Annotated in this window: 58 protein-coding genes, 1 tRNA gene and 1 pseudogene (2 of these 60 running past the window's edge); 19 read left to right on the forward strand and 41 right to left on the reverse strand. The window is 70.4% G+C overall.

Annotated features, from left to right (window positions below):
- Positions 1–273 carry the final stretch of a cellulase family glycosylhydrolase gene (locus BLW76_RS06075; RefSeq protein ID WP_091304872.1) on the forward strand. 696 nt of this gene lie to the left of the window's left edge, so the window shows 273 of its 969 coding nt (coding positions 697–969); its start codon lies off the left edge, out of view; it ends in the stop codon at positions 271–273.
- Positions 274–277: 4 nt separating this feature from the next.
- Here the strand turns inward: BLW76_RS06075 and BLW76_RS06080 are convergent, their stop codons facing one another.
- The 11 genes and pseudogenes from BLW76_RS06080 to BLW76_RS06125 all read right to left on the reverse strand — a co-directional run bounded on the left by BLW76_RS06080 (position 278) and on the right by BLW76_RS06125 (position 8,219).
- Positions 278–928 (reverse strand): TrmH family RNA methyltransferase, encoded by a 651-nt coding sequence (locus BLW76_RS06080; protein ID WP_091304873.1) that lies wholly within the window; start codon positions 926–928, stop codon positions 278–280.
- A gap of 14 nt (positions 929–942) precedes the next feature.
- Positions 943–1,338: a DUF2784 domain-containing protein gene (locus BLW76_RS06085; protein WP_091304874.1), complete on the reverse strand. Its 396-nt coding sequence runs from the start codon at positions 1,336–1,338 to the stop codon at positions 943–945.
- Positions 1,339–1,448: 110 nt separating this feature from the next.
- Positions 1,449–1,613, reverse strand: coding sequence for a hypothetical protein (locus tag BLW76_RS48300; RefSeq protein ID WP_167384488.1), 165 nt, complete (start codon positions 1,611–1,613; stop codon positions 1,449–1,451).
- Positions 1,614–1,740: 127 nt separating this feature from the next.
- Positions 1,741–2,025, reverse strand: a complete 285-nt coding sequence (locus BLW76_RS06090) for a hypothetical protein (RefSeq protein ID WP_091304875.1) — start codon at positions 2,023–2,025, stop codon at positions 1,741–1,743.
- Positions 2,022–2,384, reverse strand: coding sequence for an Asp23/Gls24 family envelope stress response protein (locus tag BLW76_RS06095; RefSeq protein ID WP_091304876.1), 363 nt, complete (start codon positions 2,382–2,384; stop codon positions 2,022–2,024). The genes BLW76_RS06090 and BLW76_RS06095 overlap by 4 nt, the downstream gene beginning before the upstream one ends.
- Positions 2,381–2,923, reverse strand: coding sequence for a hypothetical protein (locus BLW76_RS06100; protein ID WP_091304877.1), 543 nt, complete (start codon positions 2,921–2,923; stop codon positions 2,381–2,383). The genes BLW76_RS06095 and BLW76_RS06100 overlap by 4 nt, the downstream gene beginning before the upstream one ends.
- Complete coding sequence (locus BLW76_RS06105; RefSeq protein ID WP_091304878.1) at positions 2,914–3,465, reverse strand: RNA polymerase sigma factor; 552 nt, start codon at positions 3,463–3,465, stop codon at positions 2,914–2,916. Before BLW76_RS06105 ends, BLW76_RS06100 begins: the two co-directional genes overlap by 10 nt.
- 105 nt (positions 3,466–3,570) lie before the next feature.
- The gene (pyrE, locus tag BLW76_RS06110; protein ID WP_091304879.1) at positions 3,571–4,134 is read right to left on the reverse strand and encodes an orotate phosphoribosyltransferase; all 564 of its coding nucleotides are present in this window, start codon (positions 4,132–4,134) and stop codon (positions 3,571–3,573) included.
- Between the two features lie 27 nt (positions 4,135–4,161).
- Positions 4,162–6,610, reverse strand: a pseudogene (locus tag BLW76_RS50660) (FtsX-like permease family protein).
- Positions 6,610–7,347, reverse strand: coding sequence for an ABC transporter ATP-binding protein (locus BLW76_RS06120; protein WP_167384489.1), 738 nt, complete (start codon positions 7,345–7,347; stop codon positions 6,610–6,612). Before BLW76_RS06120 ends, BLW76_RS50660 begins: the two are co-directional and overlap by 1 nt.
- Positions 7,348–7,451: 104 nt before the next feature.
- Positions 7,452–8,219, reverse strand: coding sequence for an SDR family NAD(P)-dependent oxidoreductase (locus BLW76_RS06125; protein ID WP_091304881.1), 768 nt, complete (start codon positions 8,217–8,219; stop codon positions 7,452–7,454).
- A gap of 70 nt (positions 8,220–8,289) precedes the next feature.
- Between BLW76_RS06125 and BLW76_RS06130 the strand changes: the two genes are divergently transcribed.
- On the forward strand, positions 8,290–9,219 hold the full coding sequence (locus BLW76_RS06130) for a hypothetical protein (protein ID WP_091304882.1): 930 nt from the start codon (positions 8,290–8,292) through the stop codon (positions 9,217–9,219).
- Here BLW76_RS06130 and BLW76_RS06135 read toward each other — a convergent pair.
- The 4 genes from BLW76_RS06135 to BLW76_RS06150 form a co-directional block, all read right to left on the reverse strand.
- Positions 9,216–9,980, reverse strand: a complete 765-nt coding sequence (locus tag BLW76_RS06135; protein WP_091304883.1) for a type III secretion system chaperone family protein — start codon at positions 9,978–9,980, stop codon at positions 9,216–9,218. The genes BLW76_RS06130 and BLW76_RS06135 overlap by 4 nt on opposite strands.
- 165 nt (positions 9,981–10,145) lie before the next feature.
- The gene (clpB, locus tag BLW76_RS06140; RefSeq protein WP_091304884.1) at positions 10,146–12,743 is read right to left on the reverse strand and encodes an ATP-dependent chaperone ClpB; all 2,598 of its coding nucleotides are present in this window, start codon (positions 12,741–12,743) and stop codon (positions 10,146–10,148) included.
- Positions 12,744–12,841: 98 nt separating this feature from the next.
- Positions 12,842–14,029, reverse strand: a complete 1,188-nt coding sequence (locus BLW76_RS06145; RefSeq protein WP_091304885.1) for an MFS transporter — start codon at positions 14,027–14,029, stop codon at positions 12,842–12,844.
- Positions 14,030–14,128: 99 nt separating this feature from the next.
- Positions 14,129–14,614: a MarR family winged helix-turn-helix transcriptional regulator gene (locus BLW76_RS06150; RefSeq protein WP_091304886.1), complete on the reverse strand. Its 486-nt coding sequence runs from the start codon at positions 14,612–14,614 to the stop codon at positions 14,129–14,131.
- Between the two features lie 254 nt (positions 14,615–14,868).
- Here BLW76_RS06150 and BLW76_RS06155 point away from each other — a divergent pair, with 254 nt between their 5' ends.
- The 4 genes from BLW76_RS06155 to BLW76_RS06170 all read left to right on the forward strand — a co-directional run bounded on the left by BLW76_RS06155 (position 14,869) and on the right by BLW76_RS06170 (position 18,950).
- A complete protein-coding gene (locus BLW76_RS06155; protein WP_208613226.1) occupies positions 14,869–16,044 on the forward strand; it encodes a globin domain-containing protein in 1,176 nt (391 codons plus the stop codon).
- A gap of 360 nt (positions 16,045–16,404) precedes the next feature.
- Entirely contained in the window at positions 16,405–17,508 is a 1,104-nt protein-coding gene (locus tag BLW76_RS06160) for a globin domain-containing protein (protein WP_091305789.1), read from the forward strand.
- 171 nt (positions 17,509–17,679) lie between these two features.
- Positions 17,680–18,429, forward strand: coding sequence for a lytic polysaccharide monooxygenase (locus BLW76_RS06165; protein WP_091304887.1), 750 nt, complete (start codon positions 17,680–17,682; stop codon positions 18,427–18,429).
- On the forward strand, positions 18,426–18,950 hold the full coding sequence (locus tag BLW76_RS06170; RefSeq protein WP_244170068.1) for a DUF305 domain-containing protein: 525 nt from the start codon (positions 18,426–18,428) through the stop codon (positions 18,948–18,950). Before BLW76_RS06165 ends, BLW76_RS06170 begins: the two co-directional genes overlap by 4 nt.
- A gap of 57 nt (positions 18,951–19,007) precedes the next feature.
- Here the strand turns inward: BLW76_RS06170 and BLW76_RS06175 are convergent, their stop codons facing one another.
- From BLW76_RS06175 to BLW76_RS06205, 7 genes are all read right to left on the reverse strand, one after another.
- Complete coding sequence (locus BLW76_RS06175; protein ID WP_208613227.1) at positions 19,008–19,433, reverse strand: heat shock protein transcriptional repressor HspR; 426 nt, start codon at positions 19,431–19,433, stop codon at positions 19,008–19,010.
- Between the two features lie 5 nt (positions 19,434–19,438).
- Positions 19,439–20,608, reverse strand: a complete 1,170-nt coding sequence (dnaJ, locus tag BLW76_RS06180) for a molecular chaperone DnaJ (RefSeq protein WP_091304890.1) — start codon at positions 20,606–20,608, stop codon at positions 19,439–19,441.
- Between the two features lie 30 nt (positions 20,609–20,638).
- The gene (gene grpE, locus BLW76_RS06185) at positions 20,639–21,346 is read right to left on the reverse strand and encodes a nucleotide exchange factor GrpE (RefSeq protein WP_091304891.1); all 708 of its coding nucleotides are present in this window, start codon (positions 21,344–21,346) and stop codon (positions 20,639–20,641) included.
- Entirely contained in the window at positions 21,343–23,217 is a 1,875-nt protein-coding gene (gene dnaK, locus BLW76_RS06190; RefSeq protein WP_091304892.1) for a molecular chaperone DnaK, read from the reverse strand. The genes grpE and dnaK overlap by 4 nt, the downstream gene beginning before the upstream one ends.
- Before the next feature lie 247 nt (positions 23,218–23,464).
- Complete coding sequence (locus BLW76_RS06195; protein ID WP_091304893.1) at positions 23,465–24,910, reverse strand: alpha/beta hydrolase; 1,446 nt, start codon at positions 24,908–24,910, stop codon at positions 23,465–23,467.
- A gap of 67 nt (positions 24,911–24,977) precedes the next feature.
- Positions 24,978–25,211, reverse strand: coding sequence for a hypothetical protein (locus BLW76_RS06200; protein ID WP_143060541.1), 234 nt, complete (start codon positions 25,209–25,211; stop codon positions 24,978–24,980).
- A gap of 27 nt (positions 25,212–25,238) precedes the next feature.
- Complete coding sequence (locus BLW76_RS06205; RefSeq protein ID WP_091304895.1) at positions 25,239–26,009, reverse strand: DUF4097 family beta strand repeat-containing protein; 771 nt, start codon at positions 26,007–26,009, stop codon at positions 25,239–25,241.
- 174 nt (positions 26,010–26,183) lie between these two features.
- On the opposite strand from BLW76_RS06205, the gene BLW76_RS06210 reads away from it, so the two are divergent.
- Entirely contained in the window at positions 26,184–26,717 is a 534-nt protein-coding gene (locus BLW76_RS06210) for a YbhB/YbcL family Raf kinase inhibitor-like protein (RefSeq protein WP_091304896.1), read from the forward strand.
- 27 nt (positions 26,718–26,744) lie between these two features.
- Here BLW76_RS06210 and BLW76_RS06215 read toward each other — a convergent pair whose 3' ends face one another.
- Positions 26,745–27,182 (reverse strand): GNAT family N-acetyltransferase, encoded by a 438-nt coding sequence (locus BLW76_RS06215; protein ID WP_091304897.1) that lies wholly within the window; start codon positions 27,180–27,182, stop codon positions 26,745–26,747.
- 21 nt (positions 27,183–27,203) lie between these two features.
- A complete protein-coding gene (locus BLW76_RS06220) occupies positions 27,204–27,764 on the reverse strand; it encodes a TetR/AcrR family transcriptional regulator (protein WP_167384557.1) in 561 nt (186 codons plus the stop codon).
- A gap of 157 nt (positions 27,765–27,921) precedes the next feature.
- On the opposite strand from BLW76_RS06220, the gene BLW76_RS06225 reads away from it, so the two are divergent.
- The 3 genes from BLW76_RS06225 to BLW76_RS06235 all read left to right on the forward strand — a co-directional run bounded on the left by BLW76_RS06225 (position 27,922) and on the right by BLW76_RS06235 (position 31,919).
- The gene (locus tag BLW76_RS06225) at positions 27,922–30,135 is read left to right on the forward strand and encodes a (Fe-S)-binding protein (protein WP_091304899.1); all 2,214 of its coding nucleotides are present in this window, start codon (positions 27,922–27,924) and stop codon (positions 30,133–30,135) included.
- Positions 30,136–30,465: 330 nt separating this feature from the next.
- The gene (locus BLW76_RS06230; protein WP_091304900.1) at positions 30,466–30,897 is read left to right on the forward strand and encodes a DUF742 domain-containing protein; all 432 of its coding nucleotides are present in this window, start codon (positions 30,466–30,468) and stop codon (positions 30,895–30,897) included.
- Positions 30,898–30,914: 17 nt separating this feature from the next.
- Entirely contained in the window at positions 30,915–31,919 is a 1,005-nt protein-coding gene (locus BLW76_RS06235) for a cation diffusion facilitator family transporter (protein WP_091304901.1), read from the forward strand.
- 3 nt (positions 31,920–31,922) lie between these two features.
- Here the strand turns inward: BLW76_RS06235 and BLW76_RS06240 are convergent, their stop codons facing one another.
- The 3 genes from BLW76_RS06240 to BLW76_RS06250 form a co-directional block, all read right to left on the reverse strand.
- Positions 31,923–32,627, reverse strand: a complete 705-nt coding sequence (locus tag BLW76_RS06240; protein ID WP_091304902.1) for a CAP domain-containing protein — start codon at positions 32,625–32,627, stop codon at positions 31,923–31,925.
- Positions 32,628–32,772: 145 nt separating this feature from the next.
- Positions 32,773–37,416 (reverse strand): DUF7507 domain-containing protein, encoded by a 4,644-nt coding sequence (locus tag BLW76_RS50355; RefSeq protein ID WP_091304903.1) that lies wholly within the window; start codon positions 37,414–37,416, stop codon positions 32,773–32,775.
- A gap of 105 nt (positions 37,417–37,521) precedes the next feature.
- On the reverse strand, positions 37,522–37,992 hold the full coding sequence (locus BLW76_RS06250; protein WP_091304904.1) for a MarR family winged helix-turn-helix transcriptional regulator: 471 nt from the start codon (positions 37,990–37,992) through the stop codon (positions 37,522–37,524).
- A 73-nt stretch (positions 37,993–38,065) separates the two neighbouring features.
- On the opposite strand from BLW76_RS06250, the gene BLW76_RS06255 reads away from it, so the two are divergent.
- Complete coding sequence (locus BLW76_RS06255; RefSeq protein WP_091304905.1) at positions 38,066–39,259, forward strand: FAD-dependent oxidoreductase; 1,194 nt, start codon at positions 38,066–38,068, stop codon at positions 39,257–39,259.
- Here BLW76_RS06255 and dcd read toward each other — a convergent pair.
- Together dcd and BLW76_RS06265 are read right to left on the reverse strand one after the other, a co-directional pair.
- Entirely contained in the window at positions 39,256–39,837 is a 582-nt protein-coding gene (gene dcd / locus BLW76_RS06260; protein WP_003058109.1) for a dCTP deaminase, read from the reverse strand. The two genes, BLW76_RS06255 and dcd, sit on opposite strands and share 4 nt — an antisense overlap.
- A gap of 22 nt (positions 39,838–39,859) precedes the next feature.
- Positions 39,860–41,053: an oxygenase MpaB family protein gene (locus BLW76_RS06265; protein ID WP_167384490.1), complete on the reverse strand. Its 1,194-nt coding sequence runs from the start codon at positions 41,051–41,053 to the stop codon at positions 39,860–39,862.
- A 110-nt stretch (positions 41,054–41,163) separates the two neighbouring features.
- Between BLW76_RS06265 and BLW76_RS06270 the strand changes: the two genes are divergently transcribed.
- A tRNA-Gly gene (locus BLW76_RS06270) sits at positions 41,164–41,234 on the forward strand.
- A 94-nt stretch (positions 41,235–41,328) separates the two neighbouring features.
- On the opposite strand, the gene BLW76_RS06275 is transcribed toward BLW76_RS06270, so the two are convergent.
- The 7 genes from BLW76_RS06275 to BLW76_RS06305 form a co-directional block, all read right to left on the reverse strand.
- Positions 41,329–41,529 carry a hypothetical protein gene (locus BLW76_RS06275; RefSeq protein WP_208613228.1) on the reverse strand — a complete coding sequence of 67 codons (201 nt, stop codon included), beginning with the start codon at positions 41,527–41,529 and terminating at the stop codon, positions 41,329–41,331.
- A 642-nt stretch (positions 41,530–42,171) separates the two neighbouring features.
- On the reverse strand, positions 42,172–42,924 hold the full coding sequence (locus tag BLW76_RS06280; RefSeq protein ID WP_091304907.1) for an ESX secretion-associated protein EspG: 753 nt from the start codon (positions 42,922–42,924) through the stop codon (positions 42,172–42,174).
- Between the two features lie 65 nt (positions 42,925–42,989).
- Entirely contained in the window at positions 42,990–44,252 is a 1,263-nt protein-coding gene (locus BLW76_RS06285; RefSeq protein WP_091304908.1) for a WXG100 family type VII secretion target, read from the reverse strand.
- Between the two features lie 2 nt (positions 44,253–44,254).
- Entirely contained in the window at positions 44,255–44,890 is a 636-nt protein-coding gene (locus BLW76_RS06290) for a DUF3558 domain-containing protein (protein ID WP_341866468.1), read from the reverse strand.
- On the reverse strand, positions 44,890–45,324 hold the full coding sequence (locus BLW76_RS06295) for a hypothetical protein (protein ID WP_143060542.1): 435 nt from the start codon (positions 45,322–45,324) through the stop codon (positions 44,890–44,892). The genes BLW76_RS06290 and BLW76_RS06295 overlap by 1 nt, the downstream gene beginning before the upstream one ends.
- 215 nt (positions 45,325–45,539) lie before the next feature.
- Positions 45,540–46,766, reverse strand: a complete 1,227-nt coding sequence (locus BLW76_RS06300) for an RNA polymerase sigma factor (protein ID WP_091304911.1) — start codon at positions 46,764–46,766, stop codon at positions 45,540–45,542.
- Complete coding sequence (locus BLW76_RS06305; RefSeq protein WP_043787244.1) at positions 46,763–47,113, reverse strand: YciI family protein; 351 nt, start codon at positions 47,111–47,113, stop codon at positions 46,763–46,765. The genes BLW76_RS06300 and BLW76_RS06305 overlap by 4 nt, the downstream gene beginning before the upstream one ends.
- Before the next feature lie 118 nt (positions 47,114–47,231).
- Between BLW76_RS06305 and BLW76_RS06310 the strand changes: the two genes are divergently transcribed.
- Complete coding sequence (locus BLW76_RS06310) at positions 47,232–48,431, forward strand: cytochrome P450 family protein (RefSeq protein ID WP_244170069.1); 1,200 nt, start codon at positions 47,232–47,234, stop codon at positions 48,429–48,431.
- Here the strand turns inward: BLW76_RS06310 and BLW76_RS06315 are convergent.
- On the reverse strand, positions 48,428–49,078 hold the full coding sequence (locus BLW76_RS06315) for a hypothetical protein (RefSeq protein WP_091304912.1): 651 nt from the start codon (positions 49,076–49,078) through the stop codon (positions 48,428–48,430). The genes BLW76_RS06310 and BLW76_RS06315 overlap by 4 nt on opposite strands.
- A 106-nt stretch (positions 49,079–49,184) precedes the next feature.
- Here BLW76_RS06315 and BLW76_RS06320 point away from each other — a divergent pair, with 106 nt between their 5' ends.
- The gene (locus BLW76_RS06320; protein ID WP_091304913.1) at positions 49,185–49,562 is read left to right on the forward strand and encodes a nitroreductase family deazaflavin-dependent oxidoreductase; all 378 of its coding nucleotides are present in this window, start codon (positions 49,185–49,187) and stop codon (positions 49,560–49,562) included.
- Positions 49,563–49,564: 2 nt separating this feature from the next.
- Complete coding sequence (locus BLW76_RS06325) at positions 49,565–50,092, forward strand: GNAT family N-acetyltransferase (RefSeq protein ID WP_091304914.1); 528 nt, start codon at positions 49,565–49,567, stop codon at positions 50,090–50,092.
- Positions 50,093–50,133: 41 nt separating this feature from the next.
- Here BLW76_RS06325 and BLW76_RS06330 read toward each other — a convergent pair whose 3' ends face one another.
- The 3 genes from BLW76_RS06330 to BLW76_RS06340 all read right to left on the reverse strand — a co-directional run bounded on the left by BLW76_RS06330 (position 50,134) and on the right by BLW76_RS06340 (position 53,838).
- Entirely contained in the window at positions 50,134–51,825 is a 1,692-nt protein-coding gene (locus BLW76_RS06330) for a bifunctional metallophosphatase/5'-nucleotidase (protein ID WP_091304915.1), read from the reverse strand.
- Positions 51,826–51,940: 115 nt separating this feature from the next.
- On the reverse strand, positions 51,941–52,720 hold the full coding sequence (locus tag BLW76_RS06335; protein WP_091304916.1) for an alpha/beta fold hydrolase: 780 nt from the start codon (positions 52,718–52,720) through the stop codon (positions 51,941–51,943).
- A 38-nt stretch (positions 52,721–52,758) separates the two neighbouring features.
- Positions 52,759–53,838, reverse strand: a complete 1,080-nt coding sequence (locus BLW76_RS06340) for a Gfo/Idh/MocA family protein (RefSeq protein ID WP_091305793.1) — start codon at positions 53,836–53,838, stop codon at positions 52,759–52,761.
- A gap of 168 nt (positions 53,839–54,006) precedes the next feature.
- Between BLW76_RS06340 and BLW76_RS50360 the strand changes: the two genes are divergently transcribed.
- On the forward strand, positions 54,007–54,129 hold the full coding sequence (locus BLW76_RS50360; RefSeq protein ID WP_279627658.1) for a hypothetical protein: 123 nt from the start codon (positions 54,007–54,009) through the stop codon (positions 54,127–54,129).
- Positions 54,130–54,222: 93 nt separating this feature from the next.
- A complete protein-coding gene (locus BLW76_RS06345) occupies positions 54,223–54,849 on the forward strand; it encodes a VanZ family protein (RefSeq protein WP_091305795.1) in 627 nt (208 codons plus the stop codon).
- Here BLW76_RS06345 and BLW76_RS48305 read toward each other — a convergent pair.
- On the reverse strand, positions 54,790–54,966 hold the full coding sequence (locus BLW76_RS48305) for a hypothetical protein (protein ID WP_003058066.1): 177 nt from the start codon (positions 54,964–54,966) through the stop codon (positions 54,790–54,792). The genes BLW76_RS06345 and BLW76_RS48305 overlap by 60 nt on opposite strands.
- Before the next feature lie 116 nt (positions 54,967–55,082).
- Here BLW76_RS48305 and mug point away from each other — a divergent pair, with 116 nt between their 5' ends.
- Positions 55,083–55,643: a G/U mismatch-specific DNA glycosylase gene (gene mug, locus BLW76_RS06350; RefSeq protein ID WP_091304917.1), complete on the forward strand. Its 561-nt coding sequence runs from the start codon at positions 55,083–55,085 to the stop codon at positions 55,641–55,643.
- Positions 55,644–55,910: 267 nt separating this feature from the next.
- Positions 55,911–56,048: the beginning of a response regulator transcription factor gene (locus BLW76_RS06355; RefSeq protein ID WP_091304918.1), read on the forward strand. The gene runs 648 nt beyond the window's last position; the window shows 138 of its 786 coding nt (coding positions 1–138); its start codon is at positions 55,911–55,913; the stop codon falls past the right edge of the window.

The following is a 56,048-nucleotide window of genomic DNA, read 5'->3' on the forward strand; positions in this document are numbered from 1 at the left end:
CTCGGGTCGTACTCGTCGCGGACGATCATCGACGAGGCAGGCGCCCCGATGACGACGGGCCTGGACTACTCCGCCGGCCACCAGGACGGCAACAACTTCACCGCGTACTTCGCCGCCACCACGGACCTGGCGCGGTCGCGGCAGATGGGCGTCGTCTACTGGCCCGGCCTGCGCTCCGGCGACACGTACTCGATCACGCGGCAGAGCGGCAGCGGGCTGGAGACCAACAACGCGTCGGGCGTGGTGCAGCTGCGCTGGGGCTGGGGCCTGTAGGCCGTCACCAGGCGCGGCCGAGATCGGCGTGCTGCCGGATCCAGGCGTGCATGACGATCCCGGCCGCGACCCCGGCGTTGATCGAGCGGGTCGTGCCGAACTGGGCGATCGACACGACCAGCGACGCCGCTTCCTGCGCCGGCTGCGAAAGCCCCGGCCCTTCCTGGCCGAACAGCAGGACGCACTCGCGCGGGATCTCGGCCGTCTCGACCGGCTGGGACCCGGGCGTGTTGTCCACCGCGACGACGGCCAGGCCCTGCTCCGCGGCGAAGGCCGCCAACTCGGAGACGTCGTCGTGGTGGCGCAAGTGCTGGTAGCGGTCGGTCACCATGGCGCCACGCCGGTTCCAGCGGCGGCGGCCGACGATGTGCACCTCGGCCGCGGCGAAGGCGTTGGCCGTGCGGACCACGGTGCCGATGTTGTGGTCGTGCTGGAAGTTCTCGATCGCGACGTGGAACGGGTGCCGCCGGCTGTCCACATCGGACACGATGGCCTCGCGGCGCCAGTAGCGGTAGGCGTCGACGACGTTGCGGCGGTCGCCGTCCCGCAGCAGCTCGGGGTCGTACCGCTCGTCGGCAGGCCACGCACCCGGCCACGGGCCGACGCCGACCTCTTCGCGGCTCACCCACTCGGTGGGTCCGGGTATGGAGTTCACCCGGCGATTGTCGCTCAGCCCAGGTGGACGGGACGCACGTGGGTTTCCCCGGCGTGGTCGTGGCGGTGGCGCCAGCGGTGGTAGACGCCGACGTAGGAGTACGCGACCACCACGATCGCGATGATCCCGATCGCCGGCAGCCACGACTGCGGGAAGACCGTGCCGTAGAGGTAGTAGGCGTTGAACCCGCCGGGCAGGTCGCCGAGTCCCTGCTGGTGGCGGAAGTAGTTCTCCAGCGCGGTGAGCGGGCACGGCACCGGCGTGACGTTCACCAGCACGCCCCAGGCCGCGGCGAACATGTGGACGAAGATCAGCTTGGGCCAGCGCCAGGCGAGAAACCCGCCCAGCCCGATGAGCGCCAAGGCCAGGATGTGCACCACGACGGTCACGTCGGCCAGGAACTTCGCCATCGCACCCCCTCCACCCGATCCCCCTACCAGCGACTTTACTCCGCCGGACGGGGTCGTCCGTCTCTACGGATGCCCACGTCCGTGATGTTTAACCCAGCGGAGCAGCCTGTTCACCTGCGTGGTGACGGCGGCGTCACTCCCGGTGGGAATTCCGGCGGCCGCTTCGCCGGGTACTGCGTCGGCTCCTCGTGCGGGTACTGGTCCGGCGCGCCGTCCGGTTTCTTCCGGTTCGGGTCGGCCGGGCGCTGCGGCTGCGGTTCCGGCGGCTCCTCCACACCCCGACGGTACGCCCTGGTCACACGGTCGGCAGCCGGTTTTCACTCGACGCGATCGCTGGTCGCCTGCTCCTCGTCCGCCGCGATGTGGACGTCGGCGATGGTCGTGGTGCCCTGCGGGAGAGGCTCACTGTGACGTGGGTCTCGCGAAGGCCGCGCCGTCGAGATCGGTGACCACCAGCCGCAGCCGCGCGTGCGCCCACGGCGTGCCCGCCAGCACCGGGCGCACGGCTTCGGCCGCCCGGTCCAGCAGCGGCGGGAGCGGCAGCCGGGTCGCGACCAGCCGGACCTGGACGACTTCCGGGTCCAGGTCGACGGCCGGGGCGTCCCAGACCAGCGGGACCGCCGGGCGGAGGCCGTCCACCGCTTCGAGGGCGCCGAGGATCTTCGCGACGGCTTCGCCGGCGGTCATCGCGTCGCCGGCTCGATGTCCATGACGGACACCGACACCGCGTCGACGACCAGCCCGGTCTGCTCGGCCACGGACCGGCGCACCGCACGCTGGACCGCCCGGCCGACCGCGGCCACCTGGTCGTCCGCCGCCGTGACCAGGTCGATCTCGACCGTCACCCGGCCGCCGGTGGTCCGCACCCGGACGCCGTCGGCCGGCGCCGGGTCGAGCCCCTGCCAGCGCTGCCGGGCCGCGCGCGTCCACGACGTCACCAGGCCGCGCAGCCCCGGTTCGAGGCGCACCACACCCGGCGTGGTGATCGCCGCCCGCGCCGCCACACTCGCGATCACCGGATCGGCGATGACGTGTTCGACCGTCATTCCCCCGGCTCCTCGTAGACGTCGGCCACGAGCAGGTCGAGTTTCGCCAGCGTGACGCCCACCCGGGCCGCGGCCGCCGCGGTCACCCGCTCCCGCACCTTCGCCAGCGCTTCGCCGCCCGTCGCGTTCCGCAGGCTGACCGCGAGGGTGAGTTCGACCTCGACGCCGCCGGGGACGGTCCGCACCCGGCAGCGCCGCGCGCGGACACCGCCGACCGTGTCGGCCGCGTACCGCAGCACCGCCGCCACCGCCTGCTCGCTGACCTCGACGAACCCGGGTTCCGGGGTCGGCAGGGGCACCATCGAGCCGCGCCGCACCTCGGCGCGCACCGCCGACATGATCCGCCCGAACAGGTCCGGCGACGGCGCGTCCTCCTCGGCCACCAGCTCGGACGTGGCCGCGCGCAACGCCAGCAGGCTTTCGCGCGCGGCGGCGCAGTGCGGGCAGGTCAGCTCGTGCTCGTCGGCCACCGCGTCCAGCCGTTCCCACACCTGCTCGACGTCGCGCTCGCAGGGCAGCCCGTAGTCCGTCATCGCCACGGCTTCATCACCTCCGCCAGCTGGGCACGGGCGCGCGCGATCCGGCCGCGGACGGCGGTCGCGGTCACGCCGACGGTTTCGCCGATCTCTTCGTAGGACCGGCCGTGCACTTCCCGCAGCAGCCAGCACGCTCGTTGTTCGGGAGTCAGCTGGGCCAGGGCCGCGTTCAGGGCGGCGAGCTGGCTGCTGACCTGGGCGGCCCGCTCCGGCTGCAGGTCGGTCCGCGGCGACTCGGCCGTGTCGAGGTCGACGTCGGCCTGCGGCTTGCGCATGCGGATCGCGTTGAGACAGCGGTTCGTGGTGGCCCGGTAGAGCCAGCCGACGAACGCGGCGTCCTCGCTGAGCTGGCCCAGCTTGCGCCAGGCGTTGAGGAACACCTCCTGCACGACGTCCTCGGCGTCGCCGCGGTGGTGCAGCATCTTGACGGCGAGCCGGAACATCGGGCCCTGGTAGCGCAGCACGAGCTGCTCGTAGGCCCGGACGTCCCCATCCCGGGCGCGGCCGACGAGGGTGACGTCGTCGAGCGGCGTGGTCGTCGTCACGGCACCTCCTCACGGGGAGGACACCGGCGGGCGGAAAACGTCACGCGGTGATTGTCGGTGACGGTCGTCACCGGGGCGAATCCACGGATCCGCCCCGGTGTTCGATCAGTCCAGGCCGAGGTCGTCCTTGCCGAGGACGTACCGGTACTCCAGGCCTTCCTTCTCGATGGCCTCACGCGCCCCGGTGTCGCGGTCGACGACCGTCACGACGCCGACGACGTTCGCGCCCGCCTCGCGCAGGGCCTCGACCGCCGTCAGGACGCTGCCACCGGTCGTGGAGGTGTCCTCGACCGCCAGCACGCGCTGCCCGCGGACCTCCATGCCCTCGATGCGCCGCTGCATGCCGTGTTCCTTGACCGACTTGCGGACGACGAACGCGTCGAGCACGACGCCGTCGTTCGCCGCCGAGTGCAGCATCGCCAGCGCGACCGGGTCGGCGCCGAGCGTCAGGCCGCCGGCCGCCACGTAGTCCCAGTCCGCGGTGAGCTGACGCAGGAGCTTGCCGATCAGCGGCGCGGCCGCGTGGTGCAGCGTCGCCCGCCGGAGGTCGATGTAGTAGTCGGCTTCCTTGCCGGACGCCAGTGTCACTTTTCCGTGTACCACGGAAAGATCGGTGACCAGCCTGGCCAGTTCGAGTTTCGCCGCTTGATCCAACCCGGGGTTCGCCACGGCCGAGAGTCTTACACACGGCCGGGTTCACTCACCGATGGATGTGGCGTCGACCGCACGCCCGCGCGTGGCGGCCCAGGCCGGGACCAGGATCGCCCCGAGCGAGAGCACCACGGCGATCGCGAGGACGGCCAGGTAGATCGTCACCGGGCCCGACGGCAGCAGCGAACCGGTCACCACGAGGCAGAACGGCACGATCGCGCCCGCCGCCACCAGCGTCCCGAGCAGCACCGCGATGGTCGCGATCAGGCCGCCTTCGACACCGGCCATCCGCAGCACCTGGCCGCGGGTGAAGCCGCTCAGCCGCTGCACCCCGAACTCGCGGCGCCGCCGCACGGTCGCCGTCACCAGCGTGTTCACCACGGAGATCACCGTGTACGCGATGATCATCCCGACGAGCAGGTAGTTGACCCAGGCGCCGACCTCGTTGCCCTTCGCGTGCGCCGCGAGCAGCGTGCCGCGGTCGCCGACGAACACCGGCAGCCCGGCGGTCGCCTCGCGCAGGCGCGCGGTCAGCGTCGCAGTGTCGACGCCGGGAGCGGCGCGGACCAGCAGCTGCGGCGCCAGCCCGAGGGTCGTGTGCGGGGCCAGCAGCCCGGCGGGCAGCACGAGCTTTTCGAACCCGGGACGCTGGTCGACGACCGCGGTGACCCGCACGTCCACCGGCGTGCCGTCGCCGAGCCGCAGCGACAGCGTGTCGCCGACGCGGTGGCCGAGCGTCGACGGCACCTCGACGGTGTTCCCGGTCAGCTCGCTGACGCCCAGCGCGGGCCGGCCGTCGTCGTTCTGGCCCGAGTCGAACGGCCGCTCGACGAACACCGTGCTCGTGACGTACTCCGACGCACTCGCGACGCCCGGGGTGGCGCGCACCCGCCCCAGCACCGCCGGGTCGAGCCCGGCGGGCGAGCCGACGACGGCGTCCGCGCGCAGGTCCTCGGTGTAGGCCTGGTTCGAGACGGCTTCCTGGGTGGTCTGCAGGTAGATGTTGGCGGTCGCGATGCCGACCGCGAGCATGATCGGCGTGACCGCGCCGGCCGCCCGCACCGCGCCGACGCGGGTGTTGCGCAGCGCGACCCGGCCGTTGACGCCGCTGAGCGCGTGCACCGGCCAGGTCAGCAGGGTGGCCACCAGCTTCGTCACGCCGGGGCTGATCGCCGCGAGCCCGAACGCCCACAGCATCACCGCCGGGCCGGCCGTGCTGGCCGCGACCGGGCCGGTCATCACGGCGACCGTGACGATGCCGAGCGCCGTCCCGCCACCGAAGCACAGGATCGCGGTGATCAGCCGGATCGGCGTCAGCCAGCGCCGCTCGACGGCGGCTTCGGCGAGCGCCTCGGTCGGGCGGATCCGCGAAGCACGCCGTCCGGCCACGAAGGACGCGCCCACCACGGCCAGCAGCGACGCGCCCGCGGCGACCACGGCCGGGATCCAGCCCTGCGCGAACCGCAGCACGTCGGGAACGACCTGGTGGTCCACGAGCTGGTCGAACAGCCACTCCCCGAGCACCGGGCCGAGCGCCACGGCCGCACCGACCGCGAGCAGCCCGACGACGAGCGCCTCGCCGAGCACCATCCGCCTGCAGCTGGCGCGGAGTCGTGCCGACCGCGCGCAACAGGGCCAGCTCACGCTGGCGCTGCTGCGTCGACAGCGTCAGCGTGCCGGCCACGACGAACACCATGACCATCGCCGAGAGCCCGCCCGACACGGCGGCCAGCACGATCAGGTTCTCGCCGCTCTTGCCCGTCTCGGGGAACTCGAACGCCCCGCGCTCGGCACCGGTCGCCACGACTCCGGCGTCCCCGACGGCCGCGGTCACGGCGGCGACGTCACCGCCGAAGACGCCGATGGTGTCGAAGCGGCCCGGGTGCCCGGACAGCCGTTCGGCGTCCGAAGCCGCGAAGAACACGGCCGCGTCCCGCATGGCGTGCGGTGCCTGGGCGATCCCGGCGATCCGGAACGGGCCGACGCTGCCGTGCGCGGCGACCGGCAGCGTGTCCCCGACGGCGAGCCCGAGCCCGGCGTCGACCACGACTTCGCCCGGCTTCGGGGCGGCGCCCTGCAGCGCATACGGCGTCAGGACGGCGGAATCCCACGCGTGCCCGAGGGCGCTCGTCTTCCCGAGCTGCACGGGGAAGCTGACCTCGCCGACGACGTCCGTGACGCCCGGAACCGCCCGCAGGCGATCGGCCAGTGCCGCGTCGAGCCGGACGCGCTCGGGCAGGGTCGCGTTCTCGAACTTGCGCTTGTCGCCGGCCTCGAGGGTCGCCGGGTCCTTCTTCGGCAGCATGAGCGCCTGCTGCCCGCCGACGACGATCGGCGCCGCGGCCAGCCGCTGCACCGGCGTCTCGGACCGGATGCCGGTCTCCATCAGGCCACCGCACGCCGAAACGACCAGCGCGCCGAAGAACACGGCGACGAACGTCGCCAGGAACCCGCCCTTGCGCAGGCGGAGGGTCCGCAGAGCGAGCTTGAACATCAGGCCGCCACCCGGCCCCACGCGCCGAGGTGGGTCATCCGCTCGGCGACGGCTTCGGCGGTCGGCCGGTCCAGCCGCCCGGCGATCCGGCCGTCGGCGAGGAAGACGACCTGGTCGGCGTAGGACGCGGCGACCGGGTCGTGCGTCACCATGATGATCGTCTGGCCGGACGCCCGGACGGAGTCGCGCAGCAGGCCGAGCACCTCGGCGGCGGTGCGCGTGTCGAGGGCGCCGGTCGGCTCGTCGGCGAACAGCACGGCCGGGTCGGTGACCAGGGCGCGCGCGATCGCGACGCGCTGCTGCTGCCCGCCGGACAGCTGCCCGGGCAGGTGCTTGCGGCGCCCGTCGAGCCCGACGTGGGCGAGGATCCGCGCCACCAGCCGCTTGTCCGGGCGCTTGCCCGCCAGCTGCAGCGGCAGCACGACGTTCTGCTCGACCGTCAGCGCCGGGAGCAGGTTGAACGCCTGGAAGACGAAGCCGACGCGGTCGCGCCGCAGCTTCGTCAGGTACGTCTCGTTCTTGCCGTCGAGGTCCTGGCCGTCGAGCACCACCCGGCCCGACGTGGGCCGGTCGAGGCCGGCCGCGCAGTGCAGGAACGTGCTCTTGCCCGAGCCGGACGGGCCCATCACCGCGGTGAACCCGCCGCGCGGGAAGGAGATCGAGACCCCGTCCAGCGCCGCCACACCGCCGCCGTACTCCTTGCGCACAGCCTCGAGCCGAACTGCCTCAGTCATCATGCGGAAAACGCTATTGAGCCGGCCCCCGGACCACCCTGGTGCGCGCGTGCGTCTTCCCGGTGGGGACAGCCCTACCGGGGCACTTTTACGTGAAAGTGCCCTACTCAGGTGCGGCCCTTGCCGCCGAAACCGCCGCTGACCCGGCGCAGCACCGCGCGCGGCAGCAGGCCGCCGAGCGCGACGATCGCCTTGTACTGCAGGCTCGGCACCGAGATCACCTTGCCGCGGCGCAGGTCCGCGAGCGCCTCGTTGACCACCTGTTCGACACCCAACCAGGCGATTTTCGGGCCCGGTTTGCCGATGCCGGCCCGTTCGTGGAACTCGGTCGCCGTGAACCCGGGGCAGAGCGCCATCATCCGGACGCCCTTCGGCAGCGACGCGGCAATGCCTTCGGTGAACGACGTGACCCAGTTCTTGCTGGCCGTGTACGTCGAGCCGCGGCCGCTGAAGAAGCCCGCCACGCTGCTGACCTGGATGATTTCGCCGTGCCCGCGCTCGATCATGCCGGGCAGCACGGCGCGGGTGAGCCGCAGGACGGCGGTGACGTTGACGTCGAGCTGGCGCTGCAGCGCGTCCGGCGGAATGGTCCAGAAGTCGCCGTTCAGGCCGAAGCCGGCGTTGTTGACCAGCAGGTCGACCGGCGCGGCCGCGAGCCGCTCCTCGACCGCCGTCCGTCCGTCTACTTCGGACAGATCGGCGGGGAGCACTTCGACGGCGACACCGTGCTTTTCCCGCAGCTCAGCGGCGTAGGCCTCCAGCCGGGCGGCGTCGCGAGCGACGAGCACGAGGTCGTACTTCTCGGCGGCGAGCGTGCGTGCGAACTGCGCGCCGATGCCCGCGGTGGCCCCGGTGATGAGAGCGGTGGTGTTCATGTGAGTGAACCATACCCGCAGGTCAGGCCCGGACATGCGCAGCGATTCACCGGGAAGTATCGTCCGGCGCATGGGTAAGCACAGCAGGCGCAAAAGCGGCTATCTGCCCAAGGTCGCCGCGGGCGCGGCGCCCGTCGCGCTGCTCTTCGCCACCCCCGCCGCCGCGCTGGCGAGCCCGGCCGAGCTGACCCTGCCGCTCGACCACCGCGACGACAGCACGTTCCGGCGCGACGTCTCCACCGCGGGTGCCGACGGCTCATCGGTGGTGCGCGAGACCGTGACGGCGACCCGCCACGACTTCCTCGCGAAGGAGGTCGCCGGCGCGGTCCTCACCACCGAACTCGACGAGTCCGCGACCACCCGCCGTGACGAACGGCAGTCGGAGACGTCGGCGGCGGCGCAGGAAGTCGATTCGCTCGCCCGTGCCGGACGGCACACCCTGCGCCTCGGCGACGTCCGCGCGGTCACCGCGAACAACCAGCGGCTCGGCCAGGGCGCGTCCCGGAACCTGTCGCTGTCCCCCCTCGGCGGTGACGCCGGGCGCCGGATCGGCCTCGGCGAAGGCACGAGCCACGGCGTCTGGCTCGCCGACGGGGTCGACGTGCTGAGCCAGAACGCGGAGCAGCTCGACACCGGCCTGCACGGCAGCTTCACCGGCGATCTCCAAGGCGCGCTGTCGGCCCGCCGGTCCTCCGGCCAGGCGGTCGACCTCGGCAGGCTCGGCGCGCTCGGGACGACGTCCGAGCAGCACGCGACCGGCCAGATCACCGGCGTCCTGGACATCGGCCAATCGCACGAGGCGGGCGGCCAGCTCGGCCCGGCCTGGGGCTTCGTGCAGACGAGCGAGTCACTGGGCCCGGCCGGCCCGGCGGGGTCGATCCGCGGCGACCTGGGCGTGGACCACGTGGTCCACGCCGAAGGCGGCACGACGTCGGTGCGTGGCACCCTCGACCGGTCGGGCTCGATCGGCGTCCTCGACCAGCGGCTGCTCGGCTTCTAGCTCTCGCTCGGCTTGGGCTCGGCGTCCGCGGACGGCGGCACCGGCGTCCCGGCCGCCGGGGTGACCGGGGCCTTGGCCTCCGACGGGACCGGGGCGCTCGCCTGGTGGCGGCCCGCGTCGTAGTCCTCGTCGAACGGGTCGACGATGTCCGCGATCTCGCCCAGGTCGCGCAGCAGGCGCTCGAGCCGGGACGGCCCGGCCGTCGGGACCACGCTGGCCAGCACCCACTCGTTCTCCAGCCAGGCCACGCCGACGTCGCCGCCGAGCTGGTCCGCCGCGTCCACGAGCTCCTGGGTGATCACCACGCGGGCGCCGTCGGCGTCGTCGGCGAACGCGTACCGCGCGCCGATCGGGCCGAGCATCTCCGGCATGTCCGCGCGCTGGAACGGGACGCTGGACAGCCACATCTCGATCGGGATGCGGTGCTTCTTGTTGCAGCGCACGGCGACCACGACCGCCGGGATCTGGCCCTCGGACTCGATGTCGAAGATGAACACCGGGCGGCGGCCGTCGGAGGTGAAGGTGGACCCCGCGACGACGTTCACCGCGGCGTCCGCGCCGAAGTAGCCGATCGCGCCGCCGGACCACTGCTGCGGCAGGCGCTCGTCCTCCTCGACGAACTGCCAGCCGCGCAACTGTGCCCAGCGCATTCGCTCGCGGTTGCGCGAGCCCTCCTTCGCCCGGTCGGCCGCGAGCAACCCCAGCCCCGCCACCAGGGCGACGGCCGCGATGACGAACCAGATCCACGCCGGAATACCCACGTCGGCCAGGGTATCGCCTCCTCAGGCCGGAGGGATGATCGCCGGTACCCGTGTCGCCCGGCCCGTTCGGAGCATTTTCGCCCGGCCGGGGTCGACAAATCGCCACTTTGGACGGTGTCGTGAGTGGTAAGGCGGGTTCCAACCCGCCTTACCACTCACGAGGGGTCAGACGCGGGTGACGGTCAGCGCGTCACCGGCCTCCAGCTCCGGGGCGTCGACGCGCACGGTGTCGCCGTCCCGGATGCCGCCCGACAGCAGTTCCTTCGCCAGCTTGTCGCCGATCGCCGACTGGACCAGCCGCCGCAGCGGGCGGGCGCCGTAGATCGGGTCGAAGCCGTTGAGGGCGAGCCACTCGCGGGCGCCGTCGGTGACCTCCAGGTTCAGCCGCCGCTGGGCCAGCCGCTTGGCGAGCCGGGCGACCTGGATGTCCACAATGGACGTCAGCTGCTCGGTGCCGAGCGAGTGGAACACGACGATGTCGTCGAGCCGGTTGAGGAACTCCGGCTTGAACTGCCGCTGCACCACCTCGAGCACGGCGTCCCGCCGCTGCCGCTCGTCGAGCGACGGGTCGGCGATGGCCTGCGAGCCGAGGTTCGACGTCAGGATCAGGATGGTGTTGCGGAAGTCGACCGTCCGGCCCTGGCCGTCGGTCAGCCGCCCGTCGTCGAGGACCTGCAGCAGCACGTCGAAGACGTCCGGGTGGGCCTTCTCGACCTCGTCGAGCAGCACCACCGAGTACGGGCGGCGCCGGACGGCCTCGGTGAGCTGGCCGCCCTGGTCGTAGCCGACGTACCCGGGCGGGGCGCCGACCAGGCGCGCCACCGAGTGCTTCTCGGCGTACTCGCTCATGTCGATGCGCTGCATCGCGCGCTCGTCGTCGAACAGGAATTCAGCCAGGGCCTTGGCCAGCTCGGTCTTGCCGACGCCGGTGGGGCCGAGGAACAGGAACGAGCCGGTCGGCCGGTCGGGGTCGGCGACGCCGGCCCGGCTGCGGCGGACGGCGTCCGCCACGACCTGCACGGCCTCGGCCTGCCCGATGACGCGCCGGGTCAGCTCCTCCTCCATCCGGAGCAGCTTGCCGGTCTCGCCTTCTAGGAGCCGTCCCGCCGGGATGCCGGTCCACGCGCTGACGACGTCGGCGACGTCGTCCGCGCCGACCTCCTCCTTGAGCATGACGTTCTGCTGGCTGGCCTCGTTCGCCGCGGTGGCCGCTTCGAACTCCTTCTCCAGCGCCGGGATCCGGCCGTAGCGCAGCTCGGCGGCCTTGCCGAGGTCACCGTCTCGCTCGGCGCGCTCGGACTCGCCGCGCAGCTGCTCGAGCTGCTCCTTGAGTTCGCGGACGCGCTCGATCGAGCCCTTCTCGTTCTGCCAGCGCGCGGTCAGCGCGGTCAGCGTCTCGCGCTTCTCGGCCAGCTCGGCGCGCAGGGCGTTGAGGCGTTCCTTCGAAGCGGCGTCGCTTTCCTTCGCGAGCGCCATCTCCTCGATCTCCAGCCGGCGCACGGCGCGCTCGACCTCGTCGATCTCCACCGGCCGCGAGTCGATCTCCATGCGGAGCTTCGACGCGGCCTCGTCGACCAGGTCGATCGCCTTGTCCGGCAGGAAGCGCGCGGTGATGTAGCGGTCGGACAGCGTCGCGGCGGCGACCAGCGCGGCGTCCGTGATCCGGACACCGTGGTGCACCTCGTAGCGCTCCTTGAGCCCGCGCAGGATCGCGATGGTGTCCTCCGGCGACGGTTCGCCGACGAGCACCTGCTGGAAGCGCCGCTCCAGGGCGGCGTCCTTCTCGATGTGCTGGCGGTACTCGTCGAGCGTGGTCGCGCCGACCATCCGCAGCTCGCCGCGGGCGAGCATCGGCTTGATCATGTTGCCCGCGTCCATCGCGCCGCCCTCGCCGGTCGCGCCGGCGCCGACGATCGTGTGCAGCTCGTCGATGAAGGTGACGACCTCGCCCGCGGAGTCGGTGATCTCCTTGAGCACGGCCTTCAGCCGCTCCTCGAACTCGCCGCGGTACTTCGCGCCGGCCACCATCGACCCGAGGTCGAGGGCGACGACGCGCTTGCCGCGCAGCGACTCGGGCACGTCCCCGGCGATGATGCGCTGGGCCAGGCCCTCGACGATGGCCGTCTTGCCGACGCCCGGCTCGCCGATCAGGACCGGGTTGTTCTTCGTGCGCCGCGACAGCACCTGCACGACGCGGCGGATCTCGGTGTCGCGGCCGATGACCGGGTCGAGCTCGCCGTTGCGGGCGCGCGCGGTGAGGTCGACGCCGTACTTCTCCAGCGCCTTGAACGTGCTCTCCGGGTCTTCGCTGGTGATCCGGGCGGAGCCGCGGACCTTGACGAACGCCTCCTGCAGCGCGTCCGGCGTCGCGCCGTGCCGCTTGAGCAGGTCGGCGACCTGGCCGCCCTCGGTCGCGAGCCCGACGAGCAGGTGCTCGGTCGAGACGTACTCGTCGCCCAGCTCGGTCGCGAGCTTCTGGGCGCGCGTCAGCGACTTGACCGCGTAGGTGTCGAACTGCGGGCTCGACACGGTCGCACCGGTCGCGGACGGCAGCGCCGCGATCAGCGGTTCGAGCTCCTTGTGCACCACCTCCGGGTCGGCCCCGACCGCGGTCAGCAGCGGTGCGGTCAGCCCCTCACCCTGCGCCAGCAGGGCGCCCAGCAGATGGGCGGCCGACACGTGCGGGTTGCCTGCCATGGTGGCCGCCTGCGCCGCGGACGAGATCGCCTGCTGGGTCTTCGTGGTCGGGTTGAAAGCGTCCATCCCTCACCTCATGCTCGGTACTGCGAGAAAGTCCTGGTGACAGGCCTGACCGTGACCCGTCACCCTCTCTAACGCACGGAAACTTGAGTCTGTTCCGCTCAACTTCTTCCGGGTGCCACCGCGCTCGCCGGCAACCGCGAGCCGAGCGCACCGAGCCCGGCCACGGCGACGCCGGCGCACGCCCCGACCAGCACCCAGGGTAACCAGTCGGCGACCGAGAACAAGGCCACCACGGCCGGCGCGATCACCTGCGCCACGGTGAACGCGTACTGGTACGCAGCGAGATAACGGCCGCGGGCCACCGGAGGTGCCGCGGCCTCGGCGAGCGCCCCCGATCGCGGCCCGAAGACCAGGTCGCCCGCGGCGAAGATCAGCGTCGACACCAGCAGGTACCCCACCTGCCAGCCGTCGGGCACGACCAGCACGCCCAGGCTGACCAGGCACCACGCGGCGAACAACGCCGAGCCGAGGCGCATCGCCGCGATCCGCGTCAGCCGGGCGGTGAGCCGCAGCGCGAGCGTGCCGCCGACGCTGGTCAGCAGGGTCAGCAGCGCGAGGATCGCGCCCGGCAGCCACGCCGGGCCGTGGAGCCGGTCGAGCACGAACACCGGCGTGCCGATCAGGAAGAAGTCCAGCGAGAGCCCGAAGAGCCCGCTGAACAGGATCAGGGCGAGGTACGGCCGGTCGCGCAGCACCCGCACCGACGGCTCGCGGGCGGGCCGGCGCGGCCGGGTGAGCCGGACGAAGAAGGCGAGGATCGTCGCGGCGGCGAAGAACGTCACGACGTCCACGATCAGCGCGACGCGGTAGCCGTCGTCGCCGAGCCACGTCAGCAGCGCGCCCGCCGCCAGACCGCCGAGGCCGAAGCAGGCGGCCCGCACCATCCCCACCTCGGCGAACGGCCGGTCCTTCGGGCCTTCCCCCGCGACGTCGGCGATGAGCGCGAACAGGGAGCTGTAGAACAGCTGCTGCCCGGCGGACAGCAGGACGGCGGCGACCACCACCGGACCGGCGCCGTCGGCGACCAGGTACGCACCCGCGCCGGCCGCCTGGAGCAGCTGGGCACTGACCACCACCGCGCGTGGCCCGACGCGGTCGACCAGCCGGCCGGCGAGCAGCGGCACGACGAGCGCGCCGACGGCACCCAGCGTTACGGCGGTGCCTGCCATGGCCAGCGGCACGCCGACCACCTGCGTCACGTAGACCAGCGCCAGCGGGAGGAACAGCCCAGAGCCGAAGTTGTCGATTCCCATCGCGCACAGCAATGCGACCCGGTCACGCGTCACCCACCGACGTTAACCCTGGGGAATGCCGTCAAGTCAGGACCGAACGGACACTTTCGCCAGGGCCGAGAGCCACTTGCGGTGTGCCTCGCGGCCCGGGTGTCACTTGTTCGTGTCAGCCGGCGGGGCGTCGCTGCCGAGGGCGTGGCGGAGGTCGGCGTTCATCTCCGCAAGCCGCGTGGTGAGGTCCGTGACGCGCTCGTCGTCCCAGCCGCCGAGCGCCTTCTCCATGAACTCGACGTAGCCGGCGCGCCAGCGGGCGAGCTCGGCCCGGCCCTTCTCGGAGACGCTCACCAGGGACGCCCGGCCGTCTTCGGGCGCGGGACGGCGGTCGACCAGCCCGGCCGCCGACAGCTGGGCGATCTGCCTGCTCACGACCGAGAGGTCGACGAACCGGCGCTTCGCCAGCTCGGACGGCCGCGTCTCGCCGTTCTTCGCCAGGTCGGACAGCAGCATCGCGGCCGCCGGGTGCAGCCCGGGCTCGCTCTGCCAGGTCTGCATGATCCAGGCGTGCTGGAGCTGGGAAGCGGTCTTCAGCTCGCGCATGAGCTCGACCCGGACGTCCTCGTCGGTGTTGTCGAAGCCCATCGGCACCTCCATTGGTTGTGCCATACAAGTATATTGCCGGGCACTTGCCGTCGACAACCGGTGCACCGGTGAGGTCCCCCACGCCTGACCGGGCGCAATACACCCGGTCGGAGCAACAATGCGGGCAAAAGGGCGCCCGGCGGATACCCTGCGGACGGGCGCCGCGCGCGGCGCGTTCCAGTGACGTTGAGTGACGAGGTGGCAGCAGTGGCGAAGGACCCAGGAGGCGGTCCCCGACCCGTGAACAACCCCTCATGACAGCCGACTCCGTCAGCCCGCTCCCCAGGTCTTCGGCCCCGCGCGAGGCTCCCGCGGCCGTCACGGCCATGGTCCGGCTCATCCGGGACAGCTGGGCCATGTCCGAGCCCTACATCGCGGACATCTCGCAGTTCTTCTACGGGATGCTGTTCACCCTGGCCCCGACCACGCGCGACTTCTTCCCGATCAACATGGAGATCCAGCGCGGCAGGCTGGTGCGCGCGCTGGTGCACATCGTGCAGATGGTCGACCGGCCCGACGACCTCGCGCCGTTCCTGCGCCAGCTGGGCCGCGACCACCGCAAGTTCGGCGTGGTGCCCCGGCACTACGAAGCGGTCGGGACGGCGCTGCTGGCGTCGCTCAAGAACCACCTCGGCCCGGCGTGGACGCCCGAGGTCGAGCGGGCGTGGGCCGAGGCGTTCACCATCGCCGCGCGGGCCATGCAGGAGGCGGCCGCCTCCGACACGAACCCGCCGTCGTGGCGGGCCACCGTGGTCGAGCACCGGCGGCTGACCTGGGACCTCGCCCTGGTGCGGCTGGTGCCCGACCAGCCCGTGCCGTACCACCCCGGCCAGTACGTGAGCGTCGAAGTGCCGCAGCGGCCGCGGCTGTGGCGGTACCTCTCGCCGGCGAACGCGCCGCGCGAGGACGGCGGCATCGAGTTCCACGTCCGCGCCATCGACGGCGGCTGGGTCTCCCGCGCCATCGTCAGCCACACCCAGCCCGGGGACGTCTGGCGGCTCGGCCCGCCGCTGGGCCGGATGACGGTCCACCGGGAGTCCTCGCGCGCGGTGCTGATGGTCGCCGGCGGGACCGGCATCACCCCACTGCGGGCGATCCTCGACCACCTCGCGCTGTGGGGCGAGAACCCGAAGACCCACCTGTTCTACGGCGGCCCGGCCCGCGAGGACCTCTACGACCTCGAAGAGCTGCGCGCCCTGGCGGCGACCAACCCCTGGCTGACCGTGACGCCGGTCGTCGAACGCGGCGGCGACGTCCCGGGGTTCGAGCAGGGGACGCTGGCCGAGGCCGTCACGCGGTACGGGGCGTGGCCCGGCCACGACATCCTGGTGTCCGGCTCGCCGGCGATGATCCGCGCGACGGTGTCGCGCATGCTGGTCGCGGGCAGCGCGCTCGACCAGATCCAGTACGACCCGTTCACGATCGACTAGTCGCATCGGGCACTGACAATCCGCCGTCCGGTCAATGATTTCGTTACGCTTCGGAAATCGGCAACCAGTAACGGATGAATCCGGCGGCGTGATCATTTTTACGCTGTGACAGGCGGGGTTGACCGGGTGTACCTGAATTGCTCCGTTCGAGCGGGAACGCGCCGAATCACGCGCATCTGCACGGGAATTCGCCTACAGTCGGGAACCCTCGGGGGCGGCACCGCCACAGCGACGCCGCACGCATGCACGGCGCGAAAGCCTTTGCACGACTGGAGATTACCGTTCCCGATGAGCGCTGAATCCGTGAAGATCCCCGCAGCGCCCGAGACGCTTCCCGTTTCGGCTGTGGAAGGTCGAGAGCTGGCCCGGTTGATTCGTGAAAGTTTTGCGGAGGTCGAATCGAAAGCCGATGAACTGGCGCAGTACTTCTACGGTGCGTTGTTCGTGGTCGCCCCCGATTGCCGGGATCTGTTCCCGGTGACCATGACGACGCAGCGGAGCAGGTTGCTGCGCGCGCTGGTGTACGTGGTGCAGATGGTCGACCGGCCCGACGAGCTGGTCACCTTCCTGGGGCAGCTGGGCCGCGACCACCGGAAGTTCGCCGTCGTCTCGCGCCACTACGACGCCGTCGGAGTCGCGCTGATCGCCGCGTTGAAACGATTTCTCAAGGAGAAGTGGACCGCCGAGGTCGAATCGGCGTGGACCTCGGCGTACGGGCTCATCGCCAAGACGATGCGCGAAGCCGCCCAGGCGGAGACGGGCCCGGCGGCCTGGTCGGCGACCGTGCTGGAGCACCGCAAGCTCAGCCGCGACGTCGCGCTGGTGAAGGTGCGCACCGAGGGGCTGCTGCCGTACCGCGCCGGCGGGTACGTCAGCGTGGAGGTGCCCCAGCGGCCCCGGTTCTGGCGGTACCTTTCGCCGGCGAACGCACCCCGCGGCGACGGCCAGCTCACCTTCCACGTGCGCGCGGTGCCCGGCGGCTGGGTCAGCGGGAGCATCGTCAACCACACCAGGCCCGGTGACGTCTGGCGCCTCGGGCCGTCGATGGGCGTGCTGAACGTGCGCCCGACGTCCACGAAACGGCGGCTGCTCATGATCGGCGGCGGCACCGGCATCACGCCGTTGCTGGCCATCCTCGACGACCTGTCGCGCTGGAAGCGGAACCCGCCGGTGCACCTGTTCTTCGGCGGACGGCGACCGGAGGACCTGTACGCGCTGGAGGAGCTGCGCCGGCTGGCCGCGACGTCGAAGTGGCTGACGGTCACCCCGGTCACCGAGGAGGGCGCACTGGCCGGCGGCGACCGCGGGACGCTCGCCCACGCCGTGACCCAGCGCGGCAAGTGGCAGCACCACGACGTCCTCGTGTCCGGTTCGCCGCCGATGATCCAGGCGACCGTCGCCAAGCTGCTGGCCAGGGGGATCGAACTGGAACGAATATCGTACGACCCGTTCACCCTGGACTGAGGTCCGTCCCGACCTTCGGACTGGGCCGAGCGGAGTATCGAATTCGTCGAACGGCGGTAGTTCGTTGACCGTTGTGCCCGAATCATCTTATGGTCTAGACCACATCTTCCCCGGATGTGCTCGTTCGTCCTCCCCTTTCGGAACAACGCTGTTCCCCTTCGAGGAGCCGAAATGACCTGGAAAAGAAAGCTCTTCGCGGCCGCTGCCGGAGCTCTGCTCGCACCGGTGCTGATCGTCGTCCTCCCCGCCACCTCCGCGAGCGCCCACGGCTACGTGTCCGATCCGCCCAGCCGGCAGGCCAACTGCGCGGCCGGGAAGGTGTCCGGCTGCGGGAGCATCGTCTACGAACCGCAGAGCGTCGAAGGGCCGAAGGGCCTGCGCAGCTGCAACGGCGGCCTGTCGCAGTTCGCCGAGCTGACCGACGAGTCGAAGCCGTGGCCCGCCAAGTCGGTCGGCACCACGGTGACGTTCAACTGGGTGTTCACCGCCCGGCACTCGACGTCGAACTACGAGTACTACGTCGGCGGCACCCGCGTCGCGGTGTTCAGCGGCAACAACCAGCAGCCGCCGCCGACGTTGTCGCACACGGTGAACCTGGCCGGCTATTCGGGCCGGATCAAGGTGCTGGCGATCTGGAACATCTCGGACACGGCCAACGCGTTCTACAGCTGCGTTGACCTCCAGGTGGGTGGCGGCGGCACCCCGCCGCCGACCACCACCACGCCGCCCCCGACCACGACGACCCGGCCGCCCACCACGACGACCACCCCGCCCACGAGTGGCACGTGGGCCGCGGGCACGGCGTACAAGGCGGGCGACGTCGTGACGTACGGCGGCGCGAGCTACCGCTGCGTCCAGCCGCACACGGCGATCGCGGGCTGGGAGCCGCCGAACACGCCGGCGCTCTGGCAGCGCCAGTGAGAGTGGTCTTGGCCGTCGTCGCGCTGCTCCTGACCGGTTGCGCGACGACGGCCACCCCATCGCACAACGCGGCCGACGTGATGTTCCTGCAGATGCTGATTCCCCAGAACCAGCAAGGGATCGAGATCGTCCGGCTGGCGGCGGCACGCCCGCTCCCGGCCTCGGTGAAGGAACTGGCAGCGGCGATCGAGGTGACCCAGCAGACCGAGATCGACGACATGCGCCGCTGGCTTCGCGAGTGGAACCAGCCCGAGTCTGTGGCCCCCGAGGCGCACGCGGGCCACGGCGGCATGAAGATGACCTCGCCGGACCTGGTGGGAGCACTTCGGACGGTCCCGGACGACGAGTTCACCCGCCGGTTCCTCGACGTTCTGACGGGACAGCAGCAGGGCGCGGTCGAGCTGGCCCGGACGGAGAACGGGCCGGGCGGCGGAGTGAACGCCCAGGCCCGTGACCTGGCCCGCCGGGTGATCGAGTCCCGGACGGCCGAGGTCAAGCAGCTGCTGAACGTGAAGACGTGACCCGCGGCGCACGAAGGCCTCCCCGGTCACCCGGGGAGGCCTTCGTCGTTCTGGTCGTCAGCGGCGCTTGGGCCGCCACACCACCATCGCCGTCTGCTGGTTGAGCGGCACCAGGTCACGGCGGTAGGACGCGTGCGCCGCCGCCGCGGCCTGCTCCGCCGCCACGTACGCCGCGGCCAGCTCCTCCGTCAGCTCGGCGACCCTGGCGCGGAGCGCGTCGACCTGGTTCTCCAGCTCGATGATGCGCTTGATGCCGGCCAGGTTGACGCCGTCCTCCTGCGAAAGGCGCTGCACCTCGCGCAGCAGCGCGATGTCCCGCATCGAGTAGCGCCGCCCGCCGCCGGGGGTGCGGCCCGGTGACACCAGGCCCTGCCGGTCGTACGTGCGCAACGTCTGCGCGTGCATCCCGGCGAGCTGGGCCGCCACCGAGATGACGAACACCGGGGTCTCTTCGTCGCCTTCCTGCGGTATCCCGCCGAACACCACTCTCACCTACCTTGCAGCAGCTCGGTGATCTCGGGCCGGGGGTCGTGCCCGGCCATCGCCTCGGCGTACGCCTGCAGTGCCTCGCGCGCCTTGTCGTCCAGTTTGGCGGGAATCGCCGCCTGGAGGGTGACGAGCAGGTCACCCTGCGAACCGTCGCGCTTGGCGATGCCCTTGCCGCGCACGCGCAGCACCCGCCCGCTCGCGGTACCCGGCGGCACCTTGAGCGAGACCTTCGCTTCCAGGGTCGGCACCGTGATCGTGGTGCCGAGCGCCAGTTCGGTGAAGTCCACCGGCACGGTGATCGTCAGGTCGAGCCCCTTGCGCCCGAACAGCGCGTGCGGAGCCACGTGCACCCGGACGTACAGGTCGCCCGCCTGCGCCCCGCCCCGGCCCGGCTCGCCCTGGCCGGCCAGCCGGATGCGCTGGTCGTCGTCGACGCCCGGCGGGATCCGGACGGTCAGTGTGCGCGTCCGCGTGCTGATGCCTTCGCCACCGCACTCCGGGCACGGGTCGTCGATGATCGTCCCGCGGCCGCGGCAGTCGCGGCACGGCTCCGAGAACGCGAACGCGCCCTGGCTGCGGCTCACCAGCCCCGAACCGGAGCAGGTCGGGCAGGTCCGCGGCGACGTGCCCGGCCGGGCACCGTTGCCGCTGCAGGTCGCGCAGGTCGCCGGGCTCGACAGCCGCAGCGGCAGGGTCGCGCCCTTGACCGCCTCGGTGAAGTCGATCCGGACGTCCGTCTCGACGTCGGCCCCGCGCTGCGGCCGGTTCGCCGTCGCGCCCGCCGACGACCGCCCGCGGCCGAAGATCCCGCCCAGGATGTCGCCGAGGCCGCCGAAACCGCCCTGCTGACCGGCGCCGGCCTGGCCGAAGATGTCGCCCATGTCGAAGCTGCCGCCACCGCCGCCACCGGGGAAGTTGAAGCCGCCCCCGCCGCCGAACAGCCGCCGCGCCTCGTCGTACTCCTTGCGCTTGCTCGCGTCGGAGAGCACGCCGTAGGCCTCGGAGACCGCCTTGAACTTCTGCTCCGCCTGCGCGTTGCCGGCGTTCGCGTCCGGGTGGTTCTCCTTGGCCAGCTTCCGATAGGCCTTTTTGATTTCGTCCGCGGTGGCGTCGGAGGAGACGCCCAGCTCACGGTAGAAGTCCTTACCGATCCATTCCCGTGCGCTCATCGGGCGTCTCCTCCTCCCACTTGGTTCCTCTTACTGCTGCTGCTCATCGACTCCGCCGCCGAGTGGCAGCTCGCCACCGACGGACGGGTCCCCCGGGGCCGCACCGGGCTCGTGGTCGGTCACGCCGACCAGCGCCGCCCGCAGTACGCGGTCCCCGAAGCGGTACCCGCGGCGCATGACCACGGTGACCGTCGGGCCCGCCACGTCCGGCGAGGTGTTGTGCTGCACGGCCTCGTGCACGCTCGGGTCGAAGGGCTCGCCCTCGGCGCCGAACGACTCGAGGCCCGCGCGCTGCAGGCCGCTGATCAGCTTGTCGCCGACGGCCTTGAACGCACCGGTGAGGTCACCGTGCTGCTCGGCCCGCTCGAGGTCGTCGAGCAGCGGCAGCAGGTCGTTGACCACGGTCGCCTTCGCGCCGATGACGACCGCCTCCCTGTCGCGCTCCACCCGCTTGCGGTAGTTGGCGTACTCGGCCTGCAGGCGCTGGAGGTCGGCGGTGCGCTCGGCCAGCTCCTTCTCCACGTCGGAGACGACCGACACCGAGTCGTCCACAATGGACTCACCCAGCGAGGGGCCCGCGTGCTCCACGGGCGCCTCGTCGGGGTCCGGCGCGGCGTGGGCCGGACCGGGCGGGCGGACCTGCCCGGTCTGGGGGTCCACCCGACGCCGGTCCCGCACGACCACCGGCTCCTCGGGGCCTCGGCCCTGGTTCTCGGATTCGTCGTAGCTGTGGGTCACTTCTTCGGGTCCTCTTCGACGATCTCGGCGTCCACCACGTCATCGGCCTTGGCCTGGCCGCCGGCCGCACCGGCGTCCCCGGCCGCACCCGCACCCGCACCGCCGGCGGCACCGGCCGCGGCGTCGGCGTTCGCGTTGGCGTACAGGGCCGTGCCCAGCTCCTGCGAAGCGGCGTTCAGCTTCTCGATCGCCTCGCGGATCTTGGTCGAGTCCGTGCCCTTCAGCGACTCGTTGGCCTCGTCGATCGCGGACTTGACCTTACCCTTGAGGTCGTCGGGCAGCTTGTCGTCGTTGTCCTTGACGAACTTCTCGGTCTGGTAGACCAGCGTCTCCGCCTGGTTGCGGGTCTCCGCTTCCTCGCGGCGCTTCTTGTCTTCCTCGGCGTGGGCCTCGGCGTCCTTGACCATGCGCTCGATGTCGTCCTTCGGCAGCGCGGAGCCACCGGTGATCGTCATCGACTGTTCCTTGTTCGTGCCCAGGTCCTTCGCGATCACGTGCACGATGCCGTTGGCGTCGATGTCGAAGGTGACCTCGATCTGCGGCACGCCACGCGGGGCCGGCGGGAGACCGGTCAGCTCGAACATGCCGAGCTTCTTGTTGTGCGCGGCGATTTCGCGCTCACCCTGGAACACCTGGATCTGCACCGACGGCTGGTTGTCGTCCGCGGTGGAGAAGATCTCCGAGCGCTTGGTCGGGATCGTGGTGTTGCGCTCGATGAGCTTGGTGAAGACGCCACCCTTGGTCTCGATGCCGAGCGACAGCGGCGTGACGTCCAGCAGCAGGACGTCCTTGACCTCGCCCTTCAGCACACCGGCCTGCAGCGCCGCGCCCACCGCGACGACCTCGTCCGGGTTCACGCCCTTGTTCGGCTCGCGGCCGCCGGTCAGCTCCTTGACCAGGTCGGACACGGCCGGCATGCGGGTGGACCCACCGACGAGCACGACGTGGTCGATGTCGCCGACGGCGATGCCGGCGTCACGGATGACGTTGTTGAACGGGTTGCGGGTGCGCTCGAGCAGGTCCGCGGTGATCTTCTGGAACTCGGCGCGCGAGAGCGTCTCGTCGAGGAACAGCGGGTTCTTGTCCGCGTCCACGGTGATGTACGGCAGGTTGATGCTGGCCGAGTTCGAGCTGGACAGCTCGATCTTCGCCTTTTCGGCCGCCTCGCGGATGCGCTGCAGCGCCATCTTGTCCTTGGTCAGGTCGATGCCGTTGGTGGCCTTGAACTTGTCGACCAGCCACTTGACGATGCGCTCGTCCCAGTCGTCACCACCGAGGTGGTTGTCACCGGAGGTGGCGCGGACCTCGACGACGCCCTCGCCGATCTCCAGCAGCGAGACGTCGAAGGTGCCACCACCGAGGTCGAAGACCAGGATGGTCTGCTCCTTCTCGCCCTTGTCCAGGCCGTACGCCAGCGCGGCGGCGGTCGGCTCGTTGACGATGCGGAGCACGTTCAGGCCGGCGATCTGCCCGGCCTCCTTGGTGGCCTGCCGCTGGGCGTCCTCGAAGTAGGCCGGGACGGTGATCACGGCGTCGGTGATCGTCTCGCCCAGGTACGCCTCGGCGTCGCGCTTGAGCTTCATCAGCACACGCGCGCTGATTTCCTGCGAGGTGTAGTTCTTCCCGTCGATCTCGGTCTTCCAGTCGGTACCGATGTGCCGCTTCACGGACCGGATCGTCCGGTCGACGTTCGTGACGGCCTGGTTCTTCGCCGGCTGGCCGGTCAGCACTTCACCGTTCTTGGCGAAGGCGACGATCGAGGGGGTGGTCCGGGAGCCTTCCGAGTTGGCGATGACCGTCGGCTCGCCGCCCTCAAGGACGGCGACGACCGAGTTGGTCGTGCCGAGGTCGATGCCGACCGCTCGCGCCATGGTGCTTTCCTCCTGTGTACGGCTGCTATGTTCGTGACCTGCAGGTTCGTTCTCGCCTTGAGCGAGGCCCTGGCAAGTTTTATCCGGCCTTCGCGCACTCCGTCAAGCCGTACTTGAGTCGACTGCGCTCAACCTCTGTACCCAGCCTAACGAGGCGGTTCGGCTTCTTGTTCCCGGGTCCGCCGGGTGAGTGCGCCCCGATCGGTTGTGATGCCGCTCACCAGGAGGGACCCACCGGTCGGCCGTCTCACCCGCAGACCGCCCCACGACCGGGGACCACTCCGCTCACCAGGTAGGCCACCTCGGCCGCCCGGGCGCAAGCGGAGTTGAACAGTCCCGTGTGGCCGTCGTCGGTGCGGGTCAGCAGGGCCGCTCCCTCGATGCTCGCCGCCAGCCCGCGGGCCCAGGCCAGCGGCGTTGCCGGGTCGTGGGCGCCGCCGACGACCAGGATCGGCGGGGCGCCGCGGACCGGCTGGGGCCGCGGTGGGTTCTTCGCCGGGACCGGCCAGCCCGTGCACCCGCTGGCGAAGTCCCAGTACTCCGAGTACCGCCAGCTGTGCGGCGCCGCCGCGCGGAGCAGGCCCGCCAGGAAGCCCATGTCCGCCGGGCCGGTGAACGGCGACGGGAAGTCGTGGCAGCCGATCGCCCGGTAAGCCCCGTAGATCGGGGACCGGAACTGGTTGCGCTCGGTCAGCCCGCGGGCGTCCGGGAACTCCCCGCCCGCCGCGGCCAGGTCCTTGCCCAGCGCCGGCCAGTCGTCCTTCAGGTAGAGGTGGCCGTAGACGCCCGCCGAGACCTCGTCGGCCGTCGCGGGTCGCCCCAGCTCGCTCGACCAGATCCCGCCGCGGGCCGCCCGGGCCACGACGTCGTCGTAGAAGCGCAGGACGTCCTGGCCGTGCAGGGCGCAGCCGGCTGAGCCACGGCACCAGGCGGCGAACCGGACCAGCGCGTCTTCGGTGGCCGCGGCCTCCTCCAGGATCGCCTGGGGCATCGGCCGCGCGTGGTCGATCGCGCCGTCGAGCACCATCGCCCGCACCCGGCCCGGGTGCTTCGCCGCGTAGATCGCGCCCAGCTCGGTGCCGTACGACAGCCCCAGCCACGAGATCTTCGGCTCGCCGAGCGCGACGCGGATCGTCTCGATGTCCTCGGCCGCGCTCTGCGTGTCCGCGTGCGCCAGCAGCGGCCCAGTGCGGGCCAGGCAGTCCGCGGCCGCCTTCCGGTTGTGCGCGACCAGCGCGTCGAACCCCGGCCGTGTCGACGGGAACCGGTCCAGTGCCGGGTCGAACAGCGTCGCCGCGTCGCACGTGATGCGTGGCGTGCTGTACCAGTCGCCGCGCGGGTCGAACCCCACGACGTCGAACCGCTGCCGCAGCAGCGCGAGGTCCGGCGAGGCCAGCCCGCCGAACTGCGCGAACCCGACGCCGGAGCCGCCCGGCCCGCCCGGGTTGACCAGCAGCGCACCGATCCGCCTGCCCGGATCGAGCGCGGGCAGCCGGGCCAGCGCCAGCTGCGCCGACCCCAGCTCCGGCCGCGCACGATCGATCGGTACCGCAACCGTCGCGCACTCCGCCGACGGCTCACGCTGCGTGGCGCACGAGCGCCACACCGGCGCCGATGACGCCGAAGCGACGGCCGGCACCGCCGCCATGACCACGACCGCCACCACAACCGCGGCGACCCGGCGCATGTCCATGATGTGCTTCCTCCCCCTGCCCGCCGACCTTCGGCGTGCTTCCTTCCTAACAGCGGCCACCGACAATTCAGGAGTGGCGGGCCGGCCAGGAGGAGAAGAAGAAATCGGGATTCCCTTGCTGCACAACGACTTCCGTCGGAGAGCCTACCCAGGAAGTCACACGATAGTGGTAATCGGCTGTCACCGGCACGCCCTGCGCGGGAACTCCCGCCGGCTCACTCCGCGCGAACCCCACGGCCCCGAACGTCGCGAGCGCCCCCAGCAACGCGGCCACCAGCACGCGCCGTTCGATCCTGCCCATCGGAAATGCCCCCGTGCCAAGAGAAAGTCAGGCCGCGTCGACCGTGACGCTGCCGCTGTCGGTGGTCAGGTCCAGCACGTGCGGCGCCGTCCCGTCGGTCGGCACGCCGATCTTGCGGTGGCCGCTGTCGCTGCTGCCTTCGACGCGGTACGGCCCGCCCGGCACGGCCAGCTCGATGCTGCCGCTGTCGGCGTGCACCTTCACGTCGTTCGACCGGGTCAGCGTGAAATCGACGCTGCCGCTGGAAGAAGTCACGTCCACCGGGCCGCGCACCTCCCGGCCGGTGATGCTGCCGGAGCTGCTCTGCAGCCGGACCTCGCCGACGTTCCGCAGGTCGACCGCGCCACTGTCCAGCCGCAGTTTCACCACACCGGAGACGTCTTCGACGCGGGCGTGCCCGGAATCGGCACGAACGTCCACACTCGACACCCCGGCGATGTCCAGCCCACCGGAGTCGACGGTCCCCGTGACGGGCACCCCCGCGGGCACGACGACCTCGAAGTCGACCGTGCAGTTCGTGTCGCACGAACCGAGCACCAGCTGGTCGCCTTCCATGCGGTAGAAGGGCCCTTCCGGCTTGCTCCGCCAGTTGTAGTGCACCTCCTGGTGCACCGTCGACGGCCCCGAGCCGGTGCGGATCTTCACCGATCCCGAGTCCCCTTCCAGCTTCACGCTGCGGACGGTCTCCGCAACGGTGCCGGTGTTTTCGTACTTCGAACCCCAGCCCCACCCGAGCGCGGTCGCCAGGCCGACGCCGATCAGGACTATGCCTCCCACAGCCAGTAGCGGGCGTGCCATGCTCGTAGGTCCCCTCGGTGTTGTTTCCTCTGCGTGAAGAACGTTAGGACGGGGTGGGCCCGCCGTATATGGGGGTAACCCCCCGAAAGACCCTGAGATCCCGCCCTGAGGCACGGGGGTGGCGCTCTGGGCCTAACCTGGCGCAAGTCTCCAGTTCCGTGATCAGGAGGATCCATGCCGCAAGCACCCGGCCCGTACGAATCCCTGCCCGAAGTGCCGTCGTTCACGCTGCGCAGCAACGACGTGGCCGACGGCGAAACCCTGGCCACGCCCCATTTGTCCGGCATCTTCGGCGCCGGCGGCGAGGACCGTTCGCCGCACCTGGCGTGGGAGGGCTTCCCGGCGGAGACGAAGAGCTTCGCGATCACCTGCTACGACCCGGACGCCCCCACCGGCAGCGGCTTCTGGCACTGGGCGGTGTTCAACATCCCGGCTTCGGTGACGGAGCTGGCGTCCGGCGCGGGTGACGGCTCCGGCCTCCCCGAAGGCGCGGTCACGCTGAAGGGCGACGGCGGGGTCAAGCAGTTCCTCGGCGCGGCGCCGCCGCCCGGGCACGGCCCGCACCGCTACTACTTCGCGGTGCACGCGCTCGACCTGGACAAGCTGGAGGTGCCGGAGGACGCGACACCGGCCCTGCTCGGCTTCACCATGTTCGGGCACACGCTGGCCCGCGCCGTGATCACGCCGGTGTACGAGAACAAGGGCTGAGTTCTCCCGGGCGGGCCCGGCGCGGCGTCAGTTCACGAAGTTCGCCGCGTTGGGCCCCTCGCGCTCCAGGTAGTGCCCCCGGGTGTGCTCGGCGAAGCCGAACTGCCGGTACAGCCCGTGCGCGTCGGCGGTGTGGAGCATCCAGCGGAACCGCGCGCCCGGGCCGTTGTCGATCATCTCCCGCACGATCTCCTTCCCGAGGCCGCTGCCGCGGGCGGAGTCGACGACGAAGACGTCGGCGAGGTACGCGGACGAGACGCCGTCGGAGAACGCCCGCGCGAACCCGACCATCGAGCCGCCGCGGTAGGCGCCGACGACCCGCCACGAGCCGTCGATCGCGGCTTCGACCTGCTCACGCGTGCGCCAGCGGCCCCAGTAGGCCTCCGTGGACAGGAACTTCCACACCACGTCGAGGTCCAGCCGCGCGCGGTCGTCGTCGAGTTCGTAGTCACCGAAAGTCCGCATGATCCGAAACTAAGACAGCCGTCAACGCGGTTTCAGCAGGTAGTCCACCACCGGCCGCAGCTCCTCGGCCGACGGCGGCTCGTCGTCGATCAGGCCCTGGATGAGCAGGCCGTCGATGCCGGCGAGGAAGACCCGGAACGCCACCTCGTCGTCGTGGCGGACCATCGACGTCAGGACGTCCAGCCAGCGCCGGGCGGCCGGGCGCAACTCGGGCTTGCGCGCGGCCAGCAGGTACAGCTCGTACTCCGCCATGGTGCGCCCGCGCCGGGGGCCGAGCGCCTCGGCGAGCAGGGCCGCGACCTCCTCGGCGCCGCGGGAGCCGCGCGACCGGGCCCGGTCGATCATCCAGTAGACCTCGGTCGCCATGTCGCGTGCGCAGGAGATGAGCGTGGCGACCAGCAGGTCGTCCAGCGACGAGAAGTGGTAGGTCGTCGACGTCGTCGGCACGCCGGCCTCGGCCGCGACGGTCCGGTGGGTGACGCCCGCGACGCCGTCGCGCTCGATGATCCGCAGCGTGGCCTCGATGAGCTCGGTGCGCCGCTTCTCGCCGCGCGCCTTCCGGCCGTCCACTTGCAGCTTCACCATAGGGTGAAAACTACCTGAACGATCGTCCCAAAACAAAGAGCGACGTACACCACATCGGTGGGACTTAGGGCCACTCAACGGGTTACTCATCAGTAAGGACGGTTAGTCTCCCGGCACCACCACAGTTTTGATCCGGACGAAAGGCACCCGAACGATGGGCGCTCTCCAACTGACGCTCGGCGGGATCTCCGTCGTGCTCGGCCTCGTCGCCTGGGGCATGTTCGCCGCGACGATCGCCCGTTTCGTGCGGGTGATCCGGCTCGGCCAGCCCGACTCGACGCGCAACGGGCCGTTCATGCCGCGCATGAAGACGCTGATCAAGGAGTTCGCCGCGCACACGCGGATGAACCGCAAGCGCAGCGTCGGCCCCGCCCACTGGTTCGTCATGTGGGGCTTCCTGCTCGGCTCGCTCGCCCTGTTCGAGGCCTACGGCGAGGTCTTCGTGCCGACGTGGGGCTGGCCGATCCTCGACGACTTCCCGCCGTTCCAGCTGCTCATGGAGCTGCTCGGGCTCGGCACGATCGTCGGCATCCTGGTGCTGATGGCGATCCGGCAGCGCAACCACCCGCGCCGCGCCGACCGCCAGAGCCGCTTCCAGGGCTCCAACTTCAAGTGGGCGTACTTCATCGAGGCCGTCGTCCTGATCGAGGGCATCGGCATCATCGGCGTCCGCGCCGCGAAGGCCGCGCTGGGCGCGCACGAGACGCCGACCTGGGCCGCCTTCGTCTCGAACCCCCTCGGTGAGCTGCTGCCGGCCAGCCCGAACCTGGTGACCGTCTTCGCGTTCGTCAAGCTGATGAGCGCCACGGTCTGGCTGATCGTCGTCGCCCGCGCGATGACCATGGGCATCGCGTGGCACCGCTTCAGCGCCTTCTTCAACATCTACTTCAAGCGCGAGGCCGACGGCGGCGTCGCCCTCGGCGCGCTCAAGCCGATGATGAGCGGCGGCAAGGTCCTCGACCTCGAGGAAGCCGACCCGGACGAGGACACCTTCGGCGTCGGCAAGATCGAGGACTTCAGCTGGAAGGGCTGGCTGGACTTCTCGACGTGCACCGAGTGCGGCCGCTGCCAGGAGCAGTGCCCCGCGTGGAACACCGGCAAGCCGCTGTCGCCGAAGCTGGTCATCACGCAGCTGCGTGACCACGCCTACGCGAAGGCGCCGTACCTGCTGGCCGGCGGCAAGCGCGACATGGCGGGCGACGAGATCGGCCTGTCCGGGGACAACATGTACGCGGGGATCGACGTCCTCGCGATCGCCGAGTCACAGAAGGCGCTGGTCGGCGACGACGGCGGTGTCATCGACCCGGACGTCCTGTGGTCGTGCACCAGCTGCGGCGCCTGCGTCGAGCAGTGCCCGGTCGACATCGAGCACGTCGACCACATCGTCGACATGCGCCGCTACCAGGTGATGATCGAGTCGTCGTTCCCCAGCGAGCTGAACGGCATGTTCAAGAACCTGGAGAACAAGGGCAACCCGTGGGGCCAGAACGCCAAGGACCGCCTGGCCTGGACCGAGGACCTGGACTTCGAGGTCCCGGTGTTCGACGGCGACATGGGCGACGCCGAGTACCTGTTCTGGGTCGGCTGCGCCGGCGCGTTCGAGGACCGCGCGAAGAAGACCACGCGCGCGGTCGCCGAGCTGCTGCACATGGCGGGCGTCAAGTACAAGGTGCTCGGCTCGGAGGAGTCCTGCACGGGTGACCCGGCGCGCCGCGCGGGCAACGAGTTCCTGTTCCAGATGCTGGCGCAGCAGAACGTCGAGATCCTCAACTCGGTGTTCGAGGGACGGGAGCGCAAGACGCGCAAGGTCGTCGTGACCTGCGCGCACTGCTTCAACACCCTCGCCAACGAGTACCCGGAGCTGGGCGGCCAGTTCGACGTCGTGCACCACACGCAGCTGCTGAACCGCCTGGTTCGCGAGAAGCAGCTGGTGCCGGTGGCGCCGGTCGCCGAGGACGTCACCTACCACGACCCGTGTTACCTCGGCCGCCACAACAAGGTGTACGAGGCGCCGCGCGAGCTCGTCGGCGCGACCGGTGCGCAGCTGCGCGAGATGCCGCGGCACGGCGACAAGTCGATGTGCTGCGGCGCCGGCGGCGCGCGGATGTGGATGGAAGAGAAGATCGGCAAGCGGATCAACGTCGAGCGCGTCGACGAGGCCCTCGGCACCGCGCCGTCGAAGATCGCCACCGGCTGCCCGTTCTGCAAGGTGATGCTGAACGACGGCCTGACGGCTCGCCAGAGCGACGGCACGGCGAGCGAGAAGGTCGAGATCGTCGACGTCGCGCAGATGCTCCTGGAGTCGGTCAAGCGCAAGCCGGAACCGAAGCCGATCGCGCTCGGAGCACCGTCACTCGCGGAGGAGTGACACTCTTATCGAGAACGCACGGCCCCGGTCAGGACTTCCTGATCGGGGCCGTTTTCCGTGGTCGGAAAGTTTCGGGGAATTGTTGATCTCGTAGCCATTCCACTACCCGTTGTCACCGATCACACCCTTGACTTCAGGGCCGCTAGCTGGGACTTCATCATGGTAATCGTTTTCTTGAAAAATGTTCATGAAAATCACCGAAATGGCCCATCAGGTTAAGGACAAACGACAGCCTGAACCCTGGACAAGCGGCGTATCCTGGCCTTTCCTCGCCGCCGCCGTTGCCAGCGAGGGCACCTTTGACGATCACAGAAACAGGGGGCGGCACGAATGGCCGAGGACCGGCGGACCACCACGACCGGCCGACACTCCCTCCACGCCATCCCGGACGACATCCGGCTCGCCCAGGACTACGTACCCACCCAGCGCACCCTCGTGCGCCCGTACGTCCTCACCCGCGGCCGGACGCAGTCCCGCCGTCACCTCGCGATCGAAGCGATGGTCTCGACGCGGGCCGGCGCGCACTGGGACGGCGCCCGGGTGACCGGCGAGTTCCGCTCGGTGCACTCGCTGTGCCTGCACCCGCGGTCGGTCGCCGAGGTCGCGGCCACCCTGAGCGTGCCGCTCGGCGTCGCGCGCGTGCTGCTCGACGACATGGCCGAACAAGGCCTGGTCACCATCCACGACAGCCGCACGGGCGCCGACGGCCGTCCGGCGATGGCGCTCATGGAACGCGTTCTGAGCGGCCTGCAGCGCCTCTGAGCACTACGCTCACCAGGGTGAGCGAGGAACCCGGGAACTCCGGCGGCGAAAGCACCCTGACCGTCCTGCTCGCCGGCGGGGTGAACCTGGCGATCGCCATCATGAAGCTGGTCGCCGGCATCATCACCGGCTCGGGCGCAATGCTGTCCGAGGCCGCCCACTCGGTGGCCGACACGATCACCGAGGTCCTGCTGCTGACGGCGTTGAAACGCTCGGAACGCCCGGCCGACCGCGTGCACCCCTTCGGCTACGGCAAGGAGCGGTACTTCTGGTCGCTGCTCGCGGCCGTCTCGATCTTCGCGTCGGGTGCGATGTTCGCGCTCTACGAGGGCGTGTCGACGCTGTTCGGGCACGGCGAGGCGCAGAGCACGTCGCTGCTCAGCTACATCGTCCTCGCCGTGGCGTTCCTGCTCGAAAGCACGTCGTGGCTGCAGGCGGTGCGGCAGGTCGTGCGCGAGTCCCGCGCGGAGAACCGCTCGCTGTGGACGTACCTGCGGCTCATCGACGACCCGACGCCGAAGACGGTCCTGTTCGAGGACTCGGCCGCGCTGATCGGCCTGCTGCTCGCGTTCGGCGGCATCGGGCTGCACCAGCTCACCGGCTCCGAGGTCTGGGACGGCATCGCGTCGATCGCCATCGGCCTGCTGCTCGCCTGCGTCGCGTACCTGCTCGGCCGCACCAACCGCGGCCTGCTCGTCGGGCGCCAGGCCGACCCGCTGCTGGTCCGCGGCGTCCGCGACCACCTCTCCGGCGCCGCCGAGATCGAGGCCGTCGTCGACCTGCAGACCATGCTGATGGGCACCGACCAGGTGCTGGTCTGCGCCCGCGTGGACTTCGACGACTCGCTCGGCGCCGCGGACCTCGAACGCGCCTGCGTCCGGCTCGCGTCGGAGCTGACGGAGAGGTTCCACGACGTCACCGAGGTGTTCATCGAGCCGGTGCCGCGGTCGGACCCGGAGCTGCGGGCGACGGTGCTGGCGCGCTACGGCGACATCGCCGAGCGGTGGAGCAAGCCTCGGTAGCCCTCAGTACCCGAAGTCCTGGACCCAGTACCAGCCGGCGGTGGTGACGCCGACGCCGATCTTCTTGAGCGTGCAGTTGAGGATGTTGGCGCGGTGGCCCGGGGAGTTCATCCAGGACTCCATGACCTGCGCCGCGGACGTCTGCCCGCGCGCGATGTTCTCCGCGCCCGGCTTGGAGTAGCCGGCCTGCTTGATGCGCTGGTCGAACGTGGTGCCGTCAGGGCTGGTGTGGGAGAAGAAGTTCTCGGCCGACATCTTGTCGCTGAAGTCCTGCGCGGCCTTCGTGACGTGCGATTCCTCGGTCAGCGGGTCGCAGCCGGCCTTGGCGCGTTCGTCGTTGACCAGGGTGATGACCTGGGCGGCGGCCGAAGGGGCGACGCGGGCCGCGGCCTTGGTGCTGGACGGCGGAGCTTCGGACGGCGACGGCTGCGGCGCCGCGGAAGTGTCGGTCGGCGTGGGCGCCGCGCTGGACGTCGTCGCCGGGGCGGGGGCCGAGGTCGTGGGTGCGGCGGGCTGACCGGGGGTGGTGGTCTGGACCTGACCGCCGGCGAGGTCGGTTCCGCTGCCGCTGCCGGCACCGGCGGGCGCGTTCGGCAGGACAAGCGCCGCGGCGCCGAGCTCGGCGGTGTTTCCTTCCGCGGTGGCCATCCAGGTGCCTGCGGCGGCGGAAAAAACGCCGAGCAGCACACTGAGTGACACCATCACCACGTGAGCACGTTCACCAATGGGGGACACGGCGCAGGAACGTATCACGGAACAATTACAGCGAGAACCCTACGAACGCACTGGTCACTTTTCCCGTCGGTGACAGGTAAGGATTTCAAGGCAATCGGACGCTGACGCGTTACTCCGTTCAGCCCATTCGGACGACGAACGTCGACTCACCGGAAGCACTCACCGGACGCCGGGTCGGGTCTTGACCGGAGGCCGTTGCTTTGCCGGTGAAGCCAACTTTGCCGGCGACCGTTGTGCAGGTGTACGAAATTTCGGCGTCGGCGGCCAGTTCGGGCACGGCGTGCGCACACGAGGGCGTGTGGTCGTCGACGACGCTCACGTCGGCGAGCGGGACGTCACCGGTGTTCTTGACCAGGATCGAAAAGGTGACGGTGTCGCCTTCCCGGACTTCGTAGGGTGCCGCGTCTTTCATGACGGCGATCCCGGGGTGGACGACGTCGACTTTTGCGTCACCGGTTGATTGCACCGCGCGACCGGTCGGGTCATTTCCGGTGATCTCGACGGCTTGCGCGAAGTCGTCGCCGGGCGCCTTGCGGGTGCAGGTGTAGGTCTTCACCGCTCCGGGTTGGACGGTGTCGAACTTGTTCGCGCAGGTGGTCTGTCCGTCCACAACGGACACTGCGGTCAGCGCGACGTCGCCGGTGTTGCGCGCGGTGACGGTGAAGGTGACGTCGTCGCCGGCGCGGACCGTCTTGGGCATCGCGTCGACGGTGAGCTGCACACCGGGATGGATGACGTCGATCTCGTCCGTGTCGGTGGCGGCGATCGGTGGGCCCACCGGGGCGTCCGCCGTCGCCTTCGCGGCGCTGTCCGCGTCGTCGGCCGGGGCGATGGTGGTGCAGTCGAACTGCTGCTTGGCTTGGGGTTTCAGCTCGTCGAAGGTCTTCGCGCAGGACCCGCTCCCGACGTTGACGGCGGTCAGCGGGACGTCACCGGTGTTGGTGACGGTGAGGGTGGCGGTGACGGTGTCGCCCGCGCGGAAGGGGCCACCGTGGATGTCCTGAGTGAGCTCGATGGCGGGGTGCAGCACGGTGTAGGCCGCGTCGTCGGTGGCGCTGACCTGGCGTTTCACCGGATCGGTGCCAGTTGCGGTGGCGGAGCTCACGAAACTGTCGGTGCCGGCGTCTACCTTGCAGGAGTGGCGCTGCCGGGCGCCGGGAAGGAGGGTGCCGATGGACTGAGCGCACGCCGGAGTGCGGTTGTCCACAAGGGACACATCGGTGAGCGGAACATCGCCGGAGTTGGCGACGACGAGGGTGAACGTGACGGTGTCGCCTTGGCGAACGCGAGTGGGCGAGGCGTCGTTGGTGACGGTGATGGCGGGATGGATGACATCGACTGCGGCCTCGGCGGCGGCAGTCACCGGACGATTCGTGGCATCGGTACCGGTGGCTTTCGCGACGGCGGCGAAGTCGGCGTCCCCGGCGGTTTGGGTGCAGCTGTAGGTGCGTTTCGCCTGCGGTTCGAGCCGTCCCAGGGACCTGACGCAGTCCCTCGCTAGCTCGTCAGCGACGGTGACGTCCTGAAGGGCGCTGTCACCGACGTTGGTGACGGTGACGGTCGAGGTCACGACGTCCCCAACGCGGACGACGGCGGGCTCAACGGCCCGGGCAACGGCAAGGCCGGGATGGATGACATCAACGGCGGCCCTGGCGTCGGCGGCGACCTCCGCACCGACCGGCGGAGTGGCGACGACCCGGAAGGCTTTGGTGACGTCATCGGCCGGAGCGGTCGTGGCGCAGGTGAAGTCGCGCGAGGCGCCGGGAGCGAGGGTGCCGTCGAGGGTTTGACTGCACCCGGTGGCCGGGGTGGGCTGCCCGTTGGCAACCCGTCCGTCGGGGACCTGCCCGCCAACGCCAGGCCGGCCGGCGCCTGACTGGTCTGCGCCGGTCACCGAGGCGCCGGGACTCGGCATGCCCGCGGCCCGGGCGCCCGCAGCCAGCGGGCCATCGGCTCGTCCGCCAGCGCCCGGCGGTGCGGCTGCCTGCCCTCCCGCGCCAGGCTGGCCGGCCTGCCCACCAGCGCCCCGTCCGTCGGCGACCCCGCCGACGCCCGGCGGAACCGCAGCCTGCCCGCCGAGCACCCGAGCACCCCCGGCCTGCGCATCCATCACCCGAAGGCCACCCAACGGCACGTCCCCCGCATTGCGCAGCGTGACGCGGAACGGCACCTTGTCGCCCTCACGGAACGGCCCACCCATCACCTCGGCCGTCACCGCGACCGCCGGGTGCTGCACCGCGAACGCGGCCTCGGCCGCCGCGGTCACCGGGCGGGCCGTCGGGTCCGTGGCCGTCGCCGTGGGCTTGTTCGCGATGCCCAATGCGCCCGCGGTCGTCGTGCACGTGTACTCCTGCTGCGCCTGGGGCTGGAGCGCGCCCAGCCGCCTCGCGCAGGCCGGGACCTGGTCGTCGGCGACCGCCACCTCCGTGAGCGGCACGTCGCCGGTGTTGGCCGCGGTGATCGTCCACGTCACCGTGTCGCCTTCACGCACCTCGGCCGGGGTGGCCCGCACCGCCAGCCTGATCGCCGGGTGGATCACGTCGACCGCTGCGTCGTCGGTGACCTTCACCGTGCGGCCGAGCTGGTCCTTGCCGGTGGCCGTCGCCGTCGTGGCGAGGTCGTCCGGTGGGGCCGGGGCCGTGCACGTGTAGGTGACCGCCCCGCCCGGGGCGAGCGCGCCGATCGCCTTCGCGCACGCCGGGATGCCGTCCGTCACGGCCACCTCGGTCAGCGGTGCGTCGCCGGCGTTGGCGACCGTCATCGTGAACGTGATCGGGTCGCCGGCGCGCGCGATGGCGGGCGCGGCCGCCGCGGTCAGGGTCAGCGCCGGGGTGATCACCGTGACCGTGGCCGACGCGGTGGCCGTGACGGGCCGGCCGGCCAGGTCGGTGCCGGTCGCCGTCACCTGGGACGTCGTGGTGCGGGACGGGTTCGCCGTGCACGTGTACGTCTGCGCTGCGCCCGCGGCCAGACCACTGAACGTGCGCGAGCACGCCGTCGACGTGTCGTCGGTGACCTGCACCGGGGCGAGCGGGCTGTCGCCGGTGTTGCGCACGGCCACCGTCCACGTGACCGCGTCGCCCGCGTGGATCACCGGCCGGTCCGCGGTCTTGGTGACCTCGACCGCGGGCGCGATCGTCGGCGCGGGCGCGTCGGCCGTGGCCGTCACCTGCTTGCCGAGCTCGTCGGTGGCCACCGCGGTCGCCGTGTTGACGCCGTCGGCGATCGGCGCCTTCGCGGTGCACGTCGTCGTGCGGGTTTCGGCCGGCGCGAGCGATCCGGTGAGCGCGCACGACGGTGTCTTCGGGTCGGCGACCTGCAGGCCGATAAGCCCCGTGTCGCCGGTGTTCGTGACCTTGATCGTGAAGGTCACGACGTCACCGGCGCGGTACGCGGGCCGGTCGGCCGTCTTCGTCATGCCCAGCGCCGGGTGGAGGACGTCGACGCGCGAGCTGGCGACGCCGTCGAGTGCGTCGCCGAGCGCGCTCGTGCCGGTCGCCTTCGCGGTGTTCGTGAAGTCGTCGGGCGGCGCGGTTCCGGTGCACGAATAGCTGACCGTCTGCCGCGGGGCGAGCGTGCCGAGCGGCTTGGCGCACTCCGGGACGGCCGGGTCGGTGACCTCGACGCCGGACGCCGGGACGTCGCCCGGGTTCGTCACGACGACGGCGAACGTCACCGGCTCGCCCGCGTGCACCTTCGGCCGGGTCGCGCGCACCGCGATCTGGAGTTCGGGCACCGGCACCGAAAACGCGAGGTTCTGCGCCAGAACGGTGTCACCGCTGGTGACGACGCCGAGCTTCGCGCTCGTCGCGCCGGCGGGGATGCTGTCGATGTTGAACGCCTTCGCGTCGACGCTGAAGTTGTTCTTCGCGCCCGGCGCCGCGGCGTTGTCGGCGTTGGAGATGAAGAAGTTCGACGTGCCGCCGGTCGCGGGCTCGGCGGCCGGCGTGCCGTCGACCAGGAACTGGTCGCCGGACGCACCCCAGTCGCCGTCGTACGCGGTGACGCCGAGGTGTGCGTCGGCGGCCGCCGCGCGGAAGCCGGTGATCGTCGTTTCGGCCGCCGGGGCGCCCGCGGTCTGCCGGACGTGCCCGTCGTAGACGACCACCTTGCGCTTGTTCGGCGCGAAGTCCGCGTTGCGCTCGGGGTAGGCGTACACGAGCGCGAGCGACCAGCCACCCGCGCAGTCGAAACCCTTGGGCGTCCAGACATTGCCGACCGTCACGTCGAACGCCGGCGGCACGCTCGCGAACCGGCTGGTCACGTCCGCGAGCGCCGAGTAGTGACTCCCGTCTTCGGCGTACCCGGAAGGCGCGATGTCCACGGGTTCCGCGCTGCCGACGGAAAGCCGCACGCTCTGCTTCGCCGGCGTCCCGGGCGGGGGAACCGCGCGGTCACCGCAGGTCAGGCTGCCCGCCCAGTTCAGCCGGGCGAACACGACGTGCGCACCGGGCGGGACGCCGACCGACGCGCTCGCCGAGTCGAACGTCGCCGGGTCGGCGTCGACGTCGGCCCACTGCATGAAGAAGTCGTCGTTGGCCAGGGTGTCCTTGCGGTCGGCGGTGTTCGCGCACGCGGCCGGGGTCGCGACCGTCCCGCCGGCCGGCGCGCCGTCGGCGGCGACCGGGCAGCGCAGGACGCCGTTGCCCGCGTAGACGAAGTCGCCGTAGACGACGGCGTCGTAGCCCACTGCGAAAGGTGGGCCGGCGGCCGCGCCTGCCGCCGGCACCAACGCCGAGGCCAGGAAGACCAGTGCCAGCACGAATATCGGGCGAAGCGGTCTTTCGGGCAACGGCACTCCTCGCCACCTCCGGGGTCGAGACGACCTTGGGAGCGTGGCACGAGCGCGGGTTTTACGCCTTCAAACTCACTCGTTCGTGGGGCCGGTCAGCTTCACCGTCGACTCGTGGGTGAGGGCGGTGGCGGCGCGGACGAACCCGATGACCGTCCGGAGCTCGTCGTCGGTGTAGCGGTCGCAGAGCTCGTACATGCCTTTGACGAGGTGGTCCCACAGGTGCACGGCGCTCGCAATGGACTGCAGGTCCAATGCGATGAGGATCTTGCGCCGGTCGTCGGGGTGCGGCTCGCGGTTGACGATGCCCTTGCGTTCGAGCCGGTCGATCATCGCCGTCACCGACGCCGGCGCGAGCCCCGACAGCCGCGCGAGGTCCTTCGGCGTCTGCGCGCCGAAGCGGGCGAGGTAGTCCAGGACCTTGCTCTCCACCGCCGACAGCCCCCGGGTCTCGGAGATCGCGGTGTGGAACATGACCGTCTCCGTCGACAGCTCCCGCGACCTGAGCAGGACTTCTTCGACGAGTTCCGTTCGCTCGCTTGACACAGCGGCCAGCCTAGCCCACTGTTTAGTTCGACAGAACGAATTAGTTCCTAAGACATTCGAGGGATCGAACGACATGACACGGGCACTGATCATCGGGGGCGGCGTCGCGGGCACGATCACCGCCATAGCCCTGCACGAAGCCGGACACCAGCCAGTGGTCTTCGAGGCTTACGACCGCGACTCCGAGGGCGTCGGCGCGTTCCTCACGCTGGCCGTCAACGGCCTGGACGCCCTGCTCCCGCTCGGCCTGAAAGACGTGGTCCGCAGCGTCGGCTTCGACTCGCCGCGGATGTCCATCGGGCTCGGCAACGGCACGCGGCTCGCCGAATTCCCGCTGGGCGGCGCGCTGCCGGACGGCACGGTGAGCCAGACGGTCCTGCGCTCCGACCTCTACGTCGCGTTGCGCGACGAGGCCGCGCGGCGCGGCATCCGCGTCGAGTACGGCAAGCGCCTGATCGACGCGAGACAGTCGAACACGCACGTCAGCGCGGATTTCGCGGACGGTTCCCACGCGGAGGGCGACCTCCTGATCGGCGCCGACGGCCTCCGCTCCCGGGTCCGCACGATCATCGACCCGCACGCGCCGTCGCCGCGGTACGTCCAGCTGCTGAACACGGGCGGGTTCGCCGAAGGACTGGACCTGCCCGACGAGCCGGGCGTGCTGAACATGGTGTTCGGCAAGCGCGTGTTCTTCTGCCACGTCGTCAGCCCGGACGGCCGCGTCTGGTGGTTCGCGAACCCGGCCCGCAGGACCGAGCCGACCGAGGCCGAGCTCAGCGCGCTCACCGGGGAGGACTTCCGGCAGGAGCTGCTGGACCTGGTGGCCCCCGACCGGACGCCGGCCGCCGAGATCATCCGCGCGACCCGCCGGATCTACCCGGCCTGGCCGACGTACGACTTCCCGACGGTCCCGGTCTGGCACCGCGGCCGCATGGTGATCATCGGCGACGCGGCGCACGCGACGTCACCGGCGGCGGGCCAGGGCGCCTCGATGGCGATCGAAGACGCCGTCACGCTGGGCAAATGCCTGCGGGACGTGCCTGATGTCCCCCACGCGCTGGCCGCCTACGAAGGACTGCGACGCGAGCGCGTCGAAGCAGTGGTCGCGGCGGGCAAGCGCAACGGCGACGACAAGGTGATCGGCCCGGTCGGCCGGGTCGTCCGCGACTTCTTCATCAAGCGGGCGTTCTCGAAGCCGTTCAAGGAGGACCCGAACGCCTTCATGTGGAACCACCGCATCGACTGGGACGAGAAGGTGGCGATCTAGCGCCAGGTGTCGACGCGGTGGAAGTTCTTGTACGCCCGGCTGGGGGTCGGGCCGCGCTGCCCCTGGTAGCGGGACCCGGCTTCACTGGAGCCGTACGGGTGCTCGGCGGAGCTCGACAGCCGGAAGATGCAGAGCTGGCCGATCTTCATGCCCGGCCAGAGCGTGATCGGCAGGTTGGCGACGTTCGACAGCTCGAGGGTGATGTGCCCGGAGAAGCCGGGGTCGATGAAGCCGGCGGTCGAGTGCGTGAGCAGCCCGAGGCGCCCGAGCGAGGACTTGCCCTCGAGGCGGCCGGCCAGGTCGTCGGCCAGGGTGACGAGCTCGAACGTCGAGCCGAGGACGAACTCGCCCGGGTGCAGCACGAAGGGCTCGTCGCCCTCCTTTTCGACCAGCGAGGTCAGCTCGTCCTGCTGCAGCTGCGGGTCGATGTGGGTGTACTTGCTGTTGTCGAAGACGCGGAAGAACCGGTCGAGCCGGACGTCGATGCTGGACGGCTGGACCATGCCGGCATCGAAGGGGTCGATGCCGAGCCGGCCGGCGTCGAGCTCTTTGCGGAGGTCACGGTCACTGAGCAGCACGGCCGAAGCCTATCCGGTGGGTTCAGGCGGCCCGCATGTGCTGCGCGTAGGTGGTGTCGGGCGCGAAGATCTTCTCGAGCCGCTTCACGTACCCGCGGCGCCCGGCCTCGCCGATCCGCTCCTGCAGCGCGGTGGCCCCCGGAATGAACCGCCGCACGGTCTCGGCGGCGAAGTTGACCCCCGCGACGGCGACGATCGCGGCCTGCGCGACGGGGTCGTTCGGCAGCCCGAGGAAGTCGGCGTTGGTCTTCCCGAGCACGAGCCGGCTGATCGACGAGTGCACGGCGACGGAGACGTGCGAGAGCACCTTCCCGACGGCCCCCCGCCCCTCACCGACGGCGGCGTTGGCCTGGATCAGCGCCTTGGCGAGCCGCTTCGAGTCGTCGTCCGGGATGAACTCGGTGGCGGCGAGCAGCCACAGCAGCCGCCAGGCGTCCTCTTCGGAGGTGGGCAGCAGCTCGTCGTCGACGCCCATGAGCCAGCCGATGTAGCGCCAGAGGTGCAGGATGTCACCGCGTTCGCGCGCGGAGTAGCGCAGGCCGAGCAGCTGCGTCCCGAAGACGTAGACGAGCGAGAAGAGCAGCAGCGTCCCGGCGGTCTGCACCTGGTTGACGGGCCGATCCCAGGCGGCGTAGTCCCAGTCATCCCGCCGGTTCATGGCGGCCCGCACGTGGGCATGCACGAGCCGGATCCGCAACGCGGCGGCGTAGCCTTTTCCGCCGTGCTTGAGGGCCCCGGGCGTGGTGACGTCGATCCACCAGGCGGCGGTTTCGACGAGCCGCCGCGTGGCCTTGTACTCGATCTCACCGGTGCCGACCAGGGATTTCGTGGCCCGCGATGCGAGGTAGCCGCCCATCAGAGACATGTCGCCGAGCGGAAAGAGCCCCAGCAACCCGGCCCGGGTGATGGCTTTCGCACCGCGTTCAAGCCGTTCATCATCAACCCAGCACGGCTTGGCGTCGACTTGGTCGAAGAAGTCCTTGAGCGGCCCGGACGCCCGGGCTCGGTCTTTCAGGGCCGCTTCGAACAGAGCACGCCCCTGCCCCTTGGGCTGCTGCACCATCCAGGCGACGACGTCGTCCGCGAGCCGGTCCTGCACCTGGGCGAACTCCCTGATGCGGGCGACCTGGCGTTCGTCACCCCGGATGTCACCGTCGATGAACAGCCGCTGGGCCAGCCGGAACCCGCCTTGCCGGAACAGCTCGGGCTCGTCCATCAAGCTCACCTCCGAAGTCGACAACAAGTGTTGTCACATGACGCGCACGAGTCAAGGAGGGAGGCCGCTGGACAAGGGGATCACGGTGCCGTGTATGCTGACGACGCACTGCGGATGTAGTTCAATGGTAGAACATCAGCTTCCCAAGCTGAATACGCGGGTTCGATTCCCGTCATCCGCTCTCAGAGCGAAGCCCCAGGTCACACGGTGTCTACTGTGGACCTGGGGCTTTCTCTATCTCCGCTGTTCACTTCTCGCGTGCCATTAATGTGCCATTAGCCGACCGGGACGGGTTGGCCGTCCTTGGACAGCCGGTCCGCGATCTGCTTGTCGGCGTCGCTGGTCGCCCGCTGGCAGATCAGGGCCGCCCGCATGTCGTCGTGGCCCATTCGCGCCATCAGGTCCTTGGTCGAGGTGCCCGCCTTCGACGCCCAGATGTTCCCGGCGTGCCCAGCTCGCTCACCCGCGAAGAGCAACGCGTCCTGCTGCGGCTTGACCCAAGTCTCCAGACACCAGCGCGCGACTTGGGCGGACCGACGCCTGCGACGGACGTGCTCGCATGGGGACCGTGACTTTGCGGCTTGGCCCTCGGGCAGGCCCAGTGGGAGGCTCTGCGCGTGGATCGGAACCGATGGACGGCCTCCTGGCCGGCGCAGCTGACTCCTGGACAACGAAGGTGGATTCTCGCTGCGGCCATCTCAGGCACAGTCGCAGTGGCCGGATTTCTCGTCGTTGCCGTGATGTCCGGCGCGTGGACTTCGTGGTTGTGGGCCGCTTTGTTCGGTCTCGGCTCGGGCTGGCATTGGTACCTCTACGTGAACCGAAGTCGCCAAGCACGGCAGCGTATGGCCGAAGCTGCAGGTCGTCAGGGCGTTCACCCCGAAGCCGGATCGTGACAACGGCCGGCAGCACCGCGTCAAGGCGTGCCATTCAGGCCGGTCAACCAAGGTCAACAGCGGTTCCCAAGCTGAATACGCGGGTTCGATTCCCGTCATCCGCTCTTATCGAGAAGCCCCAGGTCACACGCTGTGGACTTGGGGCTTTCTCTATCCCCGGTCTTCAACCGGAGACCGGCCCTTCTTCAGGCATTGATGACTTGGGGACACCAGCCGAACTCCTCACGCCAATGCGGTAGCGGTGTCGTTCAAGGTCTTCACGATCTCGCGGGGTGTGCCCGAAGCGAGATTCACATAGTCGTCACCAGTGAGGTAGGTCAGCACTCGACCCCGGCCCGTCAGATCGATCGCGGTAATCGGCGAACTGCGAAACCGACTTCCCTCAATACCCCGGACTGCGGCATACAACTGATGCAGCGCGTCACGCGGCGCTGCCATCGTGTCCAGCAGCAACTCCGCATCCCGAGTGTCCGGAGGTTCGGCGAGCGGGCTTGCCGGCCGCGCGTCCGGGTTCTCGTAGTCCTCCTGGCGAACGCTCACCGACCTGATGGCCGCGCCGTCAACATCGGGCAGTGTCTCCAGCAAGCTGCTGGCCAACCACTTCGCCTCGATCGGCTCGAACACCACCACATGATCGTTCACGATCACCCGCACCGCATCCCGCCCGCGCGAGGCCACCAGCACTGCGCAGGAGCTGCCGTCGGCGAACGCGCACCACGAGTAGAACTCGTGATCGGCGAACGCGATCGTCCGCAACGTGTCGGTCCACAGTGGGCTGAGCCGCCCGTTGCGCGCGGCGCGTTGCCGTGTCAACAACGTCATCGCGTGCTCGTGCTGCTCGCCGACGGCATCGGCGGGCATCCAGTAGTGCAGGTTGCTGCCCAAGACCGGGTGCGGGTCGCCGAGCTCGACCATCGTCCACGCGGTCAGCAGCACGGTTTTGGGCAGAGCAAGAGGTGTGTCGATCACGCTCACGGCGCGGTGTCTCCCACGAAGCCGGCAGAACAGCGGACAAGGAAGCGGGGACCAGGCGAGAAGCGTTACGTGCCGATCGTCGGTGGCACCGCAGGCAGGCCGTTCACGGGGTCGGTGATCTCGTTGCCGTCTTCGTCGAACAGCGTCGTGTCCAGCACATACTTGCGCTGATGCTCCTGGTCCTCCTCCGAGCCTTTGCCGCGGCCCGGTCCCGGAGCCATCCCGCTGGTGCCGGCAGGCCCGCGAGCGCCCGCACCTCGGCTCGGCACGGTGGTTCCGCCGCGCACGCCTTCCCCGGGCGCTCCGGCTCCGGTGCGGCCACCTCCACCCGGCGCTCGTCCCGCGCCGCTGTCGCTCCCGAGACCGCCCACACCACCCGTCAGGCCGCCCATGCCGAGATACGGGGACGAGCCGCCGCCGGTGCTCACTCCTGGTGCTGTCGGTGCCGGCAACGTGCTCGGCCCGACGCCGGTCGAGATCGGCGACGGCGTGAAGCCGGCTGTCGTGGTGTCCTGCCCACCCCGATCGCTCGGCAGCGGCTGCTCACCCCGGCCGGGAACGGTGACATCGCGAGCGCCGGCGATGTCGTGGCTGCCAGGTGTGGTGCTCGGCGGCGGCGGGGTCACATCAGCGCGTGACGTGACCGGCGTCGACGTGTCACGCCTTGTTCCACGCGGCTTCTTGCCCGCTGGGGTGTCGGTGACCGTGATAGCGCCACCGTCGAACGCACCCAGCTGCCCGTAGTCGACGGTCAGCTGCGAGCTGCCCGCACCGGCCTGCGCCTCATAGGTCTTGTAGATCGCGAGATTCTTCGCGGCGGTGTTGTTGTAGTTCCCGATCGCCGCTTCTGTATCCGTGGTCCACGGCGTCAGCACGTCCACGACACTCTTGTCCGGCCGCGGCGGCATCGGGTCCATCGTGTGTTTCGCAGTGTCGAACGAACCGGCAACCATCTTCAAACTGTTGCCGTTGCCGGTGAAGGTCGTCGCGGCGTCCGCGGTGACATCCCGAAACTTCTGGATCTTCTGCCGCGCCGCGTCCGACCCGGCACCAGTCCACGAGCTCTCCAGCCGCGTGAGCAGCCCGGACACCGTGTGATCGACGCCAGTGTGAGACTTGGACAACGCCGCGGCCTTGTCCACGCCCTGGTACCAACTCGCGGTGTTGCCGTTGCGGACCTGCTCCACGAACTCCGGCACCGGAACCGGTTGAGTTCCCACATCGCCGCGGAAGAAGTCCCCGACCGCATTCACCGCTCCGGAGACCATCTCTTCAGCGCCATGGGCGAGGTTCTTGATCCCGTCTTTCGCGTCATCGAGCAGGCTCACGGCTACGCTCCGGCCTTCTGCCGCAACGTTGTCACCACGGCGTCCGCCGCCTTCGGAGCTACCGAGCACGGGTCAACCGTGCCGATCTTGGCCCGGCTCAAGGCCAGTTCGACATCGATGGCAACATCGTTTGCCAACCCCACACTGACCCCGCAGGTCCGTTTCGGGTCTCCACCGTCAGCGGACAGATAGGCCACGGCAGGATATCCTTGGATGTCCGGCAGAACGTTCCACACCTTGGCCTGTGGCTTGGTGTTGGCATAGAGGTCACTCAGGCCCTGATGGGTTTCGGTGATGAAGAAAACTGTCACAACGGCGGTCGTGTCGGGGTTCGCCCAGTCGCATTTGCGCCCGAGGCCGGGTGCCGTTCCGGGCTGACCCGTGACCTCAACACCCAGCGCTTCTTTGACTTGAGCCGGCGTCAGGGCGTCGGTGCACGGATCACCTGCGACCACGCTCGCAGGAAGAGGGTTGGAAACATCGGGAGCACCTGCGTAGGGCAAGGTGTGCGAGGCTGACGAGCCCGAAGGGGTCGTGACGGGGCTGGGCGTGCCGGTCGACGTCGGTTTCCCGGAGCAGCCGGCCAACGCCATTGACGCGACAACTCCAGCACACACAGCCATGAATCGACGGGTCATCAAGCATATCCTCCGCTGCTCTGCCCAGCACCCTGGACTGTTTCCTGAGCGTTCGCTTCATTGCTGCGCACGATGCCCAACGCGTCCTCAAGGCGCTTGGCCAACTCGTCAAGATAGTCCAGTTCCACCTGAACATGGCCGGCGCCGTAGGCGAATGCGGCAGGCTGGCCGTCCTGCCGGCGGGTCAAATTTCCGTGGTATCCGGAAGTCACCTGGTCCCGTGCCGGCGGCGTGATTCTCGACAACGCGTTCGCTTCGTTCTGGATCTTTGCCAGCTCGACAGTGAGCGCATTGATCTGCTTGAGCATCTCTTGCGCTTCGCCCCGGTCAAGCGTGAACCCTGGACCGGCAGGAACGCCGACAACTGCTGCCGCCTCAGCCACCCGATCGCCGACATCCCGAATGGCGAAGCTGACGTCACTGAGCCAGCCCACGCGCCTCACCCCTCATCCAGTTGCCCGGCCCCTCTGCCCAGCGCGACCGATCACCCTGGTCGGCTAGACCGATCAGACGCACCTGTCACCGTAGCCGATCGCTCACCGCGCGTAGAGTGTTACGGGCTGGTAAGTGCACCAACGGCGCCACCGAGGAAATCTATCGGCCGACCGACCAAGACGAACGCGCCGCAGCCGGCAACTCTTCACCCCCGTCATCCGCTCTCACCGAAATCCCGGGCATTCCGTCCGGGGTTTTCGCTTTCCATTCTGGCCCGCAAATGCGCCACATGAGCGGCAGGCAACCCGGTTTCCTCCGCACGCTCCAAAGCCGACCCTGCCGCCGCAGACCCCAAGCGGTGCAACAACTCCGCCCGCGAAGCGTGCCACCACGGGTACTCCTCCAACCCCGGCAACGCATCCACCAGCACCAAAGCCGCGGCTGCGCCATCCCGCTCCGCCACCGCCGCCGCGCGGTTCAACCTGATCACCGGCGTGTCCTGGATCGACAACAACACGTCGTACCAGGAAATCACCGCGTTCCAGTTCGTCTCGGCGTATGACGGTGCCAGGTCGTGGCAAGCCGCGATCGCCGCCTGGATCACGTACGCGTTCGGCACTTCTGGTGTCCGGCGCAACCCCCGGCCCAGCAGCTCCACACCTTCCTTGATCAGCGATGCGTCCCACAACGAACGGTCCTGCGCAGCGAGCAACACCGGCACCCCCGAAGCGAACCGGGCCGCGCGGCGGGCGTCCTGTAGCAGCACCAAGGCCAGCAGTCCCAGCGCCGTCGGCTCGTCCGGCATCAGGGAAACCAGCAAGCGGGCCAGGCGGACGGCCTCGGAAAGCAGCGCCACGCGGCCCGTGTAGCCCTCGTTGAAGATCAAGTACACCGTTGACGCGACGCCGGCCAATCGCGCGGGCAACTCCTCCACCGCGGGCACCCGGTACGGGATTCGCGCCTGAGCGATCTTCTGCTTCGCCCGCGTCAGCCGCTTCGCCATCGTCGCCTCGGGGACCAGCAGGCCGCGGGCTACCTCCGCGGTCGACAAACCGCCCAATGTCCGCAGCGCCAATGCCACCTGGGCTTCCAGGGACAACGCCGGGTGACAACACGTGAAGACCAGCCGCAGCAGGTCGTCGCGGACCGAAAGGGGGTCCGGGTGGGGGTCCACCGGTGGCATCGCCACCGCCTCCTTCCCCTGCCGCTTGGCTTCGCGGCGGGCCACGTCCACCGCGCGGTGGCGGGCCGCGACCAGCAGCCAGCCGCGGGGGTTGGCGGGGACGCCGTCGCGCGGCCACGTCTCCAGTGCGCGCACGACGGCGTCCTGGACCGCGTCCTCGGCCAGGTCGACGCTGCCGGTGACGCGGACCAGCGTGGCCAGTACCCCGGTGCCCTCGGCCCGGACCAGCCGCGCGACCGCGTCCCCGGCGCCGGTCACTTGCCGAAGTCGACGACCGGACGGACCTCGATCGCGCCGTCCCACGCGCCCGGGATGCGCGCCGCGACCTTGACCGCTTCGTCGAGGTCGGCGCATTCGAGCAGGTAGAATCCGGTCAGGGCTTCCTTCGTCTCCGCGTACGGGCCGTCGCTGGTGACGATGTCGCCGCCCTTGCCGCCGGTGACGCGGACCGTTGTCGCGGTCGCCGTCGGGTACAGGGCCGCGCCGCCGCGGATCACCGCCGCCGCTCCCGCGCCGAACTCGTCGTAGTCCTTCATCATGTCCGTGGCTTCGGGCGTGGTCGGGTCGATGTCCGTGGCGTAGATGATCGCGGCGTACTTGGGCATGGGGTGCTCCTCGCGGGTCCTGACCGGCGCCGGTCGCCGGCTCTCACTGTAAGGACGAACGGGCGAAGCCGCGCCGGGACACTTGCCGCGGAGAAAGTCCGGCGGGCAGGGTGGGCGCATGGGAGAGCCCGCGCTGTTCGGTCCGGACTTCGACCGCGACCCCTCACCCGCCTACGCCTGGCTGCGTGAACGACCCCCGCACCGGCTCGACTTCCCGACCGGCACCTGGGCCTGGCTGATCACCCGGTACGCCGACGCCGTGACGGCGCTCAACCACCCCGCGCTGGTCAAGAGCCCCGCCGCCGGCAACGAGGAGTGGCAGCGCTCGGGCATGGGGCTCCCGCTCGACCACCGGCCCTCGCTCGCTTCCAACATGATCAACACCGACCCGCCCGAGCACACGCGGTTGCGGCGCGCCTGCGCCGGCGCGTTCGGCCCGCGCCGGATGCAGAGCCTGCGCGAGCGCGCCCAGCAGGTCACCGACGAGCTGATCGACGCCGTCGAGGCGCGCGGGCACGGCGACCTCGTCACGGACCTCGCCTACCCGCTGCCGATCGCGATCATCTGCGACCTGCTCGGCGTGCCCGAGTCCTACCGCGAGGACGTGCACGAGTGGTCGCTCGTCATCGACTCGGCCGACGACACCGACGGCTCGAAGGTCCGCGAAGCCACCGACGTGCTGGAGCGGCTGGTCACCGAGGTCGTCGACGCCAAGCGCGCGACGCGGGGCACCGACCTGATCAGCGACCTGGTCGCGCAGGAGGCCACCGGCACGCTCTCCGCGGACGAGGTGACGTCGACGGCGTTCCTCATCCTGATCGGCGGCCACGAGACGACCGTCGGGCTGATCGCGACCGGCGCGCTCGCCCTGCTGACGCACCCGGACGAAGCAGCGAAAGCCAGAACCGACCCCGCGCACCGCGCCGCCGTCATCGAAGAGACGCTCCGGCTGCACGCGCCGCTGCAGAACGCGACCTGGCGGTTCCCCACCGAGGACGTCGAGATCGGCGGCCGGCTCATGCGGCCCGGCGACCCCATCCTCGTGTCCGTGCTGGCCGCCAACCGGGATCCCGCGGTGTTCGAAGACGCCGACGTCTTCCGGCCCGGCGACCGCAAAACCGAGCGGCGGCACATCGCCTTCGGCATCGGGCCGCACCTGTGCATCGGCGCGGCCCTGGCCCGGCTGCAGGCCGATGTCGCCTTCGAGACCCTGCTCCGCCGTCTCCCCCGAGCGCGGCTCACCGTTCCCGAAGAAGAGCTCACCTGGTGGCCGAGCCCGATCACGCGCGGGCTCTTCCACCTGCCGATCGAGGTCTAACCCTCGACGAGCTCCCAGTCGGACTCCGGCGTCGCGCGGTCGTAGACCTGGCCGGGCGCGGCCTTCAGCACCGAACGGACGTCCGGGTACAGATTCGCGACGTGCTCCAGCTCCAGGCCCTCGACCTCGAAGTCCTCCGCTTCGGGGACCTCGAAGCCGACGAACAGCCAGGTGCCGTCCTGCTCGCGGACGACCTGGCGGACCGCGCGCACCGGCTGCTGCGACCCGGTCGGGATCTCGGTGAGGCCGCTGCTGATCTGGGCCTCGTCGTCCGGCGAGCCCTCGTACTTCCAGGCCGCGCGGCGCTGGGCCAGCAGGCGGATGTCCTCGTCCTCGTCGTCCGAGCCGGTCACCGACGAGAGCAGCCACGTGCGGCGCTCCGGGTCCCAGTCGGCGGCCATCCCGGTCGGGAGCTCGGCCAGCGCATCCAGCTGCGGCAGCAGCTCGACGGCTTCGCGCAGCGACATCTTGCCGAAGCTCTCGCGGTTGACCAGCACGTCGTCGGACAGCTCGGTGCCGTCGCTGATGAACCAGTCGTCCTCGTCGTCCAGGACGACGAAGCCCAGCGCGTCGGGGTCGTTCACCAGGGCCAGTGCGATGATGACCGGCCCTTCCGGGTCCTGGCGCAGCGGCCATTCGGTCGACATGCGTGACATCCCACCATCGGCGCGGTGCGCGCGGGGAGCCGGGGTCACCCGATCGGTTAATTCATCGACCGTTGATCTTTCGTGGCGGCGGGCCCATCATGGGCGCATGGTGCTCTCGAAACGGGTCGCCCGCTTCAACCGCGTCGCGACCAACCAGGTTCTCAAGCACGTCGCCGGCTGGGCGCCCGGCTTCGCCATGGTCGTCCACAAGGGACGGAAGTCCGGCCGCGAGTACCACACGCCGATCAACGTCTTCCGCACGAAGGACGGTTTCGTCGTCGGGCTGACCTACGGGCCGGAGGCCGACTGGGTGCAGAACGTGCTGGCCGCGGGCGGCTGCACCCTGATCAGCCGGCGGGAAAAAATTCACGTGCGCGGCGCCGAACTCGTGCACGATGATGCGCGGCGGGCCATGCCGGTCCCGATCCGGCAGTTCCTCGGCTTGATCGACGTCAACGACTTTCTGCTGTTGAAACGGGAGTAGACATGCTCGAGGGGGAACTCGTCCGGCTGCGCGCACTGGAGCCGGAGGACGCCGAACGGCTGCACCCGTGGACCCACGACGCCGAGGTCGGCCGGTGGATGATCAACGAACACCCGCTCTCGCTGGCCCAGGTGCGCAAGCGGTGCGAGGAACGCGCGCTCAACACCTACGAGAAGGTCGTCCTCGGCATCGAGGCCAAGGCCGAGCGCAAGCTCATCGGCGTCATCGACCTGCGCGACGCCGAGCCCGAACACGGTGAAGCCGAGCTGGACGTCTACATCGGCGACGCCGAGTTCCGGGGCGGCGGCTACGGCACCGAAGCCCTGCGCCTGATGTGCCGCTACGGCTTCAACGCCATGCGCCTGCACCAGATCACGCTGTGGGTGGTCGCCGAAAACGAGGCCGCCCGGCACGTCTACCGCAAGATCGGGTTCGTCGAAGAGGGCCGCCACCGCGAATCGTTCATCGACGCCGACGGCGAGCGCCACGACATGATCCTGATGAGCATGCTCAAGGGCGAGCTGAAGTAAGGCCGCGCCGCCGGAAGCCCGGCGGCGCGGCCTTGGTCGTGCTACGGCAGGCGGGTGATCCGGTCCGCCGCGGGCGGCGCCAGGTTCGGGTGCGCACCCAGGTAGGCGATCAGCGCGTCGAGGTCCACCGGGCCACCCGACAGGCTGGTGCCCTTGGTGAACTCGGTGAAGCCGTCCCCGCCGGCGGCGAGGAAGTTGTTCACCGACACGCGGTACGACGCCGCCGGGTCGACCGGCGTGCCGTTGACCGTGATGGCCGTGATCCGCGAGCCCTGCGGCGCGGACGCCGAGTAGCTGTAGTGCAGCGAGCTCGAGATCTGCAGGAAGCGCGTCACCGTGCCCTGCCACTGCTGCTCCAGCACGTTCTTCAGGTTCGCGCCGGTCAGGGTGATCGTCTGCATGATGTTGGCGAACGGCTGGACGGTGAACGCCTCGCCGTAGGTCACCACGCCGTCGCCCTCGCCGTTCGCCGACGATTTGTACGTCAGGTCGGCGCGGATGCCGCCCGGGTTGGTCATCGCGATGACCGCGTTGTTCGACTGCGTGCCCGCGAGCTGCGCGTCGGCGATGACGTCGCCGAGCGACGACTCACCGGCCGCGTTGCCCGCCGCCGGCAGGTCGGCGGTGATGCTGCCGACCTGCTTGTTCGCGATCGGCGCGGACTTGGTCTTGGCGTCGGCGATCAGCGCCGCCACGGCCGGGTCCGGGGTGACCGTGCGGGTGACGATCTCGTTGAACGCCTTGGTCTGCGAACGCACGACGTCCCGCGTCTTGCGGCTGATCTTCAGGTCGATCACCGACAGCAGCCGACCGAACGACGAGCCCTGGATGACCGGGCGCGGCTGGCCGGCCGGGTCGTTGATCACGCAGTTGTACTGCTGGTGGCTGTGCCCGGTGAAGAAGGCGTCGACCTTCGGCGTCACCGCGGCCGCGATCGCCGCGGCGGGGCCGGGCCGCAGCCGGCAGTCGTTCGGGCCCTCGACCTCGGTGCCGTCACCCTGGTGCATCAGCACGACCTGGGCCTTGACGCCGAAGTGGTCGAGCAGGTTCGCGGTCCGGTTGATCGCTTCGACCTCGTCGCCGAACTTCAGGCCCTTGATGGCCTCCGGCGTGACGACGGTCGGCAGGTCCTTCAGCGTGGCGCCGATGATGCCGATCGGGACGCCGCCCTCGAACTTCACGGTGAACGGCAACAGCGCGGGCAGGCCGTTGGTGAAGTACACATTGGACCCGATGAACGGGAAGTCCGCACCCTTGAAGGTCTTCTCGAACTGGCAACCGTCGGTCGGGTGGCAGCCGCCGAACTGCATGCGCTGCAGTTCCTTGTACCCCTCGTCGAACTCGTGGTTGCCGACGACGGACGTGCTCACGCCCAGCATGTTCAGGAAGTCGATGGTCGGCTCGTCGTGGAACAGCGCCGAGATCACCGGCGACGCGCCGATGTTGTCGCCGGCGGACACGACGAACGAGTTGGCCACCTGCGCGCGCAGCTGCTTCACGTGCGTGGCCAGGTAGGCGGCCCCGCCGGCGTCCACAGTGGTCCCGTCGGACTGGATGACGCGCCCGCTGGAGCCGGACGGCGGTTCCAGGTTGCCGTGCAGGTCGTTGAACCCGATGATCCGGACGTCGGTCGTGGGGTCCGGGCGCTGGCCCGCGGACGCGGGTGCGGTGGTCACCGCCGTCGTCGCCAGCGCGGCCGCGGCCAACACCGCGAGCCGGGTCGAAAGCCTCATGAGTTGTTTCCTCCGATTCGCGCCCAAGGTCCCCGAACGGGCGCACGGCGGAGGATTCTGCCTCGCGAAGCAGTCACCTACCAGGGTCAAAAGACGGACGTGAAGCGAATGTCACCTAACGGCTTCCGTCGAGCAGCACCCGCGCGACGAGCTCCGGGTCGTCGTTCATCGGCACGTGCCCGCAGCCCGGCAGCAGCCGCAAGGTGCCGTGCGGCGCGACTTTCCGCAGGTCGGCGACGCGCGGCCGGGCGAGGATCCGGTCGTGCTCGGCCCAGGCGATGGTCACCGGCACGCCGGTGACCGGCCCGGTGAAGCGGAACCCGCCCCGCGACTGGGCGGCGGTCGGCTCGAAGCCCGGCGCGCTGGCGAGCGCGTGGGCGTCTTCGACGACGGCGTCGGGCGTGAGCAGCTCGGGCCGTCCGACGATCATCCCGGTCAGCGCCCGGCGTCCGGACGCGCTCGCGGCGATGCGGCGCACGACGTGCGGCGGCGTGCGCTGCGCGAGCGCGCGGTGGGCCTTGAGCGTGGCGATCGCGTAGATCTTCTGGGTCCGGTTCCACAGCCCGGCGGGCGACAACGCCGTGACGCTGCGGACCAGGCCGGCCTGCCCCAGCGCGAGGGACAGCAGGCCGCCGAGCGAGTTGCCGGCGACGTGCGGGCGGTCGAGCCCGAGCTCGGTGAAGAGCTCCTTGAACATCACCAGCGCGGGCTCGATGCCGTACCCGCCGGCCGGTTCGGGCGACTCGCCGAAGCCGGGCAGGTCGACGGCGATGACGTCGCGATGGGCCGCGAGCAGCGGAAACACCGGCGCCCACGCCTGACGGCGGTGGCCGATGCCGTGGATCAGCACCAGCGGTTCGCCCCGGCCCGCGCGGTCGTAGACAACGTCGTCCATGGCCCGAGGGTAGCCGAATCTGCGACCACCGGTAACAGTTACTTTGCGTCCAGTTCGATCCGGGTGCCGCTGTCGGCCGACCGCTGGACGGCGTCGAGCACCCGGTGCACTCCCACGGCGTGCGCGAAGTCCGGCAGGTCGCCCTTGAGGTGGCGGGCGTAGGCGTGCGCGACGTTGTACGACGGCTCGGCGCTGCGGCCGGCCAGCTGCGGCAGCTCGTACCGCGCGGGCACGGTGAGCTTCTCGAGCGTGCCGGTGCGGCTGCCGCGCAGCGTCAGCTTCGCGATCCAGAACAGCGGGTCCGCGGCCTCGACGACCAGCGTGCCCTCGGTGCCGTTGATCTCCCAGTGGAAGTTCGTGGCCGGCGACGTCCCGCCACGCAGGTGCAGCGACGCGACCGCACCGCCGGCCAGCACGCCGGTGACGGCGATCTGGTCCGGCGCGGTCATCTCCACGGACTCGCCGGTGACCTCGTCACGCACCCGCGGCCGGACGGTCGCCATCGTCGCGGACAGCTCGGCGAAGCCGCCGAGGACCATGGCCACCGTGTCGACGGTGTGCGCGAACGGGATGGTCAGCATCGTCGCCCCGCCCGCGGGGTGCAGCTGGTAGTCGCGGCCGGCCCGCACGCTCGGCCCCCAGTTGGCGCCGGACGCGATCAGCGACGTCGAAAGCACGCGGCCGACGTAACCGTCCTTGATGAGGTCACGCAGGTAGCGCAACGCCGGCGCCGACCGCCCCTGGAGGCCGACCGCGGTCGTCTTCTCCCTGGCGGCTTCGGCCAGCGCCTCGGTTTCGGCCAGGCTGACGCCCAGCGGCCACTCGCTCAGCACCTGCTTGCCGGCGGCCAGCGCGGGCTCGATGAGCGCCCGGTGCTCGGGCACCTTCACGGCGACCACCACGAGGTCGACCTCGGGGTGCCGGGCGAGCTCCCCGGCGTCGCCGAAGGTCAGCGGCACGCCGTACTTTTCGCCGGCCACCCGCGCCGAGTCCGCGCTGCTGCCGCTGAGCGCGCGGAGTTCGTAGCCGTCCACCGCGGCCAGCGCGGGCACGTGCGCGGTCGCGGCCCAGCCGCCGTTCGCGCTGAGCCCGACGATGCCGACCCGGACCGGTGCCATGAGCGTTCCTTTCGTTGCCTGCACGGTGCCTTTCAAGAATTCCGACGTGCCGAGCGTCGTGCTCATTCCCGCATCCGCGCAAGCAGCATCCGGTTATGTCCCCCATGACTTCGGTAACACCGGCTCCGGCGGCACCGATGTGGAGGCATTCCGACATGTGGGGGAAAGATGGGCATCGAGGTCGTCGTCCTCGTCGTGCTGGCGGTCGTCGTCCTGCTCATCGGGGGCACGGTGTTCGGTGCCTGGCACGCCGAACGCGGCGACGACCGCGACGACGACCCGCACCCCTGACCGATCGGCCGCGCGCGGGTCGGCCGAGTGGCCGAGGGACGCGGGCTCATCGACCGAAGCGGCACCCCCGGCAAGATCCATAACGTCGGTGGCATGACGAACGCACAGGTCACCGCCCTGCAGTACGGCTTCATCGCCTTCCTCGCGCTGTGGTCCGTGGTGCTGGTGCCGCAGCTGATCACCCAGCTCGCCCGGCACGGCGGCCTGCGCCTGCGCGGGCTCGTGTCGACGGCGGCGGTGCTGCTCTACGGCTGCATGACGCTCGCGGTCGTCTTCCTGCCGCTGCCGGGCCCCGGCACCCGCCGGCTCGTCCAGACCGTGCAGCTGCACCCCTTCCAGTGGATCGCCGACATCCACACGGAGCTGCTCAAGCACGGCGGGACCTGGTTCACGACGCAGACGTTCCAGCAGGCTTGCCTGAACGTGCTGCTGTTCGTGCCGCTCGGGGTGTTCGCGCGGATCCTCTGGCGCCGCGGCCTGACGGGCACCGCGCTGATCGGCTTCACGGCGTCACTGCTCATCGAGATCACGCAGCTCACGGCGAACTTCGGCACGGCGCCGTACGTCTACCGCATCTTCGACGTCGACGACCTCATGAACAACACGTTCGGTGCCGTCGTCGGCTGGGTGTTCGGCGCGCTGCTGCTGACGCTCCTGCGTTCACCGGTCGACGTGCAGCCGGCCCGGCGCGAGCGGGTCCACTTCGCCGAGACGCGCTAGCCGGGCTTTCCGCTGCAGGGCGGCCCGCTTGGCGGCCCGCCGGTCTTCCAGGACGACGACGAGCGCGGCCACGGCCAGTACCAGCGCGACCAGCCCGAGGACGATCGGAAGCTGCACAAAATCCTCCTCGGTACGGCGCTGTGCGGGAGATCACACAGGTTACGCAGGTCAGTACCGAATCCGCTACCCCATGCAACAGAGCGGCCGTCCGGGATCGACCGGACACTGGAGCGGTGCGCATCCGACCCACGAAGGACCAGCTGGCCGCCGCCCACAACACCACCATCCCCGACGTCATCGCCCCCGGCCTCGACGTCCTCTTCTGCGGCATCAACCCCGGCCTCTACTCCGGCGCGCTCGGCCGGCACTTCGCCCGCCCCGGCAACCGCTTCTGGCCCGCCCTCCACCAGGGCGGCTTCACGCCGCGCCGCTACGACCCCGACGAGCAGGAGAAGCTGCTCGACCTCCGCCTCGGCATCACGAACGTCGTCGCCCGGACGACAGCCCGCGCCGACGAGCTCACCGGCGACGAGCTGCGCGAAGGCGGCCGGATCCTGGCCGCGAAGGTGCTCGAGTACCGGCCCCGGTGGCTGGCCGTCGTCGGGATCACCGCCTACCGGACCGCGTTCGGCTTCCCGAAGGCGCGCGTGGGGCCGCAGGAGCACCGGATCGGCGACACCCGGGTGTGGGTGCTGCCGAACCCGAGCGGGCTCAACGCGCACTGGACGCCGGCCGGGCTGGCGGCGGAATTCGCCCTCCTGCGGACCGCATCCGCCGACTGTCGAAATCGTTGAACGCAGCGCGGGCCACCCTCAGTAGCGCCGACTAGCCCATCCGGCCCCGCACCGTCCGGCCGAGCCACCTCGCCAAGATCGACTTCTACGGAAAGTTTGCTGTGACCGGCGGATTGGGCCATGAGGGGGATTTGGCGTCATGAGCTGCGCAATCGCGACTCGTACCAAGCAGGAGGAGTCACTCCAACCGGTCCCGGCAGGGGGACCGGGGTGGTCGCCGGAGACGTCCGGCACCCGGGAGCGACGGCGCAGAGACGGAGGCCCGCGATGCACGGCATCGAGCCCACCCGCAGGCCCCCGGGGCCGGCCGGACCAGGGGGGCGCAGCCTCGGCGTGGCGGTCGTCGACCCCGTCCCGATCTTCCGCGACGGCCTCGCCGCGCTCGTCCACCGCAGCCAGGGGCTG

Origin of the sequence: Amycolatopsis tolypomycina (assembly GCF_900105945.1) — a bacterium.
Taxonomy (GTDB): domain Bacteria; phylum Actinomycetota; class Actinomycetes; order Mycobacteriales; family Pseudonocardiaceae; genus Amycolatopsis; species Amycolatopsis tolypomycina.

Excerpts from the sequence above, each read along its gene's own strand:
- BLW76_RS06195 (WP_091304893.1), bottom strand. The coding sequence starts at position 24,910 with ATGGACATGCGCCGGGTCGCCGCGGTTGTGGTGGCGGTCGTGGTCATG.
- BLW76_RS06255 (WP_091304905.1), top strand. The coding sequence starts at position 38,066 with ATGACACGGGCACTGATCATCGGGGGCGGCGTCGCGGGCACGATCACC.
- dnaK (WP_091304892.1), bottom strand. The coding sequence starts at position 23,217 with ATGGCGCGAGCGGTCGGCATCGACCTCGGCACGACCAACTCGGTCGTC.
- BLW76_RS06225 (WP_091304899.1), top strand. The coding sequence starts at position 27,922 with ATGGGCGCTCTCCAACTGACGCTCGGCGGGATCTCCGTCGTGCTCGGC.
- BLW76_RS06210 (WP_091304896.1), top strand. The coding sequence starts at position 26,184 with ATGCCGCAAGCACCCGGCCCGTACGAATCCCTGCCCGAAGTGCCGTCG.
- BLW76_RS06200 (WP_143060541.1), bottom strand. The coding sequence starts at position 25,211 with ATGGGCAGGATCGAACGGCGCGTGCTGGTGGCCGCGTTGCTGGGGGCG.
- BLW76_RS06330 (WP_091304915.1), bottom strand. The coding sequence starts at position 51,825 with ATGAGGCTTTCGACCCGGCTCGCGGTGTTGGCCGCGGCCGCGCTGGCG.
- BLW76_RS06090 (WP_091304875.1), bottom strand. The coding sequence starts at position 2,025 with ATGACCGCCGGCGAAGCCGTCGCGAAGATCCTCGGCGCCCTCGAAGCG.
- BLW76_RS06120 (WP_167384489.1), bottom strand. The coding sequence starts at position 7,347 with ATGATGACTGAGGCAGTTCGGCTCGAGGCTGTGCGCAAGGAGTACGGC.
- BLW76_RS06095 (WP_091304876.1), bottom strand. The coding sequence starts at position 2,384 with ATGACGGTCGAACACGTCATCGCCGATCCGGTGATCGCGAGTGTGGCG.
- BLW76_RS06335 (WP_091304916.1), bottom strand. The coding sequence starts at position 52,720 with ATGGACGACGTTGTCTACGACCGCGCGGGCCGGGGCGAACCGCTGGTG.
- BLW76_RS06150 (WP_091304886.1), bottom strand. The coding sequence starts at position 14,614 with ATGGGCTTCGACAACACCGACGAGGACGTCCGGGTCGAGCTCATGCGC.
- BLW76_RS50360 (WP_279627658.1), top strand. The coding sequence starts at position 54,007 with ATGGGCATCGAGGTCGTCGTCCTCGTCGTGCTGGCGGTCGTCGTCCTG.
- BLW76_RS06325 (WP_091304914.1), top strand. The coding sequence starts at position 49,565 with ATGCTCGAGGGGGAACTCGTCCGGCTGCGCGCACTGGAGCCGGAGGAC.
- BLW76_RS06215 (WP_091304897.1), bottom strand. The coding sequence starts at position 27,182 with ATGCGGACTTTCGGTGACTACGAACTCGACGACGACCGCGCGCGGCTG.
- BLW76_RS06165 (WP_091304887.1), top strand. The coding sequence starts at position 17,680 with ATGACCTGGAAAAGAAAGCTCTTCGCGGCCGCTGCCGGAGCTCTGCTC.
- BLW76_RS06310 (WP_244170069.1), top strand. The coding sequence starts at position 47,232 with ATGGGAGAGCCCGCGCTGTTCGGTCCGGACTTCGACCGCGACCCCTCA.
- dnaJ (WP_091304890.1), bottom strand. The coding sequence starts at position 20,608 with ATGAGCGCACGGGAATGGATCGGTAAGGACTTCTACCGTGAGCTGGGC.
- BLW76_RS06205 (WP_091304895.1), bottom strand. The coding sequence starts at position 26,009 with ATGGCACGCCCGCTACTGGCTGTGGGAGGCATAGTCCTGATCGGCGTC.
- BLW76_RS06345 (WP_091305795.1), top strand. The coding sequence starts at position 54,223 with ATGACGAACGCACAGGTCACCGCCCTGCAGTACGGCTTCATCGCCTTC.
- BLW76_RS06320 (WP_091304913.1), top strand. The coding sequence starts at position 49,185 with ATGGTGCTCTCGAAACGGGTCGCCCGCTTCAACCGCGTCGCGACCAAC.
- BLW76_RS06305 (WP_043787244.1), bottom strand. The coding sequence starts at position 47,113 with ATGCCCAAGTACGCCGCGATCATCTACGCCACGGACATCGACCCGACC.
- BLW76_RS06265 (WP_167384490.1), bottom strand. The coding sequence starts at position 41,053 with ATGGACGAGCCCGAGCTGTTCCGGCAAGGCGGGTTCCGGCTGGCCCAG.
- BLW76_RS06340 (WP_091305793.1), bottom strand. The coding sequence starts at position 53,838 with ATGGCACCGGTCCGGGTCGGCATCGTCGGGCTCAGCGCGAACGGCGGC.
- BLW76_RS06230 (WP_091304900.1), top strand. The coding sequence starts at position 30,466 with ATGGCCGAGGACCGGCGGACCACCACGACCGGCCGACACTCCCTCCAC.
- BLW76_RS06315 (WP_091304912.1), bottom strand. The coding sequence starts at position 49,078 with ATGTCGACCGAATGGCCGCTGCGCCAGGACCCGGAAGGGCCGGTCATC.
- BLW76_RS06085 (WP_091304874.1), bottom strand. The coding sequence starts at position 1,338 with ATGGCGAAGTTCCTGGCCGACGTGACCGTCGTGGTGCACATCCTGGCC.
- BLW76_RS06290 (WP_341866468.1), bottom strand. The coding sequence starts at position 44,890 with ATGACCCGTCGATTCATGGCTGTGTGTGCTGGAGTTGTCGCGTCAATG.
- BLW76_RS06155 (WP_208613226.1), top strand. The coding sequence starts at position 14,869 with ATGACAGCCGACTCCGTCAGCCCGCTCCCCAGGTCTTCGGCCCCGCGC.
- clpB (WP_091304884.1), bottom strand. The coding sequence starts at position 12,743 with ATGGACGCTTTCAACCCGACCACGAAGACCCAGCAGGCGATCTCGTCC.
- BLW76_RS06130 (WP_091304882.1), top strand. The coding sequence starts at position 8,290 with ATGGGTAAGCACAGCAGGCGCAAAAGCGGCTATCTGCCCAAGGTCGCC.
- BLW76_RS06125 (WP_091304881.1), bottom strand. The coding sequence starts at position 8,219 with ATGAACACCACCGCTCTCATCACCGGGGCCACCGCGGGCATCGGCGCG.